50 protein-coding genes and 1 tRNA gene (1 of these 51 only partly in view) are annotated in these 57,309 nt (G+C 73.6%); 21 read left to right on the forward strand and 30 right to left on the reverse strand.

Annotated elements, in window-relative coordinates:
- Nucleotides 1-130: 130 nt before the first annotated feature.
- From AB0G14_RS21520 to AB0G14_RS21545, 6 genes are all read right to left on the reverse strand, one after another.
- Nucleotides 131-1,144, reverse strand: a complete 1,014-nt coding sequence (locus AB0G14_RS21520; RefSeq protein ID WP_357699967.1) for an NlpC/P60 family protein — start codon at nt 1,142-1,144, stop codon at nt 131-133.
- A 129-nt stretch (nt 1,145-1,273) separates the two neighbouring features.
- A complete protein-coding gene (locus tag AB0G14_RS21525; RefSeq protein WP_357699969.1) occupies nt 1,274-2,317 on the reverse strand; it encodes a hemolysin family protein in 1,044 nt (347 codons plus the stop codon).
- Nucleotides 2,310-3,623: a hemolysin family protein gene (locus AB0G14_RS21530; protein ID WP_357700074.1), complete on the reverse strand. Its 1,314-nt coding sequence runs from the start codon at nt 3,621-3,623 to the stop codon at nt 2,310-2,312. Before AB0G14_RS21530 ends, AB0G14_RS21525 begins: the two co-directional genes overlap by 8 nt.
- 34 nt (nt 3,624-3,657) lie before the next feature.
- Nucleotides 3,658-3,915, reverse strand: a complete 258-nt coding sequence (locus tag AB0G14_RS21535) for a hypothetical protein (RefSeq protein ID WP_357699971.1) — start codon at nt 3,913-3,915, stop codon at nt 3,658-3,660.
- The gene (locus AB0G14_RS21540; RefSeq protein WP_357699973.1) at nt 3,884-6,082 is read right to left on the reverse strand and encodes a (Fe-S)-binding protein; all 2,199 of its coding nucleotides are present in this window, start codon (nt 6,080-6,082) and stop codon (nt 3,884-3,886) included. The genes AB0G14_RS21535 and AB0G14_RS21540 overlap by 32 nt, the downstream gene beginning before the upstream one ends.
- Nucleotides 6,083-6,567: 485 nt before the next feature.
- Nucleotides 6,568-6,831 (reverse strand): cell division protein CrgA, encoded by a 264-nt coding sequence (locus AB0G14_RS21545; protein WP_350702307.1) that lies wholly within the window; start codon nt 6,829-6,831, stop codon nt 6,568-6,570.
- Between the two features lie 228 nt (nt 6,832-7,059).
- Here AB0G14_RS21545 and AB0G14_RS21550 point away from each other — a divergent pair, with 228 nt between their 5' ends.
- From AB0G14_RS21550 to AB0G14_RS21565, 4 genes are read left to right on the forward strand one after another with little or no spacing between them, the layout of a single operon-like run.
- On the forward strand, nt 7,060-7,866 hold the full coding sequence (locus AB0G14_RS21550; protein ID WP_357699975.1) for a DUF881 domain-containing protein: 807 nt from the start codon (nt 7,060-7,062) through the stop codon (nt 7,864-7,866).
- A complete protein-coding gene (locus AB0G14_RS21555) occupies nt 7,863-9,785 on the forward strand; it encodes a class E sortase (RefSeq protein ID WP_357699977.1) in 1,923 nt (640 codons plus the stop codon). Before AB0G14_RS21550 ends, AB0G14_RS21555 begins: the two co-directional genes overlap by 4 nt.
- Before the next feature lie 3 nt (nt 9,786-9,788).
- On the forward strand, nt 9,789-10,070 hold the full coding sequence (locus AB0G14_RS21560; RefSeq protein ID WP_350702311.1) for a hypothetical protein: 282 nt from the start codon (nt 9,789-9,791) through the stop codon (nt 10,068-10,070).
- Between the two features lie 8 nt (nt 10,071-10,078).
- Nucleotides 10,079-10,729: an aminodeoxychorismate/anthranilate synthase component II gene (locus tag AB0G14_RS21565; RefSeq protein WP_357699980.1), complete on the forward strand. Its 651-nt coding sequence runs from the start codon at nt 10,079-10,081 to the stop codon at nt 10,727-10,729.
- A 59-nt stretch (nt 10,730-10,788) separates the two neighbouring features.
- Here the strand turns inward: AB0G14_RS21565 and AB0G14_RS21570 are convergent, their stop codons facing one another.
- The 8 genes from AB0G14_RS21570 to AB0G14_RS21605 all read right to left on the reverse strand — a co-directional run bounded on the left by AB0G14_RS21570 (nt 10,789) and on the right by AB0G14_RS21605 (nt 20,564).
- The gene (locus tag AB0G14_RS21570) at nt 10,789-11,484 is read right to left on the reverse strand and encodes an ElyC/SanA/YdcF family protein (protein ID WP_357699982.1); all 696 of its coding nucleotides are present in this window, start codon (nt 11,482-11,484) and stop codon (nt 10,789-10,791) included.
- 150 nt (nt 11,485-11,634) lie between these two features.
- Nucleotides 11,635-13,428, reverse strand: a complete 1,794-nt coding sequence (gene pknB, locus AB0G14_RS21575; protein ID WP_357699984.1) for a Stk1 family PASTA domain-containing Ser/Thr kinase — start codon at nt 13,426-13,428, stop codon at nt 11,635-11,637.
- Complete coding sequence (locus AB0G14_RS21580) at nt 13,425-14,834, reverse strand: protein kinase (protein WP_357699986.1); 1,410 nt, start codon at nt 14,832-14,834, stop codon at nt 13,425-13,427. The genes pknB and AB0G14_RS21580 overlap by 4 nt, the downstream gene beginning before the upstream one ends.
- 1 nt (nt 14,835) lies before the next feature.
- On the reverse strand, nt 14,836-16,341 hold the full coding sequence (locus AB0G14_RS21585) for a penicillin-binding transpeptidase domain-containing protein (RefSeq protein ID WP_357699988.1): 1,506 nt from the start codon (nt 16,339-16,341) through the stop codon (nt 14,836-14,838).
- Nucleotides 16,338-17,717, reverse strand: coding sequence for an FtsW/RodA/SpoVE family cell cycle protein (locus AB0G14_RS21590; RefSeq protein WP_357450615.1), 1,380 nt, complete (start codon nt 17,715-17,717; stop codon nt 16,338-16,340). The genes AB0G14_RS21585 and AB0G14_RS21590 overlap by 4 nt, the downstream gene beginning before the upstream one ends.
- Before the next feature lie 139 nt (nt 17,718-17,856).
- Complete coding sequence (locus tag AB0G14_RS21595) at nt 17,857-19,287, reverse strand: PP2C family serine/threonine-protein phosphatase (RefSeq protein WP_357699990.1); 1,431 nt, start codon at nt 19,285-19,287, stop codon at nt 17,857-17,859.
- On the reverse strand, nt 19,284-19,769 hold the full coding sequence (locus AB0G14_RS21600; protein WP_111134465.1) for an FHA domain-containing protein: 486 nt from the start codon (nt 19,767-19,769) through the stop codon (nt 19,284-19,286). The genes AB0G14_RS21595 and AB0G14_RS21600 overlap by 4 nt, the downstream gene beginning before the upstream one ends.
- Before the next feature lie 6 nt (nt 19,770-19,775).
- Entirely contained in the window at nt 19,776-20,564 is a 789-nt protein-coding gene (locus tag AB0G14_RS21605) for a DUF3662 and FHA domain-containing protein (protein WP_091100240.1), read from the reverse strand.
- Nucleotides 20,565-20,790: 226 nt separating this feature from the next.
- Here AB0G14_RS21605 and AB0G14_RS21610 point away from each other — a divergent pair.
- The 3 genes from AB0G14_RS21610 to AB0G14_RS21620 all read left to right on the forward strand — a co-directional run bounded on the left by AB0G14_RS21610 (nt 20,791) and on the right by AB0G14_RS21620 (nt 22,861).
- A tRNA-Leu gene (locus AB0G14_RS21610) sits at nt 20,791-20,873 on the forward strand.
- 111 nt (nt 20,874-20,984) lie between these two features.
- Nucleotides 20,985-22,058, forward strand: a complete 1,074-nt coding sequence (locus tag AB0G14_RS21615; protein ID WP_357699993.1) for an NAD-dependent epimerase/dehydratase family protein — start codon at nt 20,985-20,987, stop codon at nt 22,056-22,058.
- A complete protein-coding gene (locus AB0G14_RS21620) occupies nt 22,055-22,861 on the forward strand; it encodes a WecB/TagA/CpsF family glycosyltransferase (protein ID WP_357699995.1) in 807 nt (268 codons plus the stop codon). The genes AB0G14_RS21615 and AB0G14_RS21620 overlap by 4 nt, the downstream gene beginning before the upstream one ends.
- Nucleotides 22,862-22,938: 77 nt before the next feature.
- Here the strand turns inward: AB0G14_RS21620 and AB0G14_RS21625 are convergent, their stop codons facing one another.
- Complete coding sequence (locus AB0G14_RS21625) at nt 22,939-24,798, reverse strand: S8 family serine peptidase (RefSeq protein WP_357699997.1); 1,860 nt, start codon at nt 24,796-24,798, stop codon at nt 22,939-22,941.
- Nucleotides 24,799-25,011: 213 nt separating this feature from the next.
- Between AB0G14_RS21625 and AB0G14_RS21630 the strand changes: the two genes are divergently transcribed.
- Complete coding sequence (locus AB0G14_RS21630) at nt 25,012-25,611, forward strand: hypothetical protein (RefSeq protein WP_357699999.1); 600 nt, start codon at nt 25,012-25,014, stop codon at nt 25,609-25,611.
- Here the strand turns inward: AB0G14_RS21630 and AB0G14_RS21635 are convergent.
- The 3 genes from AB0G14_RS21635 to AB0G14_RS21645 form a co-directional block, all read right to left on the reverse strand.
- Nucleotides 25,579-25,983: a hypothetical protein gene (locus AB0G14_RS21635; RefSeq protein WP_357700001.1), complete on the reverse strand. Its 405-nt coding sequence runs from the start codon at nt 25,981-25,983 to the stop codon at nt 25,579-25,581. The two genes, AB0G14_RS21630 and AB0G14_RS21635, sit on opposite strands and share 33 nt — an antisense overlap.
- A gap of 196 nt (nt 25,984-26,179) precedes the next feature.
- Complete coding sequence (locus AB0G14_RS21640) at nt 26,180-26,401, reverse strand: DUF397 domain-containing protein (RefSeq protein ID WP_357700003.1); 222 nt, start codon at nt 26,399-26,401, stop codon at nt 26,180-26,182.
- Nucleotides 26,371-27,252, reverse strand: coding sequence for a helix-turn-helix transcriptional regulator (locus AB0G14_RS21645; protein WP_350702337.1), 882 nt, complete (start codon nt 27,250-27,252; stop codon nt 26,371-26,373). The genes AB0G14_RS21640 and AB0G14_RS21645 overlap by 31 nt, the downstream gene beginning before the upstream one ends.
- 630 nt (nt 27,253-27,882) lie before the next feature.
- Here AB0G14_RS21645 and AB0G14_RS21650 point away from each other — a divergent pair.
- Together AB0G14_RS21650 and AB0G14_RS21655 are read left to right on the forward strand one after the other, a co-directional pair.
- Nucleotides 27,883-28,170 carry a hypothetical protein gene (locus AB0G14_RS21650; RefSeq protein ID WP_357700006.1) on the forward strand — a complete coding sequence of 96 codons (288 nt, stop codon included), beginning with the start codon at nt 27,883-27,885 and terminating at the stop codon, nt 28,168-28,170.
- 99 nt (nt 28,171-28,269) lie between these two features.
- Nucleotides 28,270-28,704, forward strand: a complete 435-nt coding sequence (locus AB0G14_RS21655) for a hypothetical protein (RefSeq protein ID WP_357700008.1) — start codon at nt 28,270-28,272, stop codon at nt 28,702-28,704.
- 72 nt (nt 28,705-28,776) lie between these two features.
- On the opposite strand, the gene AB0G14_RS21660 is transcribed toward AB0G14_RS21655, so the two are convergent.
- Both AB0G14_RS21660 and AB0G14_RS21665 read right to left on the reverse strand, forming a co-directional pair.
- Nucleotides 28,777-29,580, reverse strand: coding sequence for a PASTA domain-containing protein (locus AB0G14_RS21660; protein ID WP_357700010.1), 804 nt, complete (start codon nt 29,578-29,580; stop codon nt 28,777-28,779).
- 180 nt (nt 29,581-29,760) lie between these two features.
- Nucleotides 29,761-30,435: a PASTA domain-containing protein gene (locus AB0G14_RS21665; protein WP_357700012.1), complete on the reverse strand. Its 675-nt coding sequence runs from the start codon at nt 30,433-30,435 to the stop codon at nt 29,761-29,763.
- Between the two features lie 123 nt (nt 30,436-30,558).
- Here AB0G14_RS21665 and AB0G14_RS21670 point away from each other — a divergent pair, with 123 nt between their 5' ends.
- Nucleotides 30,559-31,818, forward strand: a complete 1,260-nt coding sequence (locus AB0G14_RS21670; protein WP_357700014.1) for a hypothetical protein — start codon at nt 30,559-30,561, stop codon at nt 31,816-31,818.
- Nucleotides 31,819-31,901: 83 nt separating this feature from the next.
- Here the strand turns inward: AB0G14_RS21670 and AB0G14_RS21675 are convergent, their stop codons facing one another.
- Both AB0G14_RS21675 and AB0G14_RS21680 read right to left on the reverse strand, forming a co-directional pair.
- Nucleotides 31,902-33,380 carry a glutamate--cysteine ligase gene (locus AB0G14_RS21675; protein ID WP_357700016.1) on the reverse strand — a complete coding sequence of 493 codons (1,479 nt, stop codon included), beginning with the start codon at nt 33,378-33,380 and terminating at the stop codon, nt 31,902-31,904.
- 305 nt (nt 33,381-33,685) lie between these two features.
- Nucleotides 33,686-34,267, reverse strand: a complete 582-nt coding sequence (locus AB0G14_RS21680; RefSeq protein WP_357700018.1) for a YceI family protein — start codon at nt 34,265-34,267, stop codon at nt 33,686-33,688.
- A 103-nt stretch (nt 34,268-34,370) separates the two neighbouring features.
- On the opposite strand from AB0G14_RS21680, the gene AB0G14_RS21685 reads away from it, so the two are divergent.
- Complete coding sequence (locus tag AB0G14_RS21685) at nt 34,371-34,880, forward strand: MarR family transcriptional regulator (RefSeq protein ID WP_357700020.1); 510 nt, start codon at nt 34,371-34,373, stop codon at nt 34,878-34,880.
- 255 nt (nt 34,881-35,135) lie between these two features.
- On the opposite strand, the gene AB0G14_RS21690 is transcribed toward AB0G14_RS21685, so the two are convergent.
- The 4 genes from AB0G14_RS21690 to AB0G14_RS21705 all read right to left on the reverse strand — a co-directional run bounded on the left by AB0G14_RS21690 (nt 35,136) and on the right by AB0G14_RS21705 (nt 41,914).
- On the reverse strand, nt 35,136-37,793 hold the full coding sequence (locus AB0G14_RS21690; protein ID WP_357700022.1) for a helix-turn-helix domain-containing protein: 2,658 nt from the start codon (nt 37,791-37,793) through the stop codon (nt 35,136-35,138).
- A 169-nt stretch (nt 37,794-37,962) separates the two neighbouring features.
- Nucleotides 37,963-39,117 (reverse strand): acyl-CoA dehydrogenase family protein, encoded by a 1,155-nt coding sequence (locus AB0G14_RS21695; protein WP_357700024.1) that lies wholly within the window; start codon nt 39,115-39,117, stop codon nt 37,963-37,965.
- A gap of 100 nt (nt 39,118-39,217) precedes the next feature.
- Complete coding sequence (locus tag AB0G14_RS21700; protein WP_357700026.1) at nt 39,218-40,750, reverse strand: acyl-CoA carboxylase subunit beta; 1,533 nt, start codon at nt 40,748-40,750, stop codon at nt 39,218-39,220.
- A gap of 243 nt (nt 40,751-40,993) precedes the next feature.
- Nucleotides 40,994-41,914, reverse strand: coding sequence for a hydroxymethylglutaryl-CoA lyase (locus AB0G14_RS21705; protein ID WP_357700028.1), 921 nt, complete (start codon nt 41,912-41,914; stop codon nt 40,994-40,996).
- Between the two features lie 206 nt (nt 41,915-42,120).
- Here AB0G14_RS21705 and AB0G14_RS21710 point away from each other — a divergent pair, with 206 nt between their 5' ends.
- The 9 genes from AB0G14_RS21710 (at nt 42,121) to AB0G14_RS21750 (ending at nt 50,657) form a co-directional block, all read left to right on the forward strand.
- Nucleotides 42,121-42,657, forward strand: coding sequence for a SigE family RNA polymerase sigma factor (locus AB0G14_RS21710; protein ID WP_357700032.1), 537 nt, complete (start codon nt 42,121-42,123; stop codon nt 42,655-42,657).
- A complete protein-coding gene (locus tag AB0G14_RS21715; RefSeq protein WP_357700034.1) occupies nt 42,654-43,901 on the forward strand; it encodes a hypothetical protein in 1,248 nt (415 codons plus the stop codon). The genes AB0G14_RS21710 and AB0G14_RS21715 overlap by 4 nt, the downstream gene beginning before the upstream one ends.
- 73 nt (nt 43,902-43,974) lie before the next feature.
- The gene (locus tag AB0G14_RS21720; protein ID WP_357700036.1) at nt 43,975-44,586 is read left to right on the forward strand and encodes a hypothetical protein; all 612 of its coding nucleotides are present in this window, start codon (nt 43,975-43,977) and stop codon (nt 44,584-44,586) included.
- A complete protein-coding gene (locus AB0G14_RS21725; RefSeq protein WP_357700038.1) occupies nt 44,583-45,701 on the forward strand; it encodes a peptidoglycan-binding domain-containing protein in 1,119 nt (372 codons plus the stop codon). The genes AB0G14_RS21720 and AB0G14_RS21725 overlap by 4 nt, the downstream gene beginning before the upstream one ends.
- Nucleotides 45,698-46,393: an ABC transporter ATP-binding protein gene (locus AB0G14_RS21730; protein ID WP_357700040.1), complete on the forward strand. Its 696-nt coding sequence runs from the start codon at nt 45,698-45,700 to the stop codon at nt 46,391-46,393. Before AB0G14_RS21725 ends, AB0G14_RS21730 begins: the two co-directional genes overlap by 4 nt.
- Before the next feature lie 68 nt (nt 46,394-46,461).
- The gene (locus tag AB0G14_RS21735) at nt 46,462-47,643 is read left to right on the forward strand and encodes an FtsX-like permease family protein (protein WP_357700077.1); all 1,182 of its coding nucleotides are present in this window, start codon (nt 46,462-46,464) and stop codon (nt 47,641-47,643) included.
- Between the two features lie 174 nt (nt 47,644-47,817).
- Nucleotides 47,818-48,750 (forward strand): hypothetical protein, encoded by a 933-nt coding sequence (locus AB0G14_RS21740; RefSeq protein WP_357700042.1) that lies wholly within the window; start codon nt 47,818-47,820, stop codon nt 48,748-48,750.
- Nucleotides 48,751-48,759: 9 nt separating this feature from the next.
- Complete coding sequence (locus AB0G14_RS21745; protein ID WP_357700044.1) at nt 48,760-49,998, forward strand: histidine kinase; 1,239 nt, start codon at nt 48,760-48,762, stop codon at nt 49,996-49,998.
- A complete protein-coding gene (locus AB0G14_RS21750) occupies nt 49,995-50,657 on the forward strand; it encodes a response regulator transcription factor (protein ID WP_357700046.1) in 663 nt (220 codons plus the stop codon). Before AB0G14_RS21745 ends, AB0G14_RS21750 begins: the two co-directional genes overlap by 4 nt.
- Before the next feature lie 25 nt (nt 50,658-50,682).
- Here AB0G14_RS21750 and AB0G14_RS21755 read toward each other — a convergent pair whose 3' ends face one another.
- From AB0G14_RS21755 to AB0G14_RS21770, 4 genes are all read right to left on the reverse strand, one after another.
- Complete coding sequence (locus AB0G14_RS21755; RefSeq protein ID WP_357700048.1) at nt 50,683-52,050, reverse strand: biotin carboxylase N-terminal domain-containing protein; 1,368 nt, start codon at nt 52,048-52,050, stop codon at nt 50,683-50,685.
- An 87-nt stretch (nt 52,051-52,137) separates the two neighbouring features.
- Nucleotides 52,138-52,761: a TetR/AcrR family transcriptional regulator gene (locus tag AB0G14_RS21760; protein WP_357700050.1), complete on the reverse strand. Its 624-nt coding sequence runs from the start codon at nt 52,759-52,761 to the stop codon at nt 52,138-52,140.
- 107 nt (nt 52,762-52,868) lie between these two features.
- Nucleotides 52,869-55,736 (reverse strand): hypothetical protein, encoded by a 2,868-nt coding sequence (locus AB0G14_RS21765; protein WP_357700052.1) that lies wholly within the window; start codon nt 55,734-55,736, stop codon nt 52,869-52,871.
- A gap of 2 nt (nt 55,737-55,738) precedes the next feature.
- A protein-coding gene (locus tag AB0G14_RS21770; RefSeq protein WP_357700079.1) for an HSP90 family protein crosses the window boundary here: on the reverse strand, nt 55,739-57,309 show its 3' portion. 217 nt of this gene lie beyond the right edge of the window; the window shows 1,571 of its 1,788 coding nt (coding positions 218-1,788); the start codon falls outside the window, past its right edge; it ends in the stop codon at nt 55,739-55,741.

The raw sequence follows: 57,309 nt of genomic DNA on the forward strand, positions 1-57,309 counted from the left end.
GCTTCTTCGGACCCTGCGGCCTGCGATCCCCACGGATCTCGAACACTGCAACCCCTGATCACGTCAGGCGTTGCAACGATCCCTAGAACCCGAGGTCTCGACCGGGGGCCCTTCCATGCGTGTTACGGAATCAGCCGGGCCTGCGGAACCCGGCCACCGGCATCGTGTTGATGCTGGAGACGTTGACCGGCTTGCCCGCCCGGGGCGCGTGCACCATCTTGTCGTTGCCGAGGTAGAGGCCGACGTGGTGCAGATCGCTGAAGAAGAACACCAGGTCACCCGGGCGTGCCTCGGAGCGCGGGATGGCCTTGCCCTCGTTCCACTGGGCGCCGGTGAAGTGCGTCAGGTGGATGCCCGCCGCCTTGTAGGCGTACTGGGTTAGACCCGAGCAGTCGAACGAGTTGGGGCCGGTGGCACCCCAGACGTACGGGTCGCCGACCTGGGCGCAGGCGGTCTTGATGGCGGTCCGGGCCGCCTCGCTGACCACGCCGTTGATGGTCGGGCACTTCTCCGTCTTGACGGTGGTCACCGGCAGCGACGCCTCGAGCTTCTTGATGTCGGCGTCGATCTGCTTCTTCTTCGCCGCCAGGTCGTTCTGCTGCTTGGTCTGCGCCACGATCAGCGCGTCGAGCTTCTGCTTCTCCGCGTCGAACTTCTCGCGGACCTTGGTGACGCCCTCGAGCTGCTTGCGCTCCTGGGCGGCCAGCCGGTCCAGGAGGGTCAGCTGCTCGCTGAGCGTGTCCGGCTTGGCGCTGACCAGCAGCGCCCCGATCTCCTGCGACGGGCCGGTGATGTAGTAACGGGCGGCGAGGTCACCGACCCGGTCCATCGCCAACTCGGTCTCCAGCGCCAACGGCTGGATCTTCTTCTGCAGGTCCGCCGACTTCTTGCGGTTGACCTTCAGCTGCGCCCGCACCTTGTTGTACTGCTCGATGGTGGGCTCGAGCTGCTCCCACTTCTTGTCGATCGCGGCCTCGATCTCGTCGACCGAGGGCTCGGCGTACGCGGGCGCGGCGAGCACACCGACGCCGACGACCGCGGCGGCGAGGAGGGTGAGCAGACGGTGGGCGGCCCTGCGCAGGCCACCCGGACGAGCAGACCGTCCCGGTGCGTGACGATGAGGGGGCATGGTTGCCACCGGCACCGACTCCTTTTGCAACCCGACCGCCGGGCGCCTCGCACGAGGAAAGAGGGGCGAGACAGACGACCCACAGCGGCCGGTGCCCAACACTAGGGAAGGCGCCGGGCGGAATCAAGGCGACCATCGTTCACATCACGCCTGCGCAACCGTTTGCGCACCAAGGGTGTCGGCCCGGCGACCGACGATGGCGGTCAATACGTCGTCCAACGTCACCACGCCGAGCGGGCGGCGGCCGTCGCTGACCAGCACCATGTGCCTCCGCTCGCGGCGCATCGACAGCAGCAGGTCGGCGAGCGTACGGTCCGGCGGCACCACCGCCAGCGGCCGGTAGACCTCCGCCGGTACCGGGGCGCGCCGGCTCACCCCGGCGTACCCGAGGACGTCCTTGACGTGCACGAAGCCGAGCACCCGGCGGGTGGACCGCTGCACCACCGGGAAGCGGGACCGGCCCGTCCGGGTGGCCAGCACCTCCAGCGAGGCGGGCGAGACGTCCTCGGCGACGGTGGTCACCGTCGACCAGGGTTGCAGGGCGTCGGCGGCGGTCCGGCTGTGCAGGGCCAGCGCGCCGGTGATCCGGGCGTGCTCCTGGGCGTCGAGCAGACCCTCCGTACGCGCCTGCGCCACCAGCCCGGCCAGCTCCTCGGCCGTGAACACCGTCTTCACCGCCTCGGTGGCCTCGATCCGCCACAGCCCCAGCACCCGGCGGGCCGCCCACTTCATCGCCAGCAGCAGCGGCTTGGTGGCCAGGCAGAACGCCAGCATCGCCGGCCCCAGCCAGAGCGCCGACGGCTCCGGCCCGGCCAGCGTGATGTTCTTCGGCACCATCTCGCCGACCACCGTGTGCAGGAAGACCACCACGCCGAGGGCGAGCACGAAGGCCACCGGGTGGACCGCCCGGTCGGGCAGCCCGGCGGCGTGGAACGCCGGCTCCAACAGGTGCGCCAGGGCCGGCTCGGCGATCGCGCCCAGCCCCAGCGAGCAGATGGTGATGCCGAGCTGCGCCCCGGCGATCATCAGCGGGATCTGGTTCATCGCCGACAGCGCCCAGCGGGCCCGCTTCGAGGTGGCCGCCAACGGCTCGACCACCGTGCGCCGGGACGCGATCAGCGCGAACTCACTGCCCACGAAGAACGCGTTGCCGAGCAGCAGCGCCACCGTGACCAGCAGCTCAGGCATCGTCGCCCGGCTCCTCGGGGCGAACCACCCGGACCTGCTCGATCCGGTGCCGTTCGACCTCGACGACGGTGAACTCGTAGCCGGAGTCCTCGACCGTCTCGCCGGCCACCGGGATGTGCCCCAGCCGGGCCATCAGGAACCCGGCGAGCGTCTCGTACGGCCCCTCGGAGAGCCGGAAACCGGTCTGCTCGGCCAGCTCGTCGGAGCGCAGCACCCCGTCGACGAGGACGGTCCGCTCCCCGCCCGGCACGGTCAGCTCGACCGGGCCGGCGTCGTCCACCGCGTCCGGGTCGAACTCGTCGGCGATCTCGCCGACCAGTTCCTCCACCAGGTCCTCGGTGGTGACCACCCCGTCGGTGCCGCCGTACTCGTCGACGACGATGGCGAGGTCGGCGCCGGCCACCCGGAGCGCGGCGAGCACCCCGTCGAGGTCCAGGCTCTCCGGGACGTACACCGGCTCGCGGGCCACCGACCCGACCGTGGTCGAGCCCCGCCTGGCCGGCGGCACACCCAGCGCGTCGGGCACCCCGGCGACGCCGGTCACGAGGTCGAGGGTCTCCTCGTACACCGGGAAGCGGGTGCGCCCGGTCTGCCGGGACAGCGCCAGCAGCTCGGCCACCGTGGCGGTGGCGCGTAGCGCGACGACGTCCACCCGCGGGGTCATCGCCTCGGCGGCCCGCTTGTCGCCGAAGCGGATGGTCCGGCGCAGCAGCATCGCGGTGTCCGGCGGCAGCGCGCCGGCCCGTGCCGAGATGGCTGCCAGCAGGCCCAGTTCCTCCGGCGAGCGGGCGCTGGCCAGCTCCTCCTGCGGCTCCACCCCCAGCACGCGGACCAGGCGGTTCGCCGAGTCGTTGAGCGCCCTGATCAGCCAGCCGAAGGTGCGGGAGAAGGCGCGCATCGGGCCGGCGGTGGCCAGCGCGGTGGGCATCGGCCGGGCCAGCGCGAGGTTCTTCGGGACCAGCTCGCCGAAGAGCATGGAGAGCAGGGTGGCCAGGGCCAGGGCGAGGAGCGGGGTGAACCGGTCGGCGGCGTCCCCGGCGACCGGCCGCAGCAGCGGGGTGAACAGCCGGGCCAGTGCCGGCTCGGCCAGGTAGCCGGTGAGCAGGGCGGTGAGGGTGATGCCGAGCTGCGCCCCGGAGAGCTGGAAGGAGAGCTCCCGCAGCGCCCGGCGTACGGTCGCGGCCCGGCCCTCGCCCGAGGTCGCGCGGCGCTCGATCTCGGGCCGGTCCACGGTGACCAGGGCGAATTCGGCCGCGACGAAGAACGCGTTGCCGCCGGTCAGCAGCAAGAACCCGACCAGGGGCAGCAGCGTGGTCAGCAGCAGGCCATCGATGCTCGTCTCACCTCGGCGCGATTCTCGCACGTCGAGCGCCGCTGGCCGAGATCGCCGCCGGGGACTGGGCGTCCGCCGCGACCCGGAAGGCGATCGAGGGGACCCGGGCGGCCGCGCTGCTGGCCACGACCACGGCCGCCACCGCCGCCATCGTGACCACCGCCGTCTCCGGAACGACGACGGCGGCGGCGCCTCGCGGTGCCGCCGCCGTCGGGCGTTCCAGGAGGTACGCGTCAGCCAGCGACCGGCGCGGTCTCCCTGTCACCCGGCGCCTGCTCGGGCTTCACCGAGCGGAGCAGCACGCTGGCCACGTCGACGACCTCGACCTGCTCGCCGGCGCCCTTGCCGTTCACCCCGTCGTTGAGCATCGTCGAGCAGAACGGACAGCCGACGGCGACCGTCCGCGCCCCGGTGGACATGGCCTCCTCGACCCGGTCCACGTTGATCCGCTTGCCGATCTTCTCCTCCATCCACATCCGGGCGCCGCCGGCGCCGCAGCAGAAGGAGCGCTCGCTGTTGCGCGGCATCTCGGTGAGCTCGCCGGCGATGGCGGTTCCCAGCACCTCGCGCGGCGGGGCGAACACCCGGTTGTGCCGGCCCAGGTAGCAGGGGTCGTGGTAGGTCACGCCGCCGTCGACCGGCTGCACCGGGGTGAGCTTGCCGGTGGCGACCAGGTGTGCCAGGAGCTGGGTGTGGTGGACCACCTCGAACTCGCCGCCGAGCTGGCCGTACTCGTTGCCGAGCGTGTTGAAGCAGTGCGGGCAGGTGGCGACGATCTTGCGCTTGCTCTTCTCCCGGCCCTCGAACGCCTCGTTGAGGGTCTCGACGTTCTGCTGGGCGAGCATCTGGAAGACGAACTCGTTGCCGATCCGGCGGGCCGGGTCGCCGGAGCAGGTCTCGCCCTCGCCGAGGATCGCGAACTTGACGCCCGCCTCGTTGAGCAGCGTGGCGACCGCCCGGGTGGTCTTCTTGGCCCGGTCCTCGAACGCGCCGGCGCAGCCGACCCAGAAGAGGTACTCGAAGTCGTCGACCTCGCCGACCCGCGGCACCTCGAAGTCCAGGCCCTTGGTCCAGTCCTCGCGGGTGTTCTGCGGGGCGCCCCACGGGTTGCCCTTGTTCTCCAGGTTGCGCAGCATCACGCCGGCCTCCGACGGGAAGCTCGACTCGATGAGCACCTGGTAGCGGCGCATGTCGACGATGTGGTCGACGTGCTCGATGTCGACCGGGCACTGCTCGACGCAGGCGCCGCAGGTGGTGCAGGACCAGAGCACGTCCGGGTCGATGACGCCGCCTTCCTCGGCCGTGCCGATCAGCGGTTTGTCGCCCTCGGCCAGGGCGAGCACGTCGACGTGGGCGAGCTGCGCGGCGGTGGCCTTCTCCTCGCCGGTCAGGTCCTTGCCGCCGCCGGCCAGCAGGTACGGCGCCTTGGCGTACGCGTGGTCACGAAGGCTCAGCACCAGCAGCTTCGGCGACAGCGGCTTGCCCGTGTTCCAGGCGGGGCACTGCGACTGGCAACGGCCGCACTCGGTGCAGGTGCTGAAGTCCAGCAGGCCCTTCCAGGTGAACTGCTCGACCTGGGCGACGCCGAACTGGTCCTTCTCCGGGTCGGCCTCTTCGAAGTCCAGCGGCTTGCCCTGGCTGGTCATCGGGCGCAGCGCGCCGAGGCCGGAACCGGCCGGCTTGGCCGGCTCGCGCTTGAAGAAGATGTTGGGGAACGCCAGGAAGCGGTGCCAGGCGACGCCCATGGTGACGTTCAGCGAGATGACGATCAGCCACGTCATCGAGATGACGATCTTGATGAGCGCCGCGACGCTGGCCCCGGCCTGCCAGTCGGGCAGCACGGCGCCGACGGCGTGGCTGACCGGGGTGGCCCAGAGCGGGTACTCGAAGTGGTCGGTGGCAACCTTGAAGCCGCGGATCACGAACCCGAAGATCAGGACCAGCAGCACGATCCACTCGACGAAGTAGCCCTGCCACATCGTCGAACCGGTGAACCGCGAGCGACCACCCGGACGGGTCGGACGGTTGCGCAGGCGGATCGCCATCAGCACCACGATGCCGACCACGCCCAGCACGCCGATGATCTCGGTGCCCAGGCCGAAGATCGTCCAGTGCCCGATGATCGGCAGACCACCGGTCGGGGTGACCACCTCGAAGTACGCCTCGAGCACCAGCAGCGACAGCACGATGAAGCCGACCATCACGAACCAGTGCGCGGCACCCACCACGCTCCACTTCAGCATGCGGGTGTGACCGAGGGTCTCCACCAGCATCTTCCGGGTGCGGGCGCCCTTGTCGCTGAACCGCTCCGGAGCGGATTGCCCGAGCCGGATGACGGCCGTCATCTTCATGACCGCGCGTACCGCAAGCCACACCGCCACGGCGGTGATGGCGGCCGCGAGGATCGTGGTGACGATCTGGACGCTGCCCATCGAGTTGGCCTCCCGGTCTGCTGCCTGTCGAGCGGCTCGGCGACCGGGGCCGGATCAGGGGGCGGTCGGCGAGCCGCCGCCACCGCACCCTCGACCGGACCGGTCGATGACCTCGCTCCGCTCGGTCATGCAGTGCAGCCTACGCGCAAGGTTACCCATCGGTAACGTGAGATCTCGCACTCCGGCCGCGCCGCCCTGCGCACACCATAGGTGGCCCGACCCGAAACCGCCGGGCAGGGTCTCCGCCGAGTGACACGCTCACGTGCGGCACCGCCCCGGGCGGCCCCGGCGGGGCCGGATCGGTCGACTGGTCGACAGCTCGGTGCCGACCGGCGCACGGCTGCACCGAGAGGCTGGCGGTCGCACGGCTGCGCACCGAGAGGCAGGCCGCCGTACGGCTACACCGAGAGGTGCGCGCCGCACGGTTGCACCGAGCCGAGAGCGGCTCGGGTGGCCCGGCGCCGGCGGTCGCCGGGTGGGGCCGCTCAGCGCCAGCGGGAGAGCAGGATCAGGGAGGCGACCATCGCGCCGAAGCCCACCGCGAGGTTCCAGTAACCCCACGACATGACCGGGTACTCCTGCTCGGAGAGGTAGTAGACCACCAGCCAGCCGATGCCGAAGACGATGAGGCTGACCGCCGAGATCGGCAGCCACACCGGGCTAGGCTTGCGCGTCGCCGCCGTCGCCGTCGGACGGACGTCCGTCGGCGGGGTGTACACCTTCTTCTTGCGGACCTGAGACTTGGGCACGACGCTCTCCAGAGGGGGTGACGACCTCGTCCGGCCTGACAACCGGGCGCGGGGGCGACGGTCCATGGCCAATAATGTTCGACAGCTAGCGTAGTCCCGAAGACCCGTCCAAGCCACGAATGGGGTCAGGCCGGTGCTCGGAGTGACCGAAAAAGGCGGGACTGTTCGGGTCGCCGCACCGGCCCGCCACCTCGCGGGCTGAACCAGACGACGGGGAAGGAACGCTCGGTGGAGTACACATCCGGCGCGGCATCCTGGCAGAAGGTGCTCCGGCGGGTGGTCGCCGGCCTCCTGCCACGGCGACCGCGGCAGCGCCGACCGGGCTGGTCGATCGGGGTGCCGCTGATCGCCGCCGCGGCCGGGCTGCTCTTCACCACCACGGCGACCACCGCCGGCGGCACCGCCCTGCGCGAGGACCGGCGCCCCCAGCTCAACCAGCTCATCGAGGACCGCCGCGCGGAGGTGGCGGCCGGCGAGCAACGCGCCGCCGGGCTGCGCGGGGAGGTCGAGGACCGCACCACTGCGTTGGCCAGCTCGGACGGCCCCATCAGGGAGCAGCAGGACCGGGCGGCCGCCAGCCGGGAGGCCGCCGGATTCACCGCGCTCAGCGGCCCCGGGGTGACGGTGGAACTCAACGACGCGCCCCGCCGCAACGACGGGACCCTGCCCGCCGGGGCCACCAACGACGACCTGGTCGTCCACCAGGGGGACGTGCAGGCCGTGGTGAACGCCCTCTGGGCGGGTGGCGCCGAGGCCATGTCCATCATGAACGTCCGCGTGCTGTCGACCAGCGCGGTACGCTGCGTCGGTAACACCCTGCTGCTGCACGGCCGGGTGTACTCCCCTCCATTCAAGATCGTAGCAATCGGCGATCCCGCTGCCCTTCAGCGGGCCCTCGCCGACTCTGAGGGAGTCCGGTTGTTCAGGGACCTGGTCGACGACTACAAGCTCGGCTACAAGGAGACCGTCTCCACCGTCGCCGTGCCGGCGTTCGAGGATTCGACAACGCTCCGGTCGGCGGCGGTGCCACGGTGACCCGCGACGACTGGTCGGAGGAGCCCGACAGCCGGCACCGCAACCACGGTGACGGCCCGACGGAGTTCCTGCCCAAGGTCAATCGTCCCGCCCCGGCCGGAGCCTGGCCGGAGCCGACACTGCCGCCCCGCTCCCCGGCGTCGCGCCCGCACGGTCCCGGCCCGTCGGTCGGCGACGGCCGCCCGACCGGCGGCCCACCCGCCGAATGGACGCGCGCCGTGTCCGACCCCGCCCGTTTCGCCGGGCCCGCCCGCCCCGCCGATTCCGCCCGCCCCGCCGATTCCGCCCGGCCCGGCGACCCGGCGCGCCCGGGCGGCCCCGCGCGGGAGCCCGGTCGTCCCGCGAACCCCGGCCGGTTCGTCCCCGGCGCCGACCAGGCCCGCACCACCGTCAACCCGGCTCGGCCCGCCGACCCGGACCGCCTCGGGCCCGATCGCCCCGGACCTGCCGCCCACGGCCCTGCCGGCTTCGGCCGCCCCGGCCCCGTGGACTTCGGCCGCCCCAGCCCCGTGGACTTCGGCCGTCCCGGCCCCGCCGACCACGACCGCTCCGGCCGCTCCGGCCCCGCCGATTACGGCCCTGCCGGCTTCGGCCGCCCGGGCCCCGCCGACCACGGCCCGAGCGACTTCGGCCGATCCACCGGCCGCTCAGACGTCGACTCGCCGGCCCGTCCCGTGGACTTCGGCCCGCCCACCGGCGCCGCCGGCCGCGGTGCCCCCGCCCCACCACCGTGGTCGGGCGCCGGCCAGCTCCGGCCGGCGGCCCCGCCGCACCCGCCGCACCCGGCGCCGCCGGCCGGCCCCGTCGGGCAGCCGGACGCCACCCGGGCCTCCGGGCAGGGCGGCGAACGGTCGCTCCGGCCACCCGTAGACCGCGCCGCCGCCCAGGGCGACCGGCCGGCCACCGACGGGCCGACCGCCTTCATCCCGAAGAGCGGCGCGGCCGTCGGGGGGACGTCCATCCCGGCTTCGCCGACCGTCCCCGACCGCTCCGCCGACCCCGGAGCCACCGCCGTGATCCCGGCCGTCTCCGGGCGTACGCCGGCCGGCTCGGCGGCCCTGTTCGAGTCGACCGCCCTGATGGGGGCCGTGCCGCGCCCCCCGAAGACGGACGAACCCGATATCCCCGACGCCGGTACCGAGCAACCCCGGCCACGCCGGGGCGAACGGGTCGTCCAGCTCCGGCCGGAGCAGACCGGCGAGGGCTACAAGAGCGTCTACTCGGAGCTGACCCGGCCGTCGCTGGCCTCCCGGCTGCGCGCCGGCATCCGGATCACCGGCGAGGTGCTGATCACCTTCGGCATGGTGGTGCTGCTCTTCGCCGGCTACGAGGTGTGGGGCAAGTCGGCGATCGTCGACGCCCACCAGAACGACCTCAGCCAGCAGTTGGCGCAGGCGTGGGGGCCGGACGGCGACCCGACCGTGGCGCCGTCGGCCAGCGCGCCCACCAAGCCGAAGCCGCCGGTGCAGGGCAAGCCGATGGCGGGGCTCTACATCCCCAAGCTGGACAAGAACTGGGTCGTGGTCGAGGGCGTCACCCAGAAGGACATCCGGTACGCGCCCGGCCACTACCCGTCCAGCGCCCTGCCGGGCCAGGTGGGCAACTTCTCCGTCGCCGGGCACCGCAACCGGGCCACCTTCTGGCGACTTGACGAGCTGAACGACGGCGACGCCATCGTGGTGGAGAGCAAGACCGACTGGTACGTCTACAAGGTGAGCCAGAGCCGGATCGTCCGGCCCACCCAGGTCGAGGTGGTGGCGCCCGTGCCGGGCAAGCCCGGGGCGAAGGCGACCAAGTCGATGCTCACCCTGACCACGTGCAACCCGAAGTTCGACAACTACCAGCGCCTGATCATCCACGCCGAGTTGGCGCGTACCCAGCCGAAGTCGGCGGGTCGACCGGCGGAACTGGGAGGCTAGGCGGTGTACGGCTGGATCTGGCGCAAACTCCCCTTCGGGCTGCCCGGCAAGCTCGTCGGCAGCCTGCTGATCGCCAGCGCGATGGTGGCCCTGCTCTGGTACGTGGTCTTCCCCTGGGCCGAGCCCCTGCTGCCCTTCGACGACGTGCAGGTCACCCAGGAGTCCGGCGAACCCGGCGACGTCGGCGTGGTGCCCGGCGACGGGGAGGCGACGCCCGGCGACGGGCACGACCTGCCGTACGACACCGAACGGAACAACACCCCGCCCCCCTCCCCGGACGAGTGAGCCCCCTGATGCGTGTCCTGGTGATCGACAACTACGACTCGTTCGTGTTCAACCTCGTGCAGTATCTTGGCCAGCTCGGCGTGGACTGCGAGGTCCGGCGCAACGACGAGATCGAGGTCGCCGAGGTGGGCAGGGCCGGCGCGGCCGGCGTCCTGTTGTCGCCCGGTCCGGGCAGCCCCGACCGTGCCGGCATCTGCCTCGACGTCATCCGCCGGTACGCGGGCGAGCTGCCGATCTTCGGCGTCTGCCTGGGGCACCAGGCGATCGGCGAGGCGTTCGGCGCCACGGTGACCCGCGCCCCCGAGCTGCTGCACGGCAAGACCTCCGAGGTCCGCCACCAGGGCGTCGGAGTGCTCGCCGGCCTGCCGGACCCGTTCACCGCCACCCGCTACCACTCGCTCGCGGTGCTGCCCGAGACGCTGCCCGAGGAGCTGGAGGTCACCGGCTGGACCGGCTCCGGGGTGGTGATGGCGATGCGCCACCGGACGCTGCCGATCGAGGGCGTCCAGTTCCACCCCGAGTCCGTACTCACCGAGGGCGGCCACCTCATGCTGGCGAACTGGCTCGCCGCCTGCGGTCACCTGGAGGCACTGGAGCGGGCCCCGGAGCTGGCCGCCGAGGTGGACGCGCGCCGCCGCGCCGCCTTCGCCGCTGGCTGAGCGGGCAGGACTGCCCACGCCGAGCCCCCGACCCTCGACGGAACCCGCGAAAGGCGTGGTCAGCCCTTCAGCGCGTCCTGCACCGCCGGGTCGGTCGGCGAGCGGACCGCGGGCGGCCTGCGTCGCACCGCGTCCCATGCCGCCTTGCCGCTGGCGAAGTAGTCCCGGACCGCTTTCCCCACGAGCAGGGCGGGCCCGCAGCCGGGACAGCGAGCGGTCACTCCGTCGGCGTCGAGGCCGAGGTGCCGGCACAGCGTGACCGCCCGGGACAGGTGGTAGAACTGGGTCACGATCAGGGCCCGCTCGATCCCGTACACGTCGCGCGCCCGGGCACAGCTGTCGTACGTGTCCAGGCCGAACGGGTCGGCCACGACGCGACGCGGATCGACACCCAGCCGCTCGGTCAGGTAGGAGGTCATCACCGCCGGCTCGTCACCGGAGGTGCCACCCCCGTCGCCCGATACGAGGATCACCCGCGCCCGCCCGCTGTGCACCAGCTCGGCGGCGGTTTCGAGGCGGCCGGTGAGCCGGTCGCCCGGTTGGCGTCGGTCCGCCGCCACTGCGGTGCCCAGGACGATCACGACGTCGGCGGCCGGCGCACCGGCCTCGTCGTACACGTGGCCGCGGGCGGCGACCGTGGTCCACAGCCAGGGAAGACTGGCGAGCAGCAGCGCGGCCAGAGCGAGAACCGCCGCGCGGGTCAGGCGTCGCCGCCACCGGTTCGCCGGACCCTCCGGGCCCGTCGCCCCTCTCACGAGTGACGTCCGGCGGGAACCCTCGCATCCACCCCGTTCGTCCTCTCTGTGCGCAGCACGGCCCGAACCGGGCGAGCATCCGCCCGGCCGACGGACCTGGCCGGCAGACGCCCGGCCGACGGATCCCGGTGGGGCGTCACCCGCCGGGGGTCACTGCTCGGAGAGCCGGGCCGGTGGGGTGGTCGGGAACAGCGGGAAGCCGCCGCCACCGCCGGAGGGTGTGCCGCTGGGCGTGGGGCTCGGCGTGTCGGACGGCGTCGGCTCGACCTGCGGCACGCTGACCACGATCGTCACCGTCTTGCCCTTCGCAAGGTTGCTGCCGGGTCGCGGGTTCTGCGAGAGGACCCGCCCGGCCTCGGCCGCCGGCACCTCCCGGCCCTGCTCGACGTCGACCTCGTAGCCGGCGGCCCTCAGCTCGTCCTTGGCGTCCTTCTCGGTGGAGTTGACCACGTTCGGCACCTGGCCGACGTTGCCCCTGGAGACGGTGAGGGTCACGAGCGTCTTCTCGGCGACCTGCTTCCCCTCCTCGGGCGACACCGCCAGGACGATGCCCTCCTGGTCGGCGCTGTCCTTCTCGACCTTCCTGACCTCGAAGCCTGCCTCCTCGAGCCGCGCCTTCGCGGTCTCGTACCTGGAGCCCGTGAGGCCCGTCGGGATGGCCTTCGTGGCCGGGCCGCCGCAGACCTGGACGACGACTTCCCCGTTGGGTTCCAGGGCCGAGTTGGCGGCCGGCGTCTGGTTGACCACCTGGCCCTTCTTGCAGGTGGCGTCGAAGTGCTGCTCGCCCTCCCTGGGCACCAGGTTGGCCTGCTGGATCCGGGTGAACGCCTCCTGCTGCGTCAGGCCGGTCACCGTGGGGACGGTGACCTTGTCGTCGCCCTGGTTCAGCAGGGCGGCGACGAGGGCGATCACCGCGAGCACGCCCACCGCGGCGAAGGTCGCGATGAGCCAGGACGACGCTCTGCGCCGGCGCGGGTCGCCGACCCGGGCGGGGATCTGCCGGGTCTGCGGTGCGCCGGGCGCGGCCGGGTAGCCGGCACCGGCCGGGACGACCCGCGTCGTCTCGTCCTGCGGCAGCACGGGGGTGGCCAGCACCGGGCGGCCGGCGGCGGCGCGGAGCAGGTCGGCCCGCATCTCGCCGGCGCTCTGGTAGCGGTTGAGCGGGTTCTTCGACAGCGCCTTGAGCACGATCGCGTCGACGGCCGGGTTGACGTCCGGGTTGATGTCGCTCGGCGTCGGCGGGGCCTCCCGCACGTGCTGGTAGGCCACGCTGACCGGGCTGTCGCCGACGAACGGCGGGTGGCCGCAGAGCAGCTCGAAGAGCACGCAGCCGGCGGCGTAGACGTCGGACCGGGCGTCGACCGCCTCGCCGCGCGCCTGCTCGGGCGACAGGTACTGCGCCGTGCCGATCACCGCGCTGGTCTGGGTCATCGTGGTGGCGCCGCTGGCCAGCGCCCGCGCGATGCCGAAGTCCATCACCTTGACCTGGCCGGTCTGGGTGAGCATCACGTTGCCGGGCTTGATGTCCCGGTGGATGATGCCGTGCCGGTGGCTGAACTCCAGCGCCGCGCACATGTCGGCGCAGATCTCCAGCGCCCGGCGCGGCTGGAGCCGCCCCTCGACGCCGAGGACCTCCTTGAGGGTCCGCCCGTTGACGAACTCCATCACGATGAACGGCAGCGTCTCGCCGGTCGGCGCGGTCTCCTCGCCGGTGTCGTAGACGGCCACGATCGCGGGGTGGTTGAGGGACGCAGCGTTCTGCGCCTCGCGGCGGAACCGCATCTGGAAGGTGGCGTCCCGGGCGAGGTCGGTCCGGAGCATCTTGATCGCGACGTCCCGACCGAGCCGGAGATCGCGACCGCGGTGCACCTCGGCCATGCCGCCGTAGCCGAGCAGCTCGCCGACCTGGTACCTGCCACCGAGCAGGCGGGCCTGCGCTGTCATCGCGTCTGTCGTCCTTCGCTCGTCGTCTCGTCGCCGCCCGGCCGGGGCAGTTCCTGTCGACGGTACGACGTCCGGGCCGGATCGTCGCGTCCGTCGGGCCGCAGCACGCCGGACGTCACCGTCTGCGGGGTGACCGCGCCGGCTGCGCCGGACTGCTGCGACTCCCGCACCTTGTAGGAAATCACGCCGGAGCAGACGAGGACCAGTACGGCCAGGAGGATGGCGAGTAACACCATCCCGGGCCGGGACCCTCGCCCGCCGGGCTGGGGCGCCGGAGGGGCGGCCTGCCCCGCGTACGCCATCGGGCGGGCCGGCGGCACGGTCGCCGCGCCGCGCGGGTAGCCGGGCGGGGCCACGGGTGGGCGGTGCACCGACGCGGCGGGCGCGACGGTCGTGGGGCGGTGCGGCACGACGGCCGGGCGGGGTGCCGCCACGGGCGGGCGCTGCGGCTGCGGGGCGGCGGCCGGCGGCCGGTGCGGGACGACCCGCGGGTGCGCCGCCGGTGCCGGCACCTGGGCGCGGCCGGGCGGCGCGGCGGGCGACGCCGGGGCCGCGGAGATCGGCCGACCACCGGCGCGGGCCTGCTGGGAGAGCTGGGCCTTCAGCTGCCGGGCCACCCCGGCCAGCGCGGCGGCGCTGGGCCAGCGGGCCGCCGGGTCCTTCGCCAGGGCCCGCTCCACCACGGCCCGGACCTGCGGCGGGATGTCGGCGGGCAGCGGGCGGGGGGCCTCCCGGACGTGCCGCATGGCGATCTCGAGGGGGTTGTCGCCCTCGAACGGCCGCCGGCCGGCCAGGCACTGGTACGCGACGACGCCGAGCGCGTAGACGTCGGACGCGGACGTGGCGACGCCGCCGGTGGCCTGCTCGGGGGAGATGTACGAGGCGGTGCCGAGCACCGAGCCGGCCGCGGTGAGCTGGGCGACCAGGTCCGACCGGGCGATGCCGAAGTCGGTCAGCACCAGGGTGCCGTTGGGCCGGACCAGCAGGTTGCCCGGCTTCACGTCCCGGTGCACGATGCCCTTCACGTGCGCCGCGTGCAGCGCGTCGGCCGCCTGGGCGACCAGCGCCATCGTGCGGGCCGGGGTGAGCCGGCCCACCCGGGCCAGGGTGGCCGACAGCGCGTCGCCCTCGACGTACTCCATGACCAGGAAGGCGATCTGCTGGTCGTTGCCGAAGTCGTAGACGTCGACCACGCCGGGGTGGTTGATCGTCGCCATGGTGCGGGCCTCGCCGCGGAACCGTTCGGCGAAGTCGGGGTCGTCGAGCAGCGCGGGGAGCAGGCTCTTGACCGCGACCGTCCGGCCGAGCACCTGGTCGGTGCCGCGCCAGACGTCGCCCATGCCACCGCTGGCGATCCGCTCGTCGAGGCGGTAGCGGTTGCTGAGCTGCACCCCGGGGCTGAGCATGTCAGCGGCCTCCGGGATCGGCGATGGCGGCACGCATGATCTGCCCGGCGATCCGGGCCGCCTCGGCGCTGCCGCCCGGGCCGGCCTGCTCCAGCATGACGCAGACCGCGGAAACCGGGTTCCCGTCCTTGTCGAGCGCGAAGCCGATGAACCAGCCGTGGTCCGGCCGGTCCGGCGCGGACTGCGCGGTGCCGGTCTTGCCGCCGACCGTGTAGCCGTTGATCCGCGCGTTCTCGCCGGTGCCGTTCTCGACGACGCTGACCATCATGTCCCGCAGGTCGCCGGCGACCTGGCCGCTGACCGGCTGGCGCAGCTCCCGCGGATTGGCCGTGTAGTAGCTGGTGGTGCGGTCCGGGCCGAGGAGCTGGCGCACCAGGTACGGCCGCATCTGGCTGCCGCCGTTGGCGACCGAGGCGGCGATCAGGGCGCCCTGCAGCGGAGTCATCCGGACGTCGCGCTGGCCGATGGAGGACTGGGCGAGCGCGGCGGGGTCGTCGCCGCCGTCGGCGTTCTCCATGCTGCCGGTGCGGCTGGCCGCCACCGGATAACCGCCCTCCCCGAGGTGGCCGACGGTGAGGTCCTCCTGCTCGAAGCCGAACTGCCGGGCCTTCTCCTTGATCTTGTCCGCGCCGAGCCGGACCCCGAGCTGCGCGAAGCCCGTGTTGCACGACTCGGTGACCGCGTTCATCAGGGTGACCTCGTCCTCGGGGCAGATCGACGCCGCCGCGTTGCGGATCGGCGTGCCCGAGGTCGGCGGGGTGTAGCTGGACCCGGCCGGGATCCTGGTGTCCTGCCCGATGCCGTTCTCCAGCGCCGCGGCGGCCACCACGATCTTGAAGGTGGAACCCGGGGGCAGTACCTCGCCGAGGGCCCGGTTCTTCAGCGGGCCGTTCGGGTTCTGCTCCAGCGCGTTGTGCGCGGCCGCCGCCTCGTTCGTGTTGTGGCCGGTCAGCGGGTTCGGGTCGAAGCTGGGCATGGAGACCAGCGCCTGCACCGCCCCGGTACGCGGGTCGATGGCGATCGCCGCGCCCTTCGGGACGTCGTTGCGGTTGTTGCGCAACTGCTCGTACGCGACGTCCTGGGCCCGCTTGGAGAGGGTGAGCAGCACGTTGCCGCCGCCGGTCTTGTCGCCGGTGAACATGTCCTTGAACCGGTCGATGAAGAGCTGGTCGCTGGTGCCGGCCAGGAAGTCGTTCTCGAACTTCTCGATGCCGGTGTCGGCCAGGTTGACCGGCTTGTAGCCGAGCACGTGCGCGTACTTGGCGCCGCCCGGGTAGGTGCGCTGGTACTTCAGCTCGCCGCTGGTCTCCTTGCTGGTGGCGAGGGCCGTGCCGCCGGCCTCGATGTTGCCGCGCTTGCGCTCGTACTCGGCGACCTGGACCCGGCCGTTGTAGTCGCTGGTGCGGTATTCGTCGGCCTTGTAGGCCTGGATCCAGTTCAGGTTGGCGAAGAGCAACCCGAAGAGGACCATCACGACGACGCCGACGCGGCGCAGGGGTGCGTTCACGGCCTGATCACCTCCGTGGGGGCACCGTGCAGCTGCTCCGGCGGGCCGCCGGACGGTCGGGCCGCCTTGCCGCCCCCGCCGGCGACCGGGCGGCGGGCCCCATCGGAGACGCGGAGCAGGACCGCGATGAGCAGCCAGTTGGCCATCAGCGAGGAGCCACCGGCGGAGAGGAACGGGGTGGTCTGGCCGGTCAGCGGGATGAGCTTGCTGATCCCGCCGACGATCACGAAGACCTGGAGCCCGAGGGTGAACGCCAGGCCGCCGGCCAGCAGCTTGCCGAACGAGTCGCGGACCGCCAGGGCGGCCCGCAGCCCCCGCTCGACGATGAGCAGGTAGACGACGAGCAGCGCGGAGAGGCCGAACAGCCCGATCTCCTCGCCGAGGCCGGCGAAGATGAAGTCGTTCTGCACCTCGGGCAGCAGGCCGGGCTGGCCGCCGCCCGGGCCGGCGCCGAACAACCCACCCGTGCCGAGTGCGAGCAGACCCTGCACCAGTTGGTAGCCGTCCTCGTAGGGGTCGGCGAACGGGTCCAGCCAGATCTGCGCCCGCAGGTAGAAGTTGGCGAACGGCCCGCCGACGATGTCGCCGAGGACGTACGCCAGGTAGGCGCCGCCGAAGAAGAGCACCAAGCCGATGAGCAGCCAACTGACCCGTTCGGTGGCGATGTAGAGCGTCACCACGAACATGCCGAAGTAGAGCAGCGACGTGCCGAGGTCCTTCTCGAAGACGAGGACCAGGAGGCTGATCAGCCAGACCACGACCACCGGGCCGAGGTCCCGCCCGCGGGGGAAGTCGATGCCGAGGAACCGGCGGCTCGCCAGCGAGAGCACCTCGCGCTTGCGCACCAGGTAGTAGGCGAAGAAGACCAGCAGCGCCAGCTTGGCGAACTCGCCGGGCTGGATGGAGAAGCCGCCGACCCGGACCCACAGCTTGGCGCCGTTGATCTCGGAGAAGCGGCTGGGCAGCACCGCCGGGATCATCACCAGCACGATGCCGGCCAACCCCAGGGTGTACGCGTACCGGGAGACCGACCGGTGGTCGCGCATGAGGGCGAGCAGCCCGGCGGCCAGGATGACCGAGGCGAGCGTCCAGGCGAGCTGCCGGCCACCCGTGCCGGCGAAGATGGCCAGGTCCGCCCGCTCGGCCGGGGCGGCGTTGCCCAGGTCGAGCCGGCGCAGGAAGCCCACCCCGATGCCGTTGAGCAGCGCGACCGCCGGCAGCAGGGCAGGGTCGGCGAAGGGTGCCAGGAACCGGATCACCAGGTGCAGGCCGAGGAAGACCGCGGTGAGCGCGGCGGCCGGCATCCAGAAGTCGGCGGTGACGGTGTCGAGCACCTTCGCCTCGACCATCGCCCCGTAAGCGGCCACCAGCACCATGGCCAGCAGCAGCAGCGACAGCTCGGCGTTACGCCGGGACCGGGCCAGGCGCACGCCGGGCTGCTCGCCCGTGGTGGCGGGCGAGGGTGCCGGGGTGGCCGCTGCGGTCACGGATCGTCCTCGGATTCGAAGCCGACGCTCACTCCGGCGACCGGCAGGTGGCCGGGTCGAGCGTCGGCGAGACGGTGTCGGAGGGCAGGGCGTCGGGCGTGGTGGTCGGCGAGGCCGACGTGGTCGGACGGCCGCTGGCGGCCGGGCTCGCGCTGGCCGACGGCGACGGGGTCGCCGGGCGGGCGGTCGGCGTCGGCGTCGTGGTGACGGCCACCGCGCTCGGGCTGGGCGGGCAGATCGGCTTCAGGTTCGGGTTCGTCGGGCTGTCGCTGGTCAGCTCGGCCAGCCGACGCTCGGCGTCCGGCTCGCTCTTGGCCGGGATGCCCTGCTTCACCTGCTCCTGGGCGGCCAGGGTCAGGTCGTCCAGGTCGGCCGGGCTGGTGGAGTGCACGGTGGAGAGATCCATCCCGGCGATCTCGCCCTGGATGCCCCGGAACACCGCGACCTGGCCCTCCTCCGTCGCCCCGACGTAGTACTGCCGCTGGGTGTAGCTCCAGCCGCCGAAGACGGCCCCGCCGAGCAGCACCAGCAGCGCCAGCGTCGTCGCCGCGGCGCGCACCGGCCGGCGCTTCGGGCGTTCCGGCTCGTCGTCGTCGCCGGCCGGGGGCTCCTCGGGGGCGGGGGGCCGGGGGGCGGAGAGCGCCGACGCGCGGGCGGCCGGGGTGGAGACGTCGGCGGAGGTCGCCATGCCCCGGTCCCGGGCCGCGGCGCCGCCGACGATCGGGCTCGCCTCGACGATGTCCTGGTCGGTGGCGTCCGCGATGATCACCGTGATGTTGTCCGGCCCGCCACCGCGCAGGGCGAGCTGCACCAACCGCTCCACGCACTGCTGGGGGTCGGCGTACTCGCGCATGGTCTCGGCGATCGTGTCGGCACTGACCACACCCGAGAGGCCGTCGCTGCAGATCAGGTAGCGGTCGCCCGGCAGCACCTGGCGGACGCTGTATTCCGGGTCGATGTCGCGGCCGTCCAGCGCCCGGGTGAGCAGCGACCGCTGCGGGTGGCTGCTGGCCTCCTCGGCGCTGATCCGGCCCTCGTCGACGAGCATCTGGACGTACGTGTCGTCCTTGGTGATCTGCGCGAACTCGCCGTTGCGCAGGAGGTAGGCCCGCGAGTCGCCGATGTGGACCATGCCCAGCTTGCTGCCGGAGAAGAGGGTGGCGGTGAGCGTGGTGCCCATCCCCTCCAGCTGGGGGTTGGCGTCCACGGTGTCGCGGAGCTGCTGGTTGGCGGTGCCCACGGCCGAACGCAGCGCGTCGACGAGGGCGTCACCCGGGACGTCCTCGTCGAGCGGCGCCATGGCACCGATGACGATGTTGCTGGCGACGTCACCGGCGGCCATGCCGCCCATGCCGTCGGCGACGGCGAGTAGCCGCGGTCCGGCGTAGACGGAATCCTGGTTACCGTCTCGGATCAGACCGCGGTCGCTGTGGGCCGCATAGCGCAGGGTCAGAGTCATGGCCGTAATTCGAGAGAAGTGCGGCCGATCCGGATCGGCACGCCGAGGGGGACGGGGGTTGGTCCGGTGACCTTAGCGCGATCCAGGTAGGTGCCGTTAGTCGAGCCAAGATCCTCGACGAACCACTGCCCGTCTCGCGGCACCAGCCGGGCGTGCCGCGCCGAGGCGTAGTCGTCGGTGATGACGAGGGTGGAGTCCTCGGCCCGACCGATGGTGATCTGCGCTTCACCGAGGGTGATCCGCGTGCCCGCCAGTTGACCGGCGGTGACCACGAGCTGGTGCGCCGCCCTGCCCCGCTTCGCCTTCGCCGGTTTCGCCGCCTGCCCGAGCGAGGCCCCGACCGCCCGCGGGGCGGCCACCAGCCGGCCCGACCGGGCCCCCGCGAACAGGTCCCGGCGGATCACGCCGACCACCGTGAACACGAAGATCCACAGCAGGATGAGGAACCCGAACCGGGCGACGGTGATGACGAGTTCCGGCAAGGCGGATCAGCCGTCCACGCGGAAGGTCAGCGTCGTGGTGCCGAGCTGGATCATGTCGCCGGGGTTGAGCGCGACGGCGGAGACCCGCTGGCCGTTGACCATCGTGCCGTTGGTCGACCCCAGATCGGTCAGCACGACCTGGCCGCCGTCGAAGTCCAGCCGGGCGTGTCGCCGCGAGATGCCGACGTCGGGCAGGCGAAGGTTGGCCTGGTCGCCGCGGCCGATCACGGTCGAGCCCATCTGGAGGGGATAGGTGCGCCCGTCGCCGGAGACTAGCCGCACGTTGCGGCTGCCGCCGTGGCCGGGCGGGGGGCCGTAGCCGCCACCCTGGTCGTACGCCGGGTAGGCGGGCGGGCCGGCGTCGTAGCCGGGCGCGGAGACCGGGGCGACCTCGCCGCCGGTGTAGACCTCGGCGGTGACCCGGAACATGCCCGTGTCCAGCCCCTCGCCGCGTTCGATCTCGACGATCACGTCGCCGTAGACCGTCCAGGCCTGCTCGCCGATGAACTCCGCCTGCGACTGGGCCAGCTCCTGGGCCAGCGCGGCAGCGTACGGCGCCAGCCGACTGTGGTCGTAGGGCGAGAGATCGATCACGTAGCGGTTGGGCACCAACGTGCGCCCACCGGCCAGGATCGCCTTGTGCGCCTCGGCCTCCCGCTGCATGGCGTTGAGGATCTCCACGGGGTGGACCACCCCTTTGAAGACCTTGGCGAAGGCTCCCTCGACCAGGCCTTCCAGACGCTTCTCGAAGCGTTGCAGCACGCTCACCGGCTCCTCCTCGGGTCCCGAGGACATGATGGTATCCGGCCGGAGCGTCCGCAGCTCACACGCCGCTCGGCCGGCTGGCGGCGGCCCGTTCGGTGGGGCCGTTGTCGTCGTGCTAGTCTTTCGTCCGCCGAGAACGGTACCGCCTCGACGGACGGTAACCGATCGACGCAACGATCACGGACCACGTAGGATGTCCGGGGCCCGCTGGAGACAGCAGGACCGGCACAGACTACAGTGTTCGAGGTCAGGCCACGGGGAAGTGGCGGAATGGCAGACGCGCACGGTTCAGGTCCGTGTGCCCGAAAGGGCGTGGGGGTTCAACTCCCCCCTTCCCCACCGATACGCGAGGGCTCCGCAGCGATGCGGGGCCCTCGCGGCGTATCGGGGCCGTGCCGTACGTCACGCTATGCTCCGATGGATTCTGCCTCCGAGGACCAGGAGTGGCGTGTGAGTGTCGCATTCGTGACCGGGTCGGGCGGGCTGATCGGCTCCGAGGCGGTCCGGCACTTCGCCGGCCTCGGTCTCGACGTCGTCGGCATCGACAACGACATGCGGCAGGAGTTCTTCGGCGAGGAGGCTTCGACCGCCTGGAACGTGCGGCGCCTGACCGACGAGCTGGGGAGCGCGTACTCGCACCACAGCATCGACATCCGGGACCGGGCCGCGCTGGGCAAGCTCTTCAAGCGGTACGCGGGCGCCGTCGCCGTGGTGATCCACACCGCCGCCCAGCCGTCGCACGACTGGGCCGTGCGCGACCCGTTCACCGACTTCGACGTCAACGCCGCCGGCACGCTCAACGTCCTGCAGAACGTGCGCGAGCACTGCATCGAGGCGCCGGTGATCCACTGCTCCACCAACAAGGTCTACGGCGACCGGCCGAACAGCCTGCCCCTGGTCGAGCTGGAGACCCGGTGGGAGATCGAGCCGGGCCACCCGTACGAGCAGGGCATCCGCGAGGACATGTCCATCGACGGCTGCCTGCACTCGATCTTCGGCGCCTCGAAGGTCGCGGCCGACGTCATGGTGCAGGAGTACGGCCGCTACTTCGACATGCGGACGGCCTGCTTCCGGGGCGGGACGCTGACCGGGCCGGCGCACTCGGCCACCGAGCTGCACGGCTTCCTCGGGTACGTGATGCGCGCCAACATGGAGCGCCGGACGTACAAGATCTTCGGCTACCAGGGCAAGCAGGTGCGGGACGCGATCCACAGCTCGGACGTGGTCTCCGCGTTCGAGGCGTTCTTCCGCAACCCGCGTTCCGCGGCGGTCTACAACCTCGGCGGCGGCCGGCACTCCAACATCTCCAACCGGGAGGCGTTCGCGCTGGCCGAGCAGATCACCGGCCAGGAGATGGTCACCGAGTACGTCGAGGCCAACCGGATCGGCGACCACAAGTGGTGGATCGGCTCGAACGAGGCATTCCAGGCCGACTACCCGGAATGGAAGCAGGTCTACGACGTTCCCATGATCATGCGCGAGATCTACGAGGCCAACGTGGACAAGTGGGTGCCGGCAGCATGACCGCCAGGGGCAAGCGGAACGTCCTCGGCGTCCTGGTCGACGCCACCGACTACGCCGCGGCGACCGAGCAGGTGGTGGCGGCCGCGCAGGAGCGCCGCCCGCTGGCGCTGACGGCGCTGGCCGTGCACGGGGTGATGACCGGGGTGCTGGACCCGGCGCACAACGCCCGGCTGAACTCCTTCGACGTGGTCACCCCCGACGGCCAGCCGGTGCGCTGGGCGCTCAACCTGCTGCACGGCGCCGGGCTCACCGACCGGGTCTACGGGCCCACGCTCACCCTGCACGTGCTCTCCCGGTTCGCCGACGAGGGCCTCCCGGTCTACCTCTACGGCTCGACGGAGGAGACCCTGGCGAAGCTGATCCCGGCGCTCGAGCGGATGTTCCCGGCCCTCAAGATCGCCGGCGTGGAGCCGTCCAAGTTCCGGGCGGTGCAGCCGGGCGAGGACGTCGAGATCGCCGACCGGATCAAGGCCAGCGGCGCCCGGCTCGTCCTGGTCGGGCTGGGCTGCCCGCGCCAGGAGGTCTTCGCGTACGCCATGCGGCCGCTGCTGGACATGCCGATGATGGCGGTCGGGGCGGCCTTCGACTACCACGCCGGACTGCTGCGCCAGCCGCCGCCGTGGATGCAGCGGGCCGGCCTGGAGTGGTTCTGGCGCCTCGGCCTGGAGCCGAAGCGGCTGTGGCGCCGGTACGTGATCCTCAACCCGGCCTACCTGGCCCGGCTCGCCGGGCAGAAGACCGGCCTGTGGAAGGCGGTCCCGCCGCCCCCGGCCGCCGACCGGCCGTCCACCTTCGCCGTCTGACCGGAGAACCGGCAGACGTTAGGAAGGGCCCCTTCCTATGCACCAGGCGATAGGAAGGGGCCCTTCCTTGCACTCAGCTAGAGGGTCAGGGTCCAGGTGTTGATGTAGCCGCTGTCGCCGGCGTAGACGTCCCGCACCCGCAGCTGCCAGGTGCCGTTCGCCGCCTCGCTCGACAGGTTCGCCGTGTAGGTGGTGTTGATGTTGTCCCCGCCGTCCCAGATGTTGTTGCTCTTCAGCCGGTAGGACGAGCCGTCCGGAGCGACCAGGTCGACGACGAGGTCACCGCGGTAGGTGTGCACGATGTTCACCGCGACGGTCGAGGCCGACGAGGCGTTGCGGGCGCACCCGGAGATCGGGATCGAGCTGCTCACCGTGACACCGGTGTCCGGGATCGCGACGTCGGTGCCGTTGGTGCCGGAGCAGCCGCCGCCGGTGCCGGTCACGGTCAGCGAGTAGGTGGCGCTCTTGCTGCCGGAGGCCGCCGTGCCCGTCACCGTCACGGTGTAGGTGCCGGGCGCCGTGCTCGCCGAGGTGCTGATGGTGAGCGTCGAGGAACCGCCCGAGGTGACGGTGGCCGGGCTGAACGAGGCGGTCGCCCCGGACGGCAGCCCGCTCGCGGAGAGGCTCACCGACTGGGCCGAGCCGTTGGTGGTGGCGGTGGCCACCGTGGCGGTCACCGAGCCGCCCGGCGCGGTCGAGCCGGAGGTCGGCGAGACCGAGACGGAGAAGTCGTTGGTCGGCGGGGTGTCGTCGTTGACGACGTAGAGCAGCTTGTTCGGCGAGCCGGTGCCCGGGTTGCCCACCACGTTGTTGGTGGCGTTGTTCACCAGGTAGTCGCGGACCTGCTGCGGCGTCCAGGACGGGTTGGCGCTGGCCACCAGGGCCGCCGCGCCGACCACGTGCGGCGTCGCCATCGAGGTGCCGCTGATCGTGTTGGTGGCGGAGTCGCTGGTGTACCACGCCGAGGTGATCGACGAGCCGGGCGCGAAGATGTCCAGGCAGGTGCCGATGTTGGAGAACGAGGATCGGGCGTCCGTGTTGGTCGTCGAGCCGACGGTGATGCCCTCGGCGGTCCGGGCGGGCGAGGTGTTGCAGGCGTTCCCGCCCGAGTCGTTGCCGGCCGCCAGGCCGTAGCTCACGCCCGAGTTGATGGAGTTCCGCACGGCGGTGTCGAGCGTGCTGTTCGCGCCGCCGCCGAGGCTCATGTTGGCCACGGCCGGCTTGGCCGCGTTCTGGGTCACCCAGTCGACACCGGCGATGACGCCGGCGTTCGTGCCGCTGCCCTGGCAGTTGAGCACCCGGACGCCGACCAGCTGGACGCCCTTCGCCACCCCGTACGCCGAGCCGCCGACGGTGCCGGCGACGTGCGTGCCGTGCCCGTTGCAGTCGTCGGCCGAGCCCCCGTCGACGGCGTCGAAGCCGGAGGTGGCCCGGCCGCCGAAGTCGCTGTGGCTGAACCGGATGCCGGTGTCGATGATGTAGGCGTGCACGTTGCTCGCCGTGTTCGGGTACGTGTAGGAGCTGTCCAGCGGCAGTGCCCGCTGGTCGATCCGGTCCAGGCCCCAGGACGGCGGGTTGGTCTGGGTGCCGGCGATCGACACGGTGTGGTTCTGCTCGACGTACGCCACGGCGGGGTCCGCAGCGATCCGGGCGGCGGCCCCGGCGCCGACCCGGACCTCGAAGCCGCGCAGCGCGGCGCCGTAGGTGCGGGCCACCGTGCCGCCGTGCCGGCCGACCAGCCGTTGCGCGGTGTCACCGACGGTGGCGCGGGCGACCGCGGCGTCCTTGAAGACGACGATGTAGCTGTCGGCCACGGCGGTGGCGCCGCCCGCGGCCCGGATCGTGCCGACGGGCTCGGCGGCCATGGCGGGCGTGGCGGTGGCCACCATGGCCATGGTGGCCACCCCGACGAGTAGGGACCTACGTGGAAGACCCATCTTCTACCTCCCTCCGACCGGCACCCGATCATCGACGTCCGTGGCGATAATCGATGAGTGCCGATCGAGCTGAGGGTAGAGCGGCGCCATCGGGATACAAACATGTCGACTTCCCTATAACACCGGGAGGATGCCCCTACGGGACGCCGTTACGGGACGAACGGGGGCCGGCCCCGGATTCGCGCTCATCGGGAACGGGCAATGCTCTCCGTCATGGAGAGTCACCTCACCGTGCTGATCCCGCTGGCCGCCGGCTGGCTCGCCGCCGGCTGGCTGGCGGACGGGATGCCCCGGCTGGACCGCGCCCGCGCCCTGCGCCGCCGTACGGGATGGGTGCTCGCCCTGACCCTGACCTGCCTTGGCCTGACGGCCGCCGTGCTGGTTGCCGGGCTCTCCAGCGCCGGCGCGACCCCGGCGGACCGGGCCGCCGCCGGTCTCACCCTCGCCGCCGCGCCCGCGCTCGTCGTCGCGGCCTGCACCGTGCGCCGGGTGCGCCGGCTGCGGGCGGGCGCGGGGGCGTTCGCCGCGGCGCCCGGGACCCCGGCCCCGCACGGCCTACGGGCCGCCGCGGCGCACCCGCTGGTCGGGCTTCCGTTGCAGGTCACGGGCCTGGCGATCCTGCCCGCGGTGGCGGCGGCGAGCGCCCCGGAACCGCTGTTCGCGCCCGGGGTGACCGGGCCGGCGATCACCGTCGGGGTGCTGGCGGTCGCCGCCATCGGCGTACGCCACGCGCTGCGGCACAGCCGCCTCGCCGAGCGGGCCGCGCCGCCCCGGCCGGCGTCACCGCGAGCGGCCGGAGCCCTGCACGTATAGCAGCTCCAGGATCGCCCGGGTCGCCTCGAACCAACGGTCGAGCCACCCGGGCGGCGGGACGCTGCCCTTCGGCGGCAGCTCCATCAGCAGCCCACGGAGCAGCGGGTGGTCGGCCAGCGACTCGGCCGGCTCCATCGACCAGCCGCCCGGCGGGAACGACGGCTCGGTCAACGGGTTCGGATCCAGCGACGGCAGGGAGAGCGGCCCCGCCTGCTCCGGCGTGGCCGTCGTGGCCTCCCGGCCACCGACCTCCGTGTCGGTCGACACCACCTCGGTGAGAACGGTGTCCCGGCGCGCCCCGCGGTACTTGCCCCCGAAGCGCTCCGGCTTGCCCGGCCCGTTGGTGAGGTTGTCTGACCCGATCGTCGTCATCCGTCTCGCCTGCCTCGTTCGGTTGCGATTCGTGCGGCGGGTTGTCGACCAGCGCCGTATCGAGGGGTACAACGACACGGGCCCGATGTGGCGACGGGATGGCCGGGCTTCTTCGCGTCGGGACCGGACGCGGGCACGGCGGTGCCCCCGCCCGGCTGCCCGCCGGACGGGGACACCGCATCACCTACCGGTCGCGTCAGTCCCGGCCGAAGCCGCCGCCCCTGGCGCCGGCGACGAAGGCGTGCCAGTCGCCCGGGGCGAAGACCAGGGCCGGACCCGTCTTGTCCTTCGAGTCCCGCACGCCGACCGCCCCCGTCACGTACGCCACCTCCACGCAGTTGTCACAGTTCGGCCCGCTCTTCGAGCTCTTGAACCACGCTGCCTGCGTCAGGTCCACGGGGAACCCCTTGGTCGCCATTTCCACAACGGCTCCTCTGCCAGTTTCGCGATGTGTGCGATGGACTCCTCCGGACGAATGGCCGCCGCTCGGACGTGATCGAAGATGAAGCTGTACTTCTGCAGTTCGTCGCTCTTCTCCAGGAAGAGCCCACCCGTGGCGTTCTCCGCGTACACGACATCCGGATCACCGGGCTCGGGGAAGCTGAGGATCGTGAAGGTCCCGTCCATGCCGGCGTGCGCCCCCACCTCGAACGGCAGGATCTGCAGCGTCACGTTCGGCAGTTCCGCCACCTCGACCAGCCGGTTGAGCTGGTCACGCATGACCGCGTCCCCACCCACCGGACGGCTCACCACCGCCTCATCGAGCACCACCCACAGATCGACCGGATCATCCTGTGTCAGCAACGACTGACGGCCGAGCCGGACACGGACACGTTGTGCGACCTGGTCAGGGGTGAAGTCCGGCCGCGCGGCGCGGATCATCGCGCTCGCGTACGCCTCGGTCTCCAGCAGGCCGGGCACCACCTGCTGCTCGTACGCGCGGATCGAGCTGGCCGCGGCCTCCAGGCCGACGTACGCGCCGACCAGCACCGTGCTGTACGGGTGCCACCAGCCCTTCTGCCGCGCCTCCCGGGCGATCTGCACCAACTCGTCGCTCTCGGCGCCCACCACCCCGTAGATCCGGAGCATGTCCCGCACGTCGCGCGGCGTCGCCGTGGTGTGACCCGTCTCGATCCGCGAGATCTTCGACGCCGAGCACTCCAACTGCTCGGCGACGACCTCGATGGTGATCCCGGCCGCCTCCCGCTGCCGCCGCAGTTCCGCGCCGAGGCGGCGGCGCCGGATGGTCGGGCTGCGCCGCTCGCTCACGGCCTCACCACCCCGTCCGCTGGTCGGGACCACCGGCTGTCGGCCCTCACCGGCCCACCTCCGCGTCGCGCGCGCCGCTGCCGTCGCCCGCCGGGGGCGCGACCGTCGAACGGCGGGCGTCGTTCGCGGCGAGGGGGTGGTGCCGGTCATCGGCCGGCCGCGACGGGCGAAACCGGACCCCAGTGTGCCGCCGATACGTGAGCGGCTTCAAGCGCCGCTTGCGCGCGCCGCTCGCGTATCGGCAAAAGTCGACGTGCAACTTGCATGAAGCACGTCGCTGATGCACTCTGTGCGTATGGCACGGGTTACTCACCGTCTCCGTCCGCTCCCCCGCCGTGGTGACCCCACGGGCTCCGGGACGCGCGCCGGTGGAGCCGCCCGGCCTTCGACAACCAGACCTGCCCCGGGTTGATGACCCCGCCGCTGCACGCCAGTTGGCTGTGGCGGCGGGAGCGGTACCCGGAGCAGCCGGGTGATGGTCGGGTGGCGGTTCGCCACCAGCGGGTGCGGCCCGACCACCACCGCCCGCACCACCGGTCCACGCGGGCACGACCCCGTGGCCGGCCACCGAAAGTCCCCCGACCCGCTCCCGCCGGCCCGTCCGCCGGCCGACCCTTCCCAGGAGCCCATGTGCTTCCCCGCTCCGGTGACGTACTGCACGTGACTCGCGCGGCGAGTGTCCAGTTCCTCAGGCCCATCACGTTCCGGGTCATCCGGGTGCTCGACTGGCCGACCTACGACGGCTGGATCTGGCTCGACGGCTACGAATTGAACGCTTCGGGGGACGCGGTCAACCGGCGGTCGATCTTCGTCCAGCGGGAGGGTCTGCGCCAACTGCGGGCGGCTCCCGAGCCCCGTACGCACGCCGTGCGGGCACCGCGCCGACCCGTCGCCCGCACCCCGCTCCGGGTGGGCTGAGCTCCGCGATCGGCAGCCGGGAGGCGTGCCCCCGCCATAGAATGAGGTACGCCCACCCCGGCAGGTTCCACCCCGCGCGTCCAGGACCCCGAACCTGGGATGGCCATGGTCAATCAGTCCGCCGCGCGGCGGCACCACCGCTCCCGCATCGCCTACGCCTTCGGAGTCCTGGCGCTGATCGGCGCCGCCACGACACTGGTGGTCGTGGTCCGCGACCCCGCCCTGTCGTCCACCACCCGGCTGACCACCCCGGTCCCCGCACCGGAGATCACCGTGGCCGACGACGACCCGTCGGACAGCGACGACGGGCCGGACGCCTTCGACGCCCCGTACTCCCCGGACGGAGCGGGCGCACTCGGCGCCGCCGACGAGCCCGGGACCGACGTGCCGGCCGGTTCGTCGGACGGCACCGCCGAGGCCGCCCGACAGTCGCCGGACGACGTCCGCCGTTCCCTCTTCTGGTCCGGGGTCTTCGGTCTGGCCATCTCGCTGGCCGGTCTCGGCCTGGTCGGAACCAGACGCCGGATGTGGTGACCCGGCCGGCCGCCGCTCGTTCGTGCACCACCCGGAGCGGTGACCTTTCCGGGCAGCCCGGTCAGCGGCGGCTCACCTGGTGGCGGTCGGCCCGGCCGTCGTCGGCGTGGGTTCGCCGCCGGACGGCGAGGGCGCGCCACGGGACACCACCAGGGTGACCTCCTCCCCGTCGAGGACGAGTTCCCCGGCCTCCGGCTCGGTGCGGATCACGGTGCCCTCGGGGCGGTCGGACTCCTGGTACTCCACCCGGTGGCCCAGCCCGAGGTCGTCCAGGATCGCCTGCGCCGTCGCCAGCGGCAGGTTCACCACGGGTGGCATCGGCACCCGCGCCGCCGAGGTGGTCGGCGGCACGGAGGGCGAGGGGGTGGTCGGGACGGCCGAGGTCGGCGCGGGGGTCGTCGGCGACGCGCGGGTGACCGACGGGGAGGGCGACAGGCCCGGAACGGCCGGATCGTCGTCGTCCGCGGACTGGAGGGCCAGCCACAGCCCGACCCCGAGCAGGCCGAGCAGCAGCAGCGCGACCACCCCCCACAGGATCGGCAGCCACCAGCGCCGGCCGCCGGGCTCCTCGGCATACCACTCGGCGGCCTCGCGGGGATCCGCCGGCCGGGGCGGCGGCACCTCCGCGCGCCCGGACCAGGCCGCCGGGCCGGACCGCTCGGGCGGCATGGCGGCCGTACGGTCCAGCGGGGCGGCGCGGTCGACGGGCATCGACCGGGTGGCGTCGCCCCCGGCTGGCGGGGGGCCCTCCGGGCCGGGCAGCCGCTGGGTGCGGTCGGCCGGCTCCGGCCCGGCGGACGGGTCGCCGGACGTGGGCAGCGGGCGGGTCGGGTCGTCGTGTTCCCCGGCGGGCGGTTCCTGGCGGTCGTCGCTCATGCCGGCACTCCGCTTCGCTGCGTGCCGACACGAGGCACCACCGCACTGCGCCGATGACTCGCTCGCTCACGCTCGCTCATCGCACGTCCCTCTCCCGACCCGGGCAGGCGTCGTGGCCCCTGACCGCCAACCTAGCGGTCCGGACGGCCATCGGCCGGGATCAGCGTGCCGGACGCTCCGTCACGGCGTCGGGATGGCGGAGCCCGAGCCCGCCGGTGCCGCACCGCACCAGATCGACACCTGGTCGTTCCACCTGCCCGTGCTGTCGCCGGGCGGGTCCTGGCGGGTGACGGTGCCGGTCCGACCCGAACCGTACTGCGGGTAGAAGCCCTCGTCGACGAGGTCGTCCCCCGCCTCGTCGCAGTCGTCGCCCACCACGTCCGGCACCGTCGCGGCCGGGGCCGGGCCGCTCACGTAGAGCGTCACGGTGCGCCCCGGCCGCACCTGCGTCCCGACCGCCGGGGAGGCGCGCTCCACCGTCCGCCCCGCGCCGCCCAGGAAGACCAGTCGCCAGCCCAACCGCCGCTCACGCAACTCGTCGCGGGCCTCGGCGAAGTCCTCCCCGACCACCTCGGGGACCGTCAGGCCGGCGGGGCGGGTCGGCGCGCCCGTCCGCGCCGGCGTCGACCGCCCCGGCGTCGGGTGGGCGGCGCTCCGGGTGCCGGTGGGCGGAGCGGTCGCCGCCGCGTCCGACGGGGTGGGTGGCTCATCCTCGCCGGCCAGGAGCCACCCACCCGTCGCGCCGACGGCGGCGAGCAGCACGACGGCCAGCCCGCCGCCGAGCAGCGTGGTCGTCCGGCCCGCCCCGGCGTCGTCCCGCGCGCCGGCGCCCCCGCCCGTGTACCCGTCCGTCATGCCGTCCACCGCCTCGATCACCGGCGACCGTACCCGCCCCCGCCAAGCCCGACGCGGTCGCGGTCACCCCGGCGGAACCGTGACGACTCGCCGCGCCGAGCACGGGACGTTACGCTCCCCGGCATGGCCAGACGGGGCTGGGGAGGATCGATCGCGATCGCGGTCGGCGTCGCTGCCGGCACGAGCGCGGCCCAACTGGGCTTCGGCTACGGGCTGGGCATCATCAACTGGGCACCGGCGGACGCCAACGCCGGCGCGACCGCCTGGGTGGCCGGCCTGGTCTGGGCCACCTGGATCGCGGCCACCTCGACGGTCTTCGGCGCGGTGTGCGCCCAGCGGCTGCGCGACCGCGCCCCGGTGCCCGGCGGCGCCCCCGACGACGCGACGGCGGTCGCGCCCGAAGCCGGGCCGGGCGACGGCCTCCTCCGGCACGTCGCGCTCGCCGTGGCCGCCGGGGTGGGGGCGCTGGTCACCGTGCTGCTGGTGGCCGTGCCGGCGCGGGCGGCCGTGGCGGCGGACACCGGCTCCCCCCGGAACGTCGCCGCCGCGTACGCAGCGGTCGGCGTCCTGGTCGGGGTGTCGACGGCCGTCTGGGCGCTGCGCTCGCGGGCCGCCGCCAACAACGTGATCGCCACCGTGGGCTGGCTCTGGCTGCTCGCCGTGGTCGCCGTGCTCGACGGGGTGCTGGCCGGGCGCGGGCTGACCAGCGCCCAACTCGGCATCTGGCAGTTCAGCTCCGACGACGGACGGTTCTGGATCCGGGACTACTTCTACTGGCCCGGGGCGCTGCTGTCGCTCGGCTCCGCGCTGGCGATCGGGGCCCTGGCCGCTCGGGGCAGCGCCCGGCACCCCGACCGGCGGGTCGGGGCGGCCGCCTCGGGCGCGGCCGGTCCCCTGTTGGTCGCGATCGCGTACTTCCTGGCGGTGCCGAGGGTGACCGCGATCAGCCCGGAGCAGGTGTCGGCACACCTGACCGCCCCGTACGCGGTGATCGTCGGGGTCGGCGGTTCCGTCCTGGTCGCCGCGCTCGCCCAGCGGGCCGCCCGGCGGGCCGCTGGGCGCGACCCGGTGACGGTGCCCCGGCAGCGCACCGGCGAGCCGTCCGTCGTGCCCGGTGACCGGGTGTCGGAGGAGCACGGCGCCCCGGCCCGTGCCGACACCGGCGCCCTTCGCCCGACGTCCGACGTCCCGGAGCGGGCCGGGGAACCGGCCACGCCGACCGGGGAAGCAGCCGCGCCGACCGGGGAACCCGCCGCGCCGGCTTCCGGGGCGGACCCGGCGGCGCCGACGTCCGACGGACCGCCCGCCGCGTCCCTGGACCCCGCCCCGGAGGATCGCGGGCCCGACGGCCGCCGTCTCCGGTCCGGCCGCCGCACCCGCTGAGGGGACGCAGGCGGACCTCACGGGTGTCGGGCAGCGGCGCCACCACCGGGCCCGCTCGGCCGGGTCCCGCCCCGGCGGGTCGGTCAGTCGACCGGCCAGGTGTGCACGGGCTCGTTGCCGCGTTGCAGCTCGGCGTAGCGCTGCACCATGTGGTGCAGGGCGGCGTCCCGGTCCATGCCCCGGTGCCGCTCGGCCGCCCAGACCGCCTCGGTCTGCCAGACGGCGCCGTTGCGGCCCGTCCGGCAGCGCTGCTCGATGATGCCGAGCAGCCGGTCGCGTTCGGCCGACGCCACCCCGAACCGGTCCAGCCCGGCGGCGGCCTTGGGCAGCAGGACGTCCAGGACCAGCTTGGTGACCGGTACCTCGCCGAGGCGCGGCCAGTGCAGGACGGCGTCCATGCCGCGCCGGGCGGCGGCGTGGAAGTTCTCCTCCGCCGAGCTGAAGGTGAGCTGGCTCCAGATCGGCCGGTCCGCCTCGGCCAGCCCCCGGGCCAGGCCGAAGTAGAAGGCGGCGTTGGCCAGCATGTCGACCACGGTCGGGCCGGCCGGCAGCACCCGGTTCTCCACCCGCAGGTGCGGGCGGCCGTTCATGATGTCGTAGACCGGTCGGTTCCACCGGTAGACGGTGCCGTTGTGCAGGCGCAACTCACCCAGTTCCGGTACGCCGCCGGCGTGCAGCACCTCGACCGGGTCCTCGTCCTCGCAGATCGGCAGCAGCGGCGGGAAGTAGCGGACGTTCTCCTCGAAAAGGTCGAAGATCGAGGTGATCCAGCGTTCCCCGAACCAGACTCGGGGGCGTACGCCCTGCGCCTTGAGCTCGTCCGGCCGGGTGTCGGTGGCCTGCCCGAACAGGGCGATCCGGGTCTCCGCCCAGAGCTGCCGGCCGTACAGGAAGGGTGCGTTCGCGCCCACGGCCACCTGCACCCCGGCGATGGCCTGGGAGGCGTTCCAGTAGTCGGCGAAGCTGTCGGGGGCGACCTGGAGGTGGAACTGGAGGCTGGTGCAGGCGGCCTCGGGGGCGATCGAGTCGGTGTGGGTCTGCAACCGCTCGACACCCCGGATGTCGAGCTCGATGTCCTCGCCACGGGCGCCGACGATCTGGTCGTTGAGCACCCGGTAGCGCTCGTTGGTGGAGAGGTTGTCCACCACCAGGTGCCGCTCGGTGAGGGTGGGCAGGATGCCGACCAGGACGATCTTCGCGTCCGACTTGGCGGCCCGTTCGTCGGCCCGGGTGAGGCTGCTGCGCAGGTCCCGCTCGTAGTCGGCGAAGCCCGTTCCCTCGATCAGCCGGGGCGGCGCGTTCAGCTCCAGGTTGAACTGCCCCAGCTCGGTCTGGAAGCTCGGGTCGGCGATGTCGGCGAGGATCTGGTCGTTGCGCATCGCCGGCTCGGCGGCGGAGTCGACCAGGTTCAGCTCGATCTCCAGGCCGGTCATCGGCCGGTCGGCGTCGAAGCCGAAGTCGTCCAGCATCAGGGCGAAGACGTCCAGGCACCGCCGGACCTTCTGCCGGTAACGGACCCGGTCCTCCCGGGAGAAGGCGCCCTGCTCGACGTCCCTGCCCATGTTTCCTCCCGGCGCGAGGCGCAGTCGGGACCGCGCCGGGCCCGGAATGCGCGTGGTGAACCATCCACGGTAAGAGCGCCGACCTCGCCGGGACCAGAGGCGGAACCCGGCTGTCCAGCGGCCGGGACGACCGCAGCCGGCCGGCCAGCACGCTCCCGGCGACATCTCTACCCAGCCCGTACGGCCCGCTACGCGGACCGGGCCGCGAATGAGTCGTGACAAATCGCACCGGCCGGGCTCTTGCCCGTGGACACGCATCGGGCCCGCGCCGTGGTGCGGCGCGGGCCCGGATGCGGTACGGCGGATCAGGCCTGGCGGACGGCCTCGCCCTCGATCTCGATCTTGATCTTCTTGCCGACCAGCACACCGCCGGTCTCCAGGGCGACGTTCCAGGTCAGGCCGAACTCCTCGCGGTCGATCTCGGCCGAGGCGGAGAAGCCGAAGATGTCCTGACCGAACGGGCTGCGGCCGACGCCCTCGAACTCGACCTCCAGGTCGACCGGGCGGGTGACGCCCTTGACCGTCAGCTCGCCGGAGAGGACGAACTCGTTGCCGTCGCGGGACTTGACGCCGGTGCTGCGGTACTCCAGGGTCGGAAAGGCCTCGACGTCCAGGAACTCCGGGCTGCGCAGGTGCGCGTCCCGGTCGGCCTGGTTGGTGTTGATGCTGGCGGCCTGGATGGTCGCGGACACCGAGGACTGGAGCGGGTCGTCGGCGACGGTGATGGTGGCGGAGGCGTCCGCGAAGTCACCGCGCACCTTGCTGACCATCATGTGCCGGGCGACGAAGCCGACGCGCTTGTGCGCCACGTCGAGCGCGTAGGTGCCGGCGCTGGGGATGGTGAGGCCGTCCCAGTCGCGGGTAACCGGTGCGGTGCTGCTGGTCATGGAAACTACCCTCCGTGGAAGCTTGGTTGAGTTCCTCAACGGCTGTTGCAGCAACTATAGAGCCAGCAATATTCCCTGTGTCAAGTACTGCTAGGATGAACAGGTGAACCAGAACGCGTTCGACGATCCCCGGATCACCGCCGTCGGCCTGCTCTACGAGGCGCACGCCGGGCTGTCGGCCCGGTTCGCCGCCCAGTTCGAGGAGCACGACCTCTCACCCGTCGAGTTCGAGGTGCTGACCCGGCTCGCGCGCTCACCGGGCAACCAACTGCGGATGACCGACCTGGCCGCGCAGACCTCCCTCTCCACGAGCGGGGTCACCCGGGTCGTCGACCGGATGGAACGCGACGGCCTGCTCACCCGGCGCGCCTGCCCCTCCGACCGGCGCAGCTCGTACGCGGTGGTCACGGCCACCGGCATGCAGCGGCTCGACGAGACCATGCCCGGGCACCTGCGGATCATCGAGCAGTGGTTCACCGGCCAGCTCGAGCCGGCGGCGCTGGACGCCCTGCTCGACGGCCTGCGCCGGGTGCGGGACGCCGTCCACCCGGGCGCCACCGCCGGGAGCAGCGAGTCGGCCCCGACCGGGGACGGCGCGACCGCCCCGGCCTGACCGGTCGATCAGGGCGCGACCGGGCACCGGCAGAAAGAGCGGCAGAAGTGCCGCGCCCACGGGAGATAGTCGATCAAACCGGACGGAGTCGCGAGCACGCGGTGGCTAGTCTTCGGGCAGTGGGGACGCACCGGGGGGTGACGGCGCGGGCGACGAGCGAGGGGTAGCAAGAGGGGCTTCGTCGCCCGCGCCACCTCCGGCCCGCTCCGCGGGGCGCACCCACTCCCGGCCACGGCGCGGCCAGCCGTGGCCGGTCTACGTGGTCGCGGGGCCGCCGCCGCGCCCGCCCGCCGTCAGCGCGTAGAGCAGTTCCTCCTCCTGCGGCAGCAGTCGGATGCCGCTGCGTCGGCAGGCCCGGTCGAGGCGGTCCAGCACGGTGGGGTCCGCCGTGCTCGCGGCCAGGCCCACCAACGCCTCCACCACGTCGCGCCGGTTCTGGCCCTCGGCGCCGGCCTCCGCGGCGGCGGCGAACCACTCCGCCGCCAGCTCGCGATCGCCCCGGCGCAGGGCCAGGCTCCCCTCGATCAACGCGCCGATCCCGTCCTCGGGGTGCGTCCCGCGCACCGGTGCCCAGCGAGCATCCCCGAGCCACCCGGCCTCCCCGAGACGCGGCGACGGCGGCACCGGGGTCGCGGTCGGGCGTAGCTCGGCCAGCACCTCGGCCGCCTCGGTGAGGCGCCCGTCCCGGGCCAGCGCCAGGCCCACGGTGCCGAGCACCCGGCGGCGGTGGCCGGGGTCGCCGAGGTCGGCCAGCGCCTCCAGCACCCGCCGGCCCTGGTCGACGGCGTCGGCGTACCGGCCCTCCAGGCGGGACACCTCGGCGAGGTTGGCCCGCGCGAGCACCCGCAGCCGCTGCTCACCGCACTGCGCGGCGAGCCGGTCGACCGCGGCCAGCCGGCGGCGGGCTGCCGCGAGGTCGCCGACCCGGATGTCGTGCCAGGCGAGGTTGTTCTGCGCCACCGCCATGTCCCGGACCCGGCCACCCCGGCCGGCCAGCGCGAGCACCGCCTCGGCCTGCTCCCGCGCCTCGTCGTGCCGGCCGAGGGCGACCAGCAGCGCGCAGAGCACGGCCCCCGCCTCCACCTCCCCCGTGACGTCGCCGGCGTCCCGGAACGCGGCCAGCGCGGCCAGCGCCGCCGGCACCTCCTCGGCCCCGGCGCCGTGCTCGGCGGCGAGCCGGGCCACCCCCAGGGACGCCCAGGCCCGCAGCACCGGGTCGGCGTCGGCGGTGCGCGGGTCCGCCAGCAGCCGACGCAGCCACTGCCGGCCGGGGACGTCCCGCCCCCGGAAGCGCCACCACCGGGACAGCGCCGCCGCCAACCGCAGTGCCGTCAACGGGTCGTCGACGGCGGCGTGCGCCAGGGCGGAGCTGATGTCGCCGCTCACCTCGTCCAGCCGGTGCACCGCGGCCGGCAGGTCGTCGCCCGCCAGCTCCGGCGCGGTCCGGGCCACCAGGCGCGCGACGACCCGGGCGTGCCGACGCCGGATCGCGGTCAGCTCGCCGGCGCCGATGGCCTGCTCGGCGGCGAAGTCCCGTACGGCGTCGAGCAGGCGGAACCGGAACGGCCCGGTGCCCCGGACGCTCAGCAGGCCGAGTTCCAGGAACCGGTCCAGCAGCGGGACCGGGTCCACCGCGACCGTGCCGTCCCGGTCGGCGTCGTCGGCGAGCATCTCCTCGGCCAGCTCGACCGACCAGCGGTTGCCGAAGGCGGCGAGCCGGCGCAACGCGGCCCGCTCGGCGGGGGCGAGGAGGCGGTAGCTGGTGGCCACCGCGTCCCGCAGCGTCTCGGCCACCGCCGCCCGGGGGCCCTCCGGGCGGCCTGGCTCCGCCGTGTCCCAGCCCGGACGCTCGGCCGCCCCCGACGAGGTGGCCAGGTCGAGGACGCGGTCCCCGTACCGGTCGAGCAGCTCGTCGAGGTCGAGGATCCGGCCCCGGGCCGCCATCAGCTCGATGGCCAGCGGCAGGCCGCCGAGGCGGCGTACCAGCGCGGCCAGGGCGGGCAGCTCGGCCGGGCCGGGCGGCTCCCGGCGGACCTGGGCGAGCCGGGCGGTGAACAGCGCCACCGCGGGGTAGTCGGCCAGCGCCGACGGGCCGGCCCGCTCGCTCCCCGCCGGGGGTACGTCGAGCGGGGAGACCGGCCACACCCGCTCCCCGGGCAGGCCCACCGGGTGCCGGCCGGTGATCAGCACCCGCAGCGACGGCACCGCGCCGGCGAGCCGGTGCACCGCCTCGGCGACGGCATCGGGCGCCCGCTCGGCCGCGTCCACGAGCAGCAGCGCCGGCCGGCCGTCGAGTCGGGCGGCCAGCTCGGGCATCCGGCCGACCCCGAAGACGGCCACGGAGGCGGCGAGCACGTCGGCGGCGTCGGAGCCCTCGCCGATGAGCACGCCGGCCGCCCCGCCGGGGTATCGGTCGACGACCGCGTGGGCCACCGACAGGGCGAGCGCGGTCTTGCCGACGCCGGCCAGCCCGACCAGGCTCACCAGCCGGGGACCGCGCCCGTCGGTGAGCAGCCCGACCAGCTCGGCGAGGTCGGTGTCCCGGCCGATCAGCGCGACCGGGAGCGGAAGCGCGACCGGGGTACCGACGTGGTGGTCGGCGTCGAGGCGAGCCGGCGGCGCGCCGACCAGGGCGACCGGCGGCGCGGCCGGCGCCTGCCCCCGGGCGGCGGCGAGGAACGCCGACCGGGCGGCACCGGTCAGCTCCAGCGCGCCGGCGAGCAGCTCGACGGTGGTGCGCTGCGGCCGGGACGACCGGCCCCGCTCCAGGTCACGGACGGTGCGGACACCGACGCCGGCCCGGGCCGCCAGCTCGGCCTGGGTGAGGCCGGCGGCGAGCCGGTGCCCGCGCAACAGCTCCGGCAAGCCGGTACGACCGCCCGGATGCCGCGAACGATCATGCACCGGAGTCATGGGCACGAAGAGTACGGACGGGGTGCGACCGGCGGCAGCCGAGCGTCGCTTTGCCGACGCTGCGGTGCGGATATCCGACAGCGGCCCGGCCGTGGGCCGGTTGACGGGGGCGCGGGGGCCGGGTCCGGCGGCGGGGGTCGACTGCCCGACGCCGCCGGACCCGGCGATGTCACATGCCCAGGTCGCGCGCGATGATCATGCGCTGCACCTCGGACGTACCCTCGCCGATCTCCAGGATCTTGGAGTCACGCCAGAAGCGCGCCACCGGGTACTCGTTCATGAAGCCGTAGCCGCCGTGGATCTGGGTCGCCTCCCGGGCGTTGTCGACGGCGACGGTGCTGGCGTGCAGCTTGGCGATGGCGGCCTGCCGCTTGAACGGCTCGCCGGCGAGCATCCGGGCGGCGGCGTCGTAGTAGGCCAGCCGGGCCGTGTGCGCCTTCATCTCCATGTCGGCGATCTTGAACTGGATCGCCTGGTAGTTGCCGATCGGCTGGCCGAACGCCTCGCGCTCCTTCGCGTACCTGATCGACTCGTCGACGCAGCCCTGGGCGAGGCCCACGGCCAGGGCGGCGATGGCGATCCGGCCCTCGTCGAGGATGCGCAGGAACTGGGCGAAGCCCCGGCCACGCTCGCCGAGCAGGTTGGCCGCCGGCACCCGGCAGTCGTCGAAGGTCAGCTCGTGGGTGTCCGAGGCGGTCCAGCCGACCTTGGAGTAGCCCGGCGCGACGCTGAAGCCCGGGGTGCCGGAGGGGACGATGATGGTGGACAACTCCTTGGCGCCGTCCGGACGGATGCCGGTGACCGCGGTGACGGTGACCAGGGCGGTGATGTCGGTGCCCGAGTTGGTGATGAACGCCTTCGAGCCGTTGATCACCCACTCGCCCGTGGACTCGTCGAGCACCGCGCGGGTCTGCGTGCCGCCCGCGTCCGAGCCGAAGCCGGGCTCCGTGAGGCCGAAGCCGGCCAGCGCCTCGCCGCTGAGCAGCTTCGGCAGCCACTGCGCCTTCTGCTCCTCGGTGCCGAAGCGGTAGATCGGCATCGCGCCCAGCGACACCGCCGCCTCCAGGGTGATCGCCACGCTGGAGTCGACCCGGGCCAGCTCCTCCAGGGCGAGGCAGAGCGCGAAGTAGTCGCCGCCCATGCCGCCGTGCTCCTCGCCGAAGGGCAGCCCGAACAGGCCCATCTTGCCCATCTGCCGGATCACCTCGTACGGGAAGGTGTGCTTCTCGTAGTGCTCCGCGATGACCGGGGCCACCACCTCGCGCGCGAATTCCCGCACGCTCTCCCGCAGCGCCTCTTGCTCCTCGGTGAGCCGGAAGTCCATGGATTCCTCCTGTGTGACGGGCCGCCGGGCGCTCGTGACGCCGGGACGGGTCGCTGGTGCGGGTCGGGCCCGCGCCGGCCGGGTGGGGCCGGCGGCGGGATCAGACCGGGGTGACGCCGTGCCGGCGCCGGGAGAAGTGCCGCTCCTTCGTGCGGGCGGCGGCGAACCGGCGGGTCAGCTCGGCGCGCAGCTCGTGCGGCTCGACGATCGCGTCCACCACCAGCTCGCTGGCGAGCCGGACGACGTCGATGTCGCGCTCGTACTCCTCGCGCTTCGCGGCGACGAAGGCGGCCCGCTCGGCCTCGTCGGAGATCGCGGCGATCTTGTTGGCGTAGACCGCGTTGACCGCCGCCTCGGCGCCCATCACCGCGATCTTGGCGGTGGGCAGCGCGATCGTGGCGTCCGGCTCGAAGCCGGGCCCGGCCATCGCATAGAGGCCGGCGCCGTACGCCTTGCGGACCACCACGCAGATCTTCGGCACGGTGGCCTCGGAGATCGCGGTGATCATCTTGGCGCCGTGCCGGATGATGCCCTGCTTCTCCACCGCGCTGCCGACCATGAACCCGGGCACGTCCGAGAGGAAGAGCAGCGGCACGTTGAACGCGTCGCAGAGCTGCACGAACCGGGTCGCCTTGTCGGCCGAGTCGACGAAGAGCACGCCGCCCTTGAACATGGAGTTGTTGCCGACCACGCCGACGACCTCGCCGTTCAGCCGGCCGAAGCCGATGGTCAGCTCCTTGGCCCAGAGCGCCTGGATCTCGAAGAAGGAGCCGTCGTCGAGCAGGCCCTTGACGTACCGCCGCATGTCGAACGCCTGCCGCTCGCTCGCCGGCACCAGCGCGGCGAGGTCGGCCTTCTCCGGCGCGGGCACGGCCTCGGCGGCCGGCGGCGCCTGCGTCCAGTTGGCCGGGAGGTAGGACAGGTAGCGCTTCACCACGTCGAGCGCGTCGGCCTCGGTCTTGCAGAGGAAGTGCCCGACGCCCGACTCGGCGCAGTGCACCTTGGCCCCGCCCATCGCCTCCAGGGTGGTCTTCTCCCCGGTGACCATCTCGACCATCCGGTCGGAGCCGAGGTACATGCTGGCGTTGCCGTCGACCATCGCGACCACGTCGCAGAACGCCGGAATGTACGCCCCGCCGGCCGCGCTCGGCCCGAACAGCGCGCAGACCTGCGGGATCGAGCCGGAGGCGCGGACCTGGTTCCAGAAGATCTTCCCGGCGCCGCGCCGGCCGGGGAACAGCTCGACCTGGTCGGTGATCCGGGCACCGGCCGAGTCGACCAGGTAGACCATCGGCACGCCGGTGGAGTAGGCCCGCTCGATGATCCGGATGATCTTCTCGACGGTCCGGGCGCCCCAGCTTCCGGCCTTGACCGTGGAGTCGTTCGCCATGAGGCAGACCTGGCGGCCGTCGATGGTGGCGGTGCCGGTGACCACGCCGTCGGCCGGCAGGCCCTCGGCCATCGCGTTGGCGTAGAGGCCGTCCTCGACGAAGGAGCCCTCGTCCACCAGGAGGGCGACCCGCTCCCGGGCGAAGAGCTTGCCCTTGGCGGCGTTCGCCGCGTGGTACTTGTCCGCACCGCCGGCCCGGGCCCGCTTGCGCAGCTGCTCCAGAGCCTCACCGTCGAGCGTCACGCCGACCCCCTACCGCCGCCACCACGGCCCGCCGCCTCGTGGGCGACCGAACCGACCTGAACGATCGTTAGGCTAGCGCATCGACCCGCCCCCGACACCCCTCAACCCCCACCCCGGCCCCTCGCGCCGCGATCTTGCACTTTCGGCCCCGCTTTTGCGGCATTTGTGGCTTACGCCCGGGCACAAAGTGCAAGATCGCGCGACGGAGTGGGTGGGGGAGGGAGGGCGGGGAGGGGGGTGGGGTTAGACGGGTTGGGGGGTTAGGCGGGTGCGGGGGCCGGCGCGGAGGACGCCGGAGGGGAGCTGACGGCCGACCAGGCGCTCGGCCAGCTCCGCCACCTCGATCAGGGCGGCCAGGTCGATGCCGGTGTCGATGCCCATGTCGTGCAGCATGTGCACCGCCTCCTCGGTGGCCAGGTTGCCGCTGGCGCCCGGCGCGTACGGGCAGCCGCCGAGGCCGCCGACGCTGGCGTCGAACTCGGTCACGCCCAGTTCCAGCGCGGTGAGCATGTTCGCCAGCGCGGTACCCCGGGTGTTGTGGAAGTGCAGCAGCACGGGAACCTGGGCGTTGCGGTCGCGTACGGCGGTCAGCAGCTCCCGGACGCGGCGGGGCGTACCCATGCCGGTGGTGTCGCCGAACGCCACACGGTCGGCGCCGTCGCGGACCACCCGGTCCACGATGGCGGCCACCCGGGCCGGGTCGGTGTCCCCCTCGTACGGGCAGCCGAAGCTGGTCGCGATGATCACCTCGGCCTGGGCACCGGCGCCGTGCAGCAGGTCGATCAGCTCGGCGATGTCGTCCAGCGACTCCTCCGTGGAGCGGTTGACGTTGCGCCGGTTGTGCGTGTCGCTGGCGGAGACCACCACCTCGATCTCGGTGAACCCGGCGGCGAGGGCGCGCTGCGCGCCCCGGGTGTTCGGCACCAGCGCGGAGTAGCGCACCCCGTCGGCCTTCGCGGCCCGCTGCCACACCTCGTCGGCGTCGGCCATCTGCGGGATCGCCTTCGGGTGCACGAACGAGACCGCCTCGATCCGTCGCACGCCCGTGCCCGAGAGGGCGTCGAGCAGCCGCACCTTGGCGTCGGTCGGGATCGGTTCCTCGTTCTGGAGCCCGTCGCGCGGCCCGACCTCCCGGATCGACACGAAGCCTGGCAGTTCCGTCATAAGGGGTCACCTCACTGTGACGTGGTGCGTGGTGGGTCCGTCCAGCGTCCCACCCGCACACCGCCCCCGCGAGGTGGCTCACCGCACGTGCCGGCAACCGCCCCGATCGTCGGTCTACCGTCGTCGCCGACGGCCGTCGGAAATACTTCGGCCACCCGTGCAACCGGTCGGCCTCCCGCTGAGCACCTATCGGTGAAGGGAGCGGGATGCGACGCGACGAGGACGAGGAGCGGCGCCGGTTCAGCGAGTACTTCGCGGCCCGGCGTGAGCTGGTGCGGCGTACCGCATACCTGATGTGCGGCGACTGGCACTGGGCCGAGGATCTGGCGCAGGCCGCCTTCATCCGGCTCGCCGCGAACTGGCACCGGATCCGGGACCCGCAGGCGGTGGACGCATACGTGCGCACCTGCCTGATCCGGGCGTACCTGTCGGAGACCCGGCGGGTGTGGCGGCGCCGCGAGCGGACCGTCGCCGAACCGCCCGACGTGGCCGGTCCCGACGACGCCGAGGCGGCGGCCCGCCGGGTGGCCTTCGCCCAGGCGCTGCGGCAGGTGCCACCGCGCCAGCGGGTGACCCTGATCTGCCGGTTCTACCAGGGGCTCGACGTGGCCGAGACGGCCGCGGCGCTGAAGTGTTCCGAGGGCACGGTCAAGAGCCAGACGGCGCGCGGTCTCGCGACGCTCCGCCAGCTTCTCGGCGACGCCGTTCCGAGCCTCGCCTGCGCCATGAAGGGAAGGACATGACCGGGCTGCGCGAACTCTTCGAGGATGCCGCGGGCTCGCCGACGCGGCCGAGCCGGCTGACGGCGGACGAGGTGTACGACGCCGGCCGCCGCCGGCACCGTCGACGGCTCGCGGCGGCGACCGCCGCCGGGGCCACCACCCTCGCCCTGGTCGCCGTTGCCGCCGTGAACCTGCTGGCGCCGGTACCTCGGCCGGTCGACGGGACGCCGATCGCCGGCCGGACCACCGCGACCGGGAATCCCGATCCGGCGTCCGGAAGGCGGATCCAGTGGGCCGCTGCCGCCGACCGGAACCACCTCTACCTGTCCCTGTCGACGTGCACCGGCGGACCGTGCCAGCAGAAGCAGGCCGTCGCCCTGGTGGGCTCCACGGACGGCGGCCGGACCTGGAGCGACCGGGGTACGCCGATCACGGTCAGCGCGCTGGCGGTGCTCGGTCCCGACACGCTGGTCGCGGCCGTGCCCGGCATCCGGCCAGGCGCCGACCGGACCCTGCTGGCCAGCCTCGACGGCGGTCGCACCTGGGCCGCCGCCCGGTCCGCCGGTACGGCCGAGGCGGTGCCGGCCGGTGGTACGGCGATTTGCTGGTCGCCGCAGGTCGGGACGCCGTGCACCCTGCACGCCGTGGATCCGGCGACCCGCGGGGTGGCACCACTGGTCGAGCAGCCGCCGCTGACGATGCGGACGGACGCGCTGCACATCGAGGAGTCGGCCGGTCGCCTCCGGGTCGCGGGCACCGACCCTGCGACGGGCCGCCCCGCCGTCTCGACGAGCGCGGACGCCGGCCGCAGCTGGTCCACCCACGTCTTCGCCGACGCGCCGGCCTGCCCGGAGGAGAAGTGCGAGGCGCCGCTGCTGGCGGTGACCGGGACGGCGACGACGTACGCCGCGACCACCGGCGGTGACGTCCGGGCCGTCTACCGCACCGACGGCACCAGCGGACGGTGGCAGCGGCTCACCGACGCCCACCTGCCGGACGAGCCGGCCACGGAAGGGTCGTTCGTGACCGCCGACGGCACCCACGTGCTGTTCCAGCTCGTGAACGGCCGGAACGCCGACGCCCGCCGCTACTGGGCGGCCCGGGACGGCGGCGCGTACCAGGCGGTCGAACTCGTGGGCCTGCCGACCACCGCCGGCCCGGTCCGTCGTACGCCGGACGGCTGGTTCTACGCCCCCGACGACGCCGACGGCACCCTGTACGGCTCCACCGACGGCTGGCGCTGGTCGCCGGCGACCCGCCGCTAGCACGCACACCCCCAGAGGGGCGACCCCCCGCACCCTCTCGCCCGAAAAGACAGGAAAGACGATGATCTGTTCCGTGCCATCTCGCCGTCGGCGGTCGTGGTTCGTCGGCCTCGGGGCCACCGCGTTGGTCGTCGCGCTCGCCGCCTGCGGCGCGGAGGACCAGCCACCGGCGGTCGCCACCGCGGGCGGCCCGGGCACCCAGCCGTCGACGACGGCGGCCGCCACCGGAGTCGTCGCCGAGTACGTGGAGGCGCAGCGGCAGTGGGTCGCCTGCCTGCGCGAGCGGGGCTTCCAGGTGCCGGACCCGGATCCCCGGGGCAGGGTCGACCTGCGGGCGCCCGGTGTCCCGAAGAAGGGCGACCCGAAGTGGATGGAGGCCCAGAAGACCTGCGCGAAGTACAGCGTGCCGATCCCGGACGAGCTGGAGGAGAAGCCGCCGGCGCTGACCGCGGAGGAGGTCGGGCACCGGCGTGCGTACGCCAGGTGCATGCGCGAGAACGGGGTCGCGGACTTCCCCGACCCGGGCCCGGACGGCTACTGGCCGCAGGACAACGACAACGGCGGCGGCCCCGCGGTCAGCGAGCAGCAGGCGGCCGCCCAGTACCGGGCCGGCCAGATCTGCGAGCCGGTGCTCCACGGCCAACCGTCGACCACGCCCGACCCGAACGCCACCGGCCGCGGGTGAGCGACCCGATGGACCCGACCGAGGGGAGCCGCCGCCGGCCACGCCGGCGGCTCCGGGCCGCAGCCGGCGCCGGTCTCGTGTTGGTGACGCTCGCGCTGGCCGGCGCGGCGACCCTCGGGCTCGGTGGCCGCGGCGACACCCCGACGCCGGCCCGCACCGGACCCGCCGCCACCGCCCCGATCACCCGACAGACCCTGGTCCGGTCCGTGGCGCTGGCCGGCGAACTCGGCTACGGCGCGGCCACCCCGCTAGCCTCGCTCGCGGCCGGCACGGTGACCTGGCTACCCGAGGTGGGGGCCACGGTCCGGCGGGGCGAGGCCCTGCTGCGCGCCGACGAGCAACCGGTGGTGCTGCTGTATGGCGCCCTGCCGATGTACCGGCCGCTGGCCGTCGGCGTGCGCGGCTCGGACGTGCGGCAGTTCGAACGCAACCTCGCGGCCCTCGGGTACGGCGGCTTCACCGTCGACGACACCTTCTCCGCGAGCACCACCGCCGCGGTGAAACGGTGGCAGGACGACCTCGGGATACCGGACACCGGCACGGTGGACCGGGAACGGGTGGTCTACGCCCCCGGCGCGATCCGCGTCTCCCAGCACCTGGTGCCCGTCGGCGCGAGCGCGACCGGCACCGTGTTGGCGTACACCGGCAGCACCCGGGTGGTGACGGTGTCCGCGGGCACCGGCGAGGCGGCCTGGGCGAAGAAGGGCACCAGGGTCACCGTGACCCTGCCGACCGGCGTCTCGATCGCCGGCAAGGTCGGGACGGTGGCCCCGCCGACCGCGCCGGCCGGCGGTCAGGGGCCAGCCGATCCGGAGCGGCCCGGCACCGCCGCCGCCACCGTCCAGGTCACCATCGCCGTCGCCGACCAGCGGGCGCTGGGCGGGCTGACCGACACGCCGGTCGACGTCCGGTACGTCGCGCAACAGCGCGAGAAGGTGCTCACCGTTCCGGTCGACGCGCTGCTCGCCCTGGCCGAGGGCGGCTACGGCGTCGAGGTCACCGGGCCCGGCGGCACCCGGATCCTGCCGGTGCGGGCGGGGCTGTTCGCCGAGGGGCGGGTCGAGGTGCAGGGCGAGGGCCTGGCCGAGGGGCTGCTGGTGGGGGTGCCGGGATGAGCGGGTACGTCATCGAACTGGCGGGGGTCTCCCGGACCCATCCGGGCGGGGTGACCGCGCTGCGCGAGGTCGACCTGCGCATCGGGTACGGCGAACTGGTCGCTGTCGTCGGTCCGTCCGGCTCCGGCAAGTCGACCATGCTGCACCTGATCGGCACGCTGGACCGCCCGTCGTCCGGCTCGGTGCGGATCGACCGGCACGACGTCTCGGCCCTCACCGACCGGGAACTGTCCGCGCTGCGCGGCACCCGGATCGGGTTCGTGTTCCAGCAGTTCCACCTGGCCGCCGGGATGCCGGTGCTGGACAACGTGGCCGACGGGTTGCTCTACGCGGGCGTACCGCTGCGGCAGCGACGGCGGCGCGCCGAGGCCGCGCTGCGGCGGGTCGGCCTCGGCCACCGGCTCGACCACCGGCCGCACGAGCTGTCCGGGGGCGAGCGGCAGCGGGTGGCCGTCGCCCGGGCGGTGGTCGGCGAACCGGCGGTGCTGCTCGCCGACGAGCCGACCGGCAACCTCGACTCCGCCTCCGGCACATCGGTGCTGGCGCTGCTGCGCGGCCTGCACGAGCAGGGCACCACCGTCGTGGTCATCACCCACGACCAGCAGGTCGCCGCCGACCTGCCGCGCCGGGTCGTGCTGCGGGACGGTCGGGTCGTGCACGATTCGGGCCGGACACCGGCGGTGCCGGCGTGACCGGGCACGCCGGCACCGGGGCGCACGGCACCAGCCCGCCGACCGCCGGTGCGGGTGGGCCCGGGAAGCTGCGGCCGGGTCGACTCTCCCCGGCCGACATCGCGCGGGTGGGCTCCGTCGGGCTGCGGACCCACCCACTGCGGGTCGCGCTCACCGCCCTGGGCATCGCCATCGGCATCGCCGCGATGCTGGCCGTGGTGGGCATCTCCACCTCCAGCCGGGCCGAGCTGGACCGGACCCTGGACCGGCTCGGCACCAACCTGCTCACCGTGGCGCCCGGGAAGACCCGGGCCGGGGAGAAGGCCGTCCTGCCCGAGCAGTCGGTGGGCATGATCGCCCGGATCGGACCGGTCGAGTCGGTCGGCGCGACGGGTGCCCTCGACCGGGCCGTCTACCGCACCGACCGGGTGCCGCCCGGCCAGACGGGCAGCATCGCGGTGTTCGCCGCGCAGCCGGAACTGCTCGACACGGTCGGCGCGACCGTCGGCTCCGGTTCCTGGTTCACCGCCGCGACCGCCGAGTACCCGACGGTCGTCCTGGGTGCCACCGCGGCGCGGCGGCTCGACGTACCGAGGGTCGGGCTCCGGGTGTGGCTGGGCGGCGAGTGGTTCACCGTGGTCGGCGTCCTCGCGCCCGTGCCGCTGGCCGAGGAACTGGACTCGGCCGCACTGGTGGGCTGGCCGGCGGCGAGGTCCTACCTCCAGTTCGACGGCCGGCCGACCCGGGTCTACGTCCGCACCACGGAGAGCCAGGTCGCGGCGGTGCGCGCGGTGCTGGGGCGGACCGCCAACCCGTCGGCACCGGAGGAGGTGGCCGTGTCCCGCCCCTCGGACGCGCTGGCCGCCCGGCAGGCCACCGACACCGCGCTCAACGGCCTGCTGCTCGGTCTCGGCGCCGTCGCGCTCCTGGTCGGTGGCGTCGGCATCGCCAACACGATGGTGATCTCCGTCCTGCAACGCCGGGCGGAGGTGGGCCTACGACGGGCGCTGGGCGCCACCCGGGGGCAGATCCGCGTCCAGTTCCTCGCCGAGGCGCTGCTGCTCTCCGCCCTCGGTGGGATCGGCGGCACGCTGCTCGGGGTGGGGATCACCGCGCTGTACGCGTACAGCCAGCAGTGGCCCACGGTGGTGCCGGCCTGGGCGATGGCCGGCGGCCTGGGCGCGACGGTGCTGGTCGGTACCCTCGCGGGCCTCTACCCGGCGATCCGCGCCAGCCGGCTCCCACCCACCACGGCCCTGGCCGGTCCCTGACCGGGCCGGGCCGGGCAGGAAACGCACACGAGGGCCTGTCAATATGCCCCGCGGCATATCCGTTCTGGCCTGCCGGCAGATGCCGCACCCCCGGCCCGCGGGCGATTGTCGAAGGCGACTGTTGTCGATGATCGAGGGAAATTCATGTCCACTGGTACGACAGGTTCAGCGCCCGTGAGAGCCCGCGCGACGGAGCGCGGTTGGCTGGTCCCAGCCACCGTTGTCGCCTGCATCGCGGCCCTGGCGACCGCGGTCACGCAGTCGGCCCTGCCGGCAGGCGACGGCTACACCAAGGGGTTCGCGCCCTGGTGGGTCTCGGCGATCAGCGCCGTGCTGGGTGCGTCGGTCGCGTCGGCCATGCAGCGGCCCGGCGCGGTCCGGATGCCCCGGAGAGCGGTGCTGGTCGTCGCCTGGTCCGCCACGATCCTGCTGATCTGGTCCGCCGGCGGAATCGTCTTCGACATGCTGCGCACACTCGCCGTGCTCGGTGTGCCGGGCCTGCCACCGGTCGTTGACTGGGCCGGCTTCGCGGCCCGGGCTGCCGCGCTCGCGGCCACGGCCCTGCTGGCCGCCGCCACCCTTTCCTACGCACGGGCCACCGCTGCCGCTTGCGCCGGCTGTGGCCGCGGCACGACGCGCCCACCGGGCTCCTGGTCGGGCTACGCCGCCTGCCTTCTGGTCCTGCCGTATCCCGCGCTGAAGGTGTACTGGGCGCTCGGCGGCCGGGTGGCCCGTTCGGCGATCGGTACGGAATCGGTCGAGGGATTCCCGATCGCCGAACTGGTCCTCTTCGGGGCGGCCGCGGTGCTCGGCCTCGCGCTGGTGCAGTCGTGGAGCCGGGTCTTTCCGCGGTGGATGCTGCTCGCAGGGGGCTGGACCGCGACGGGCGTACTGCTCAGCATGGGGGCACTGGCCGGGCTCGGCACCATCACGCAGGCACTTGGCCTGGTCGACGGTCCCGTACGCTTCGACGGCGCCGCGCGGATCGTGGCCCTCGTGTACGGGTCCTGGCTGCTACTCGGCCTCGCGTTCGGTGCCGCAACGCTCGGATACCAGCGACGCACCCAGCCAAGCTGCGAGCGGTGCGTTCGCCTGTCGGCTGCCTAGGCTGGACACATGCCGCGCTGGAGGCAAGCCACCCGAACCGATCTCCTGCTGGCGATCACCGCAGGCGCCCCGGTCGCCGCGCTGTCGTTGTACATGGCCTTCGTGTCGATGCCGGTCGGTCGGGCCGCACCGCTGGGATTGGGGGTGTTGATCGCGCATGCCGCGCTGGCGGCCCGGCGGACGGCGCCCCTGGCCTCGTACGGTGTGGTGTGCGTCGCGTTCGCGCTGCAGGCCGCCGCGAGCGGGCTCTTCCTGATCCTGCCCTCCGCACTGGTCTTTCCGGTCGCCGTCTACTCACTGGGTGTCCACGCGGCCCGGCGTGCCGCCGCGCCGGGGCTCGCCGTGGCGGCCGTCGCGGCCGTCCTGGCCGGCCTCCGGTTCGTCGCGGACCCCAGCGTGACGGCGGCCGGGCTCCGGCCGAATCCGATCCCGGTCTGCGGGCTGTTGCTCGCCACCGTCGTCGCGGCGTGGAGCTTCGGGCTGTACCGCCGCACCCAGCTCGCCTACCTCGCGCTACTCGAGGAACGCACCCGGCAGGCCGCGACCGAACAGGAAGAGCGCGCCCGCCGAGCGGTCCTCGACGAACGGACCCGGATCGCTCGGGACATGCACGACGTCATCGCGCACTCTCTCTCCGTCATCCTCAGTCAGGCCAAGGGCGGACAGTTTCTCGTTCGCACCGAGCCGGAGCGGGCAGCGGAGGTTCTGGCAACCATCGAGAACGTCGGTCGCCTCGCCCTGACGGACACGCGTGGCCTGCTCGGCATCCTCCGATCCCCGGAGCCTGGCCGCGTTCCCGCCCAGGGCGGCAGCGGAGAGAACGGGGCCCGCGAAACCCGCGAACCCCAGCCGGGCCTGCGGGACCTGCTCCAACTGCTCGACCGGGTACGGGCCGCCGGGCTGACGATCAGCTACCACGAAGAGGGCTCTGCGCGACGCGTCAGCCCGGGTGCCGAACTGGCGGTCTTCCGCACGGTGCAGGAGTCGCTGACCAACACCGTCAAGCACGCCGGGCCGGTCGCCCGGGCAGAGGTCCGGTTCAACTGGACCCGGGACAGCCTGGTCGTGACGGTCCGCGACCGGGGCGGCCGGGGCGGCCGAAGCGTCGATTCCAAGGGAACCGGCCTTGGTCTCGTCGGAATGCGGGAACGGATCACCGCGGTCGGCGGATCGTTGTCGGCCGGACTCGACGGTGCCGGCTTCCTGGTCACCGCCCGACTTCCTTACGACGTGGAGAAGGCCGCATGACGATCCGGGTGTTCATCGTCGACGACCAGGATCTCGTTCGCGCGGGCGGCGCGATGGTCGTCGACGCGCAAGACGACATGACCGTGGTCGGGCAGGCGGCCGACGGGGCGCAGGCCCTCCGACTGCTCGCGGTCACCACGGCAGACGTCGTGCTGATGGACGTCCGGATGCCCCGCGTCGACGGTGTGACAGCGACCCGCCAACTGCTCGCCGCTCCTGGACCGCAGCCCAAGGTCATCGTCCTGACCACGTTCGATCTCGATGAGTACGCCTTCGCGGCGCTACGGGCCGGTGCGAGCGGATTCCTGATCAAGGACGCCCCGGCGGACGAGATGCTGACCGCCATCCGTGCGGTGCATCGCGGCGACGCGGTCATCGCGCCGTCGACCACCCGCCGCCTGCTCGACCACGTCACCGCGCACCTGCCCGCTCCTGCGGGCGGACCGGATCCGGCGGCCGTGCTCACCCCACGGGAACGCGAGGTGCTGCTCGAAGTGGCCCGAGGATCCTCGAACGCCGAGATCGCCGCTCGGCTGTTCCTCTCCGAGGGGACGGTGAAGATCCACGTGAGTCGGGTCCTGGCCAAACTCGGCCTGCGCGACCGGATACACCTGGTCATCTGGTCCTACGAGCAGCGCCTCGTCCGCCCCGCCGACTGATTCCGCCCACGGGCGCCGACTCCGGTCAGCGCATCCGGCCGACGATGCCGGTGTCGTAGTCGCCCGAGAGGAACTCCTCGTTCTCCAGCAGCTCGGCGAAGAAAGGGAGGTTGCACTTCGGGCCGGTCAGCTCGAAGCCGGCCACCGCGGCGCGGGCGCGGGCGATCGCCTCCGCGCGGTCCTTGCCGCTGACGATGAGCTTGGCCATCAGGCTGTCGTAGAACGGGGTGACCGTGTTGCCGGCGACGTAGCCCGAGTCGACCCGGACGCCCTCGCCGGTCGGCTCGGTCCAGGCGGTGATCGCGCCGGGGCCGGGCAGGAAGCGCTTCGGGTCCTCGGCGTTGATCCGCAGCTCGATGGCGTGCCCGCGCGGGGCGAGCGCGTCCGGGTCGAAGGTCGGCGCCAGGCCGGCGGCCACCCGCAACTGCTCCTCGACCAGGTCGACGCCGTAGACCAGCTCGGTGACCGGGTGCTCCACCTGGAGCCGCGTGTTCATCTCCAGGAAGAAGAACTCTTCGGAGGCGGGGCCATCACCCTGCGCATCCCGCTCACGCGGGACCAGCAGGCACTCCACCGTGCCCGCGTTGCGGTAGCCGACCGCCTCGCCGGCGCGCACGGCCGCGGCCAGGAAGCGCTCCCGCAGCTCGGGCGAGACCGCCGGCGACGGCGACTCCTCGACCAGCTTCTGGTTGCGCCGCTGCACCGAGCACTCCCGCTCGCCGAGGGCCACCACCCGGCCGTCGGCCAGGCCGAGGATCTGCACCTCGACGTGGCGTACCCGGGGGAAGTAGCGCTCGATCAGCACCGAGCCGTCGCCGAACATCCGCTCGGCGAACGAGCGCACCTTGTCGTACTCCGTGCGGAGCGCGGCCTCGTCCTTCGCCACGCCCATGCCCATGCCACCGCCGCCGGCCGCGGCCTTGACCATCACCGGGTAGCCGATCTCCGCCGCCGCGGCCACGGCCGCGTCCAGATCGGCCGCCGGGTCGGTGGTGCCGGGCGCGACCGGCACCCCGGCCGCCGCCATCAGGTTCCGGGCATTGATCTTGTCGCCCATCGCGGTGATCGCGTCCGCGCCGGGCCCGACCCAGATCAACCCGCTCGATTCGACCGTACGGGCGAAGTCGGCGTTCTCCGACAGGAAGCCGTAGCCGGGGTGGACGGCCTGCGCGCCGGTCGACTTGGCGGCGGCGAGGATGGCCTCGACGTTGCGGTAGCTCTGGGCCGGGTTCGCCGGGCCCACGCACACCGCCTCGTCGGCCTCGGCCACGAACGGCAGGCCGGCGTCGGCCTCGGAGTGCACCGCGATCGCGCGGACGCCGAGCCGCCTGGCGGTACGGATGATCCGGCGGGCGATCTCGCCCCGGTTGGCGACCAGCAGCGACTCGATCATGTTTCCTCCCAGGCGTCCGGGGGTCGGGACGGGTGCCAGGTAACCATGACCGCTCGGTTACTGACGAGTCGCCACCCCCGCGTGGAATCAGGGATTGGGGTGGGCCAGGAGGGCGGCCAGGGTGGCACCGCGCAGCAGCTCGGCCCGGCGGCGCCGGTCCACCTCGCCGCCGAGGAACGGCGTCGAGTTCATCAGGCCGAACGCGGCGTGGGCCAGCACCCGCGCCTCGCCGTCGGGCATGCCCGGGTGCAGGGCGGTCAGCACGGTCACCCACTGTTCGACGTAGAGCCGCTGGAGCCGGCGGATCCGGCGGCGGGGCTCGTCGGGGAGACGGTCCAGCTCGTGCAGGTGCAGGGCGATCACCGCCGGGTTGGCCAGCGCGAACTCGACGTGGAAGTCGATCAGCGACTCCAGCGCGCCGCGCGGATCGTCGGGGTGGCCGGCGGACCGTTGCTGACCGCCGGCGAGCAACTCCTCGCTGACCGGGATCAGCGCGGCGACCAGCATCGCCTCCTTGCCGGCGAAGTGGTGGTAGAGCGCCGGGCCGGTGACCCCCGCGGCCGCACCGATGTCGTCCATCGAGACGCCGTGGTAACCACGGGAGGCGAAGAGGCCGACCGCGATCTCCAGGATCTCGTCCTTGCGGGACCGACGCCGGCCCGACCCCGCGGTGCCGCTCGCCCTGCCCCGTGCCTGCTGCTCGACCGTCACCGGCCAAGCGTAGACCGAGTCGCGGGCGGCGTGGAGGCTCGGTTACCCACCGGTCGCTTCCGTCCGGGCCGGGCACCTGGGGAAACCCGGCCCGGACGGCGCGACCGTCAGTGCTCGTGGTCGAGGTCGTACTCGGCCCGCAGGGCGGCGGCCTCGGCCGGACGATCCAGCAGGTCCAGCGCCCGGGCCAGGAGCCAGGCAGCCTGCTGCACCGGGCGGGATCCGGCCGGCAGGCCGCCGAGCACCTCGCGCAGCAGCCGCTCCGCCTCGGCCGGCCGGTCCAGCCGCAGCAGCAGCTCGCCGGTGAAGACCTCCACCTGCGCGGCCTCACCGAACGCCTCGATCGACCGGAGCCGGGCGGGCACCCCGACCAGCCGGTCGTACGCCTCGGCCGCCCGTCCCTCCCCGGTCAGCACCCGCGCCCCGACCTCGGCCGCCAGGGCCAGCTCGTACGTCACCGGCGGCGGCTCGTCGGGCTGACCGGCCAGCCCCGCCGCCAGCTTGTCCAGCAACTCGACGGTGCGCAGGGCCGTCGCCTCATCGCCCGCCCAGAACTCCGCGTACGCCTGCCGGCGGCGGGCCCGGAGCTCGTCGAGCGGCAGGTCGGCCTGCCGGTACGCGGTCGCCGCCGCCGCGAACCGCCCCGCCGCCAGCGCGTCCCGGTCGGCGCCGTAGAGGATTCCGCCGGCCTCCTCCAGCACCTGCGCCCGGTGCGGGAGGTTGTCCGGTCCGTCCAGGTTCTCGGCGAGCTGGTCGAGCAGGGCGAGCGCCGGGTCGATCTCGCCCAGCCCCTCGTAGACGCCGGCCAGCAGGTGCCGGCACCGGTCCGCCTCGGCCTGCGCGCCGAGCCGGTCGAGCCCGAGCACCGCCTCCTCCGCGACCTCGGCCGCCTCGCCCAACCGGCCCGCGACCCGGTACGCGTTCGCCAACTCCCAGCGCAGGAAGGCATCCCCCTCGGCGCCCCGCTCGACGCAGAGCGTCACCGCCTCGGCGAAGTCGTCCACCGCGTCGACGGCCCGGCCGGCGGCCATCAGTGCCCGGGCCCGGGTGACCCGAACCGGCAGCCACGCCTCGGCCGGCGCCACCCGCAGCGCCTCGTCGCAGGCGGCGACCGCCTCGGCCGGATCGTCGGCCGTCCGGGCGTACGCCAGGCAGGCGGCGGTGACGACGTCGCCGAGACCGAGGTCCCGACCGAGGTCGCGGGCCCGGTGGGCGGCGGCCCGGGCGTCCGCCTCCCGGTCGAGCTGTTCGAGCACGTGGGCCCGGTGCAGCGCGATCCGGGCGGCCAGCCACGGGTCGCCGGCCGCCTCGGCCGGCACCCGGTCGAGGGCGTCGAGCGCCTCCGCCCAGCGCTCCCGGTGCATGAGCGCCAGCGCGACCCGGTCCAGCCCGGCGACCCGCTGCCGGTCGTCGCCCCGCCGGTCGAGCACGTCGGCGGACGCCCGGACCAGCTCCAGCCCCTCGTCCGCGCTCTCGTCGGCTCTGGCCAGCAGCACGCCGAGCCGCCCGGCGACGACCTGCGCCCGAACCTCGTCACCCAGCTCCCGGTACGCCGCGATCGCCGCCCGGTGGGCCTCGACGGTGGCCGGCGCGTCCTCGTCGCCCAGCTCGGCGGCGCGCAGCTCCAACCGGTGGGCCGCCGTCCCTGCCGGGAGTTCCCCGGCGCCGAACCGGTCGTCCCAGGCGGCCAGCGCGGCCCGGAACGCCTCGCGGTCGTGGCGGCGCAGCCGCTCCTCGGCGAAGTCGAGCAGCTCGTCGGCGCCGGCGTCGGCCGGCACCGGGACGCTGGTGGCGCCTGCGGCACCCGGTGCCGGCGCGCGGTCGGCCGCGCCGGCCGGACCGGCCGTCGCCGGCCGTACGGGCCGACGACGCAGGCTGGCCGAGAGCGGCAGGTGCGCACCCGTCGGCTCGGCGGCGAGCCGACGGGCCACCCACTCGGACTGGTACGAGGTGCCGTTGCGGGCGTCGAACCGGGCGGCCAGCGCGGTCGCGGTGCCGGTCAGCTCGGCGGCGAGCGCGGACGCCGCGATCTCCCCGGCCGGCCGGTCGCCGGCCGCCCGCCGGTAGACGGTCAGCTCGCCGGCCCGGCGCAGCGCGGCGGCACCGGCCGCGGCGAAGTGCATGGCGGCGGCCGGCGAGGGAGCCCGGTCCAGCCAGTCCAGGTGCCGCTCGACGATCTCCACCGCGCGGGCGTCGTTCCCGGTCAGCGTGCAGAACTCGACGTGGTTGCCGATGTCCCACAGGTCCGAGAGGTTGCCCCGCAGCCGGCGGTACGCCTCCCGGTGGGCGTCGCGCGCCTCCTCCCCGCGCTCCGTGCGCAGGTACGGCACCAGCAGCGCGGTGAGGATGGCCTGCGGCTGCTCGGTGCAGCTCAGCCGGCCGGCGAGGACCGGCTCCGCCAGCGCGACCGCCTCGGCGTGCCGGCCGGTGTCGGCGAGGTACTGCACCTGGGTGGTCGGGTCGCAGCCGGCGCAGTCGGACAGCTCGTCGCGGGGGGTGGTCTGCCAGAGCCGGTACCAGTGCGCGGCGGCGTCGGCGTCGCCCAGGTGGTCCGCCACCAGGAACCGGTGCTTGTGGACTGCCTGGAGGCTGTGGCCGCCCTCGCGGTAGCGGCGCTCCATGTCGTCGAGCACCGCGTTGGCGCGGTCCAGCGGGATCTCGGGGAACCGCAGCAGCCCGGTGACCATGTACTTGAAGTGCCACAGCAGTTGGTGGGCGTAGCGCTGGTGGTACGGCTGCGGGTCGCGGTCGAACTCGGCCAGGCACCAGGAGAAGGTGACGAAGGACTTCGCCGGCTCGCCGCCGTAGACGTACGCGGTGGTGGCCTGCATCCGGGTCACGAAGGCCAGCTCCCGGTCGTCGCCGGCGTCCACCCGGCGCAGCAGCTGCTCGATCGCGGCGATCTGCCCCGCGCCGTACGGCATGTTGGCGACCTCGCGGAGCACCCGCCACAGGTCCTCGTCTTCGATGCTCACACTCACTCCTGTCCCGGCACGGCCCGGCCGAGCAGGCCGAGGAAGGAACTGTTCAGCAGCGCGGCGTCGGCCGCGCGGATCGGATGGTGCCCGAGCAGCAGCGCCTGCCCGTAGAGCGCCTCGACGGCCAGCCCGGCCAGCTCCGGGTCGGTCAACGTGGTGACCCGGCGGACCAGCGGGTTGCGGTGGTTGAGCACCAACTGCGGGCGGTCCGGCGGCGCGGAGGCGGCGAGCGCGTCGAGCACCCCGCCCCACAGCTCGTCGGCCCGGTCCCGGGTCGCCGCGAGCTGGTCGTTGAACGCCGCCGACCGGCTCACCAGGTAGAGCGCCGGCAGCGAGACCGGGTCGTACGCCCGGACCACCACCTCGCAGCCGAGCCGTTCCAGGGCCCGCTGGGCGCCGGTGAGGAACGGCCGCAGGGCCAGCTCGACCTGCGGGTCGAGACTGTCGAAGCGGGTGGTCAGGTCGCTGGGCTCCAGCCGCTCGATCAGCACGGCACGGTCCACCGTGGGCAGCCGCTCGATCAGCTCCGTGTCGTAGGTGTATCCGCCGTTCACCACCGCCAGGTCCTGCGCGGCGGCGACGGCGGCGAGCTGGCGGAACTCGTCCAGGCTGGCCGCGTAGCGGACCACCCCGTGCCGCTGCCGGAACTCGGCCAGGGTGAGCGTGCCGACGTTGGTGTCCATCGGCCACCACTGGTCGACCAGGCGGAGCATCTCGTCGTCGTGCAGGGCGAGCGCCTTCACCCCGAGGTGGTGCACCTGGAGGAACTCGGCGAGCCGCCGCGGGTCGTGCTTGGCGAGCCGGACCAGCCAGCCGCGCACCTGGTCGCCGAGGGCCTCCCGGGTGGCCGCGAGCAGGCCGTCCTCGTAGAGCGCCTCCCGGCTGGCCGTCGGCCGCAGCTCACTGGCGTCCACCACGCAGTGCGCGAAGAAGGCCCAGTCGGGCAGCAGCCCGTCGGCGTGCTCGGTGAGCAGCATCCGCTTGAGGTAGACCTTGTGGCCGGCCCGGGACGCGGGGTTCACCGGGTTCGGCAGGATGAAGGCCGCCCCGGTCAGGCCGGCCTCCGGCACCGACAGCGGCAGCACGTCGAAGGGGTCGAAGCCGAGCGTCTCCCGGGCGTGGCGGACCAGCGCGGCCCGGTCGACCGGCGCGCCCGGGGTGGCCGGCCAGGGCGGCGGGCCGGCGGTGGTCACCACGTCGCCGACCCGGACGGTGACCGGCAGCAGCGAGCCGAAGAGCCGGGCCAGGTCGACCACCGTCGGGGTGCCGAACCACTGGTCGGCGTCGCGGCGCGGCACCAGCGTCACCGTGGTGCCCGGCTCGGCCCGCCCGGCGCCGGGCGCGGCCAGCTCGACGGCGTACCGGCCGTCGGAGTGACCCGTCCAGTGCACCGTCGGGTGGTCGCCGTGCCGGGTGACCACCCGGATCTCGTCGGCCACCAGGAAGCACGAGAGCAGGCCGATGCCGAACTGGCCGAGGAACTCGTGCCGGGAGAAGCCCAGCTCGTCGCGCTTGGAGCTGCGGCCGATGGTGGCGAGCAACTCGTGCACCTGCGCCTCGGTGAGGCCGA

This window comes from Micromonospora sp. NPDC023814 (assembly GCF_040639595.1).
GTDB lineage: Bacteria > Actinomycetota > Actinomycetes > Mycobacteriales > Micromonosporaceae > Micromonospora.

Bases quoted from the DNA above. Each gene is read 5' to 3' on its own strand.
- AB0G14_RS21525 (WP_357699969.1), bottom strand. From the start codon at position 2,317: ATGCCTGAGCTGCTGGTCACGGTGGCGCTGCTGCTCGGCAACGCGTTC.
- AB0G14_RS21540 (WP_357699973.1), bottom strand. From the start codon at position 6,082: ATGGGCAGCGTCCAGATCGTCACCACGATCCTCGCGGCCGCCATCACC.
- AB0G14_RS21565 (WP_357699980.1), top strand. From the start codon at position 10,079: ATGCGTGTCCTGGTGATCGACAACTACGACTCGTTCGTGTTCAACCTC.
- pknB (WP_357699984.1), bottom strand. From the start codon at position 13,428: ATGACAGCGCAGGCCCGCCTGCTCGGTGGCAGGTACCAGGTCGGCGAG.
- AB0G14_RS21580 (WP_357699986.1), bottom strand. From the start codon at position 14,834: ATGCTCAGCCCCGGGGTGCAGCTCAGCAACCGCTACCGCCTCGACGAG.
- AB0G14_RS21590 (WP_357450615.1), bottom strand. From the start codon at position 17,717: ATGGTGCTGGTGGCCGCTTACGGGGCGATGGTCGAGGCGAAGGTGCTC.
- AB0G14_RS21595 (WP_357699990.1), bottom strand. From the start codon at position 19,287: ATGACTCTGACCCTGCGCTATGCGGCCCACAGCGACCGCGGTCTGATC.
- AB0G14_RS21605 (WP_091100240.1), bottom strand. From the start codon at position 20,564: ATGTCCTCGGGACCCGAGGAGGAGCCGGTGAGCGTGCTGCAACGCTTC.
- AB0G14_RS21620 (WP_357699995.1), top strand. From the start codon at position 22,055: ATGACCGCCAGGGGCAAGCGGAACGTCCTCGGCGTCCTGGTCGACGCC.
- AB0G14_RS21625 (WP_357699997.1), bottom strand. From the start codon at position 24,798: ATGGGTCTTCCACGTAGGTCCCTACTCGTCGGGGTGGCCACCATGGCC.
- AB0G14_RS21630 (WP_357699999.1), top strand. From the start codon at position 25,012: ATGGAGAGTCACCTCACCGTGCTGATCCCGCTGGCCGCCGGCTGGCTC.
- AB0G14_RS21635 (WP_357700001.1), bottom strand. From the start codon at position 25,983: ATGACGACGATCGGGTCAGACAACCTCACCAACGGGCCGGGCAAGCCG.
- AB0G14_RS21640 (WP_357700003.1), bottom strand. From the start codon at position 26,401: ATGGCGACCAAGGGGTTCCCCGTGGACCTGACGCAGGCAGCGTGGTTC.
- AB0G14_RS21655 (WP_357700008.1), top strand. From the start codon at position 28,270: ATGGCCATGGTCAATCAGTCCGCCGCGCGGCGGCACCACCGCTCCCGC.
- AB0G14_RS21660 (WP_357700010.1), bottom strand. From the start codon at position 29,580: ATGAGCGACGACCGCCAGGAACCGCCCGCCGGGGAACACGACGACCCG.
- AB0G14_RS21665 (WP_357700012.1), bottom strand. From the start codon at position 30,435: ATGACGGACGGGTACACGGGCGGGGGCGCCGGCGCGCGGGACGACGCC.
- AB0G14_RS21670 (WP_357700014.1), top strand. From the start codon at position 30,559: ATGGCCAGACGGGGCTGGGGAGGATCGATCGCGATCGCGGTCGGCGTC.
- AB0G14_RS21675 (WP_357700016.1), bottom strand. From the start codon at position 33,380: ATGGGCAGGGACGTCGAGCAGGGCGCCTTCTCCCGGGAGGACCGGGTC.
- AB0G14_RS21680 (WP_357700018.1), bottom strand. From the start codon at position 34,267: ATGACCAGCAGCACCGCACCGGTTACCCGCGACTGGGACGGCCTCACC.
- AB0G14_RS21690 (WP_357700022.1), bottom strand. From the start codon at position 37,793: ATGACTCCGGTGCATGATCGTTCGCGGCATCCGGGCGGTCGTACCGGC.
- AB0G14_RS21695 (WP_357700024.1), bottom strand. From the start codon at position 39,117: ATGGACTTCCGGCTCACCGAGGAGCAAGAGGCGCTGCGGGAGAGCGTG.
- AB0G14_RS21705 (WP_357700028.1), bottom strand. From the start codon at position 41,914: ATGACGGAACTGCCAGGCTTCGTGTCGATCCGGGAGGTCGGGCCGCGC.
- AB0G14_RS21710 (WP_357700032.1), top strand. From the start codon at position 42,121: ATGCGACGCGACGAGGACGAGGAGCGGCGCCGGTTCAGCGAGTACTTC.
- AB0G14_RS21715 (WP_357700034.1), top strand. From the start codon at position 42,654: ATGACCGGGCTGCGCGAACTCTTCGAGGATGCCGCGGGCTCGCCGACG.
- AB0G14_RS21730 (WP_357700040.1), top strand. From the start codon at position 45,698: ATGAGCGGGTACGTCATCGAACTGGCGGGGGTCTCCCGGACCCATCCG.
- AB0G14_RS21745 (WP_357700044.1), top strand. From the start codon at position 48,760: ATGCCGCGCTGGAGGCAAGCCACCCGAACCGATCTCCTGCTGGCGATC.
- AB0G14_RS21750 (WP_357700046.1), top strand. From the start codon at position 49,995: ATGACGATCCGGGTGTTCATCGTCGACGACCAGGATCTCGTTCGCGCG.
- AB0G14_RS21755 (WP_357700048.1), bottom strand. From the start codon at position 52,050: ATGATCGAGTCGCTGCTGGTCGCCAACCGGGGCGAGATCGCCCGCCGG.